Source organism: Microbacterium sp. NPDC090281 (genome assembly GCF_044769635.1).
GTDB lineage: Bacteria > Actinomycetota > Actinomycetes > Actinomycetales > Microbacteriaceae > Microbacterium.
Genome location: NZ_JBIVYH010000001.1, coordinates 2495215 through 2551217, shown reverse-complemented (window position 1 = coordinate 2551217; position 56003 = coordinate 2495215). Strand labels below are relative to the sequence as shown.

General features: G+C 67.1%; 57 protein-coding genes and 4 tRNA genes (2 of these 61 only partly in view). 42 read left to right on the top strand and 19 right to left on the bottom strand.

Going from position 1 to position 56003, the window contains the following annotated elements:
• On the top strand, positions 1 to 336 hold the 3' end of the coding sequence (locus ACIQTX_RS12280; protein WP_402972400.1) for an alpha/beta hydrolase family protein. 819 nt of this gene lie to the left of the window's left edge; 336 of the gene's 1155 nt are visible here — the last part of the coding sequence; its start codon lies off the left edge, out of view; it ends in the stop codon at positions 334 to 336.
• Here ACIQTX_RS12280 and ACIQTX_RS12275 read toward each other — a convergent pair.
• Both ACIQTX_RS12275 and ACIQTX_RS12270 read right to left on the bottom strand, forming a co-directional pair.
• Complete coding sequence (locus ACIQTX_RS12275; protein ID WP_028501776.1) at positions 320 to 751, bottom strand: SufE family protein; 432 nt, start codon at positions 749 to 751, stop codon at positions 320 to 322. The two genes, ACIQTX_RS12280 and ACIQTX_RS12275, sit on opposite strands and share 17 nt — an antisense overlap.
• A 19-nt stretch (positions 752 to 770) precedes the next feature.
• Positions 771 to 1664: a sulfurtransferase gene (locus ACIQTX_RS12270; protein ID WP_402972397.1), complete on the bottom strand. Its 894-nt coding sequence runs from the start codon at positions 1662 to 1664 to the stop codon at positions 771 to 773.
• A 145-nt stretch (positions 1665 to 1809) separates the two neighbouring features.
• On the opposite strand from ACIQTX_RS12270, the gene zapE reads away from it, so the two are divergent.
• From zapE to ACIQTX_RS12255, 3 genes are all read left to right on the top strand, one after another.
• Positions 1810 to 2841, top strand: coding sequence for a cell division protein ZapE (zapE, locus tag ACIQTX_RS12265; protein ID WP_402972395.1), 1032 nt, complete (start codon positions 1810 to 1812; stop codon positions 2839 to 2841).
• Positions 2842 to 2975: 134 nt separating this feature from the next.
• Entirely contained in the window at positions 2976 to 4214 is a 1239-nt protein-coding gene (locus ACIQTX_RS12260) for an ammonium transporter (protein WP_028501779.1), read from the top strand.
• Between the two features lie 20 nt (positions 4215 to 4234).
• Positions 4235 to 4819: a type II toxin-antitoxin system PemK/MazF family toxin gene (locus tag ACIQTX_RS12255; protein ID WP_028501780.1), complete on the top strand. Its 585-nt coding sequence runs from the start codon at positions 4235 to 4237 to the stop codon at positions 4817 to 4819.
• Here the strand turns inward: ACIQTX_RS12255 and ACIQTX_RS12250 are convergent.
• Positions 4785 to 5942, bottom strand: a complete 1158-nt coding sequence (locus ACIQTX_RS12250) for a DUF1611 domain-containing protein (RefSeq protein ID WP_402972392.1) — start codon at positions 5940 to 5942, stop codon at positions 4785 to 4787. The genes ACIQTX_RS12255 and ACIQTX_RS12250 overlap by 35 nt on opposite strands.
• 283 nt (positions 5943 to 6225) lie before the next feature.
• Between ACIQTX_RS12250 and ACIQTX_RS12245 the strand changes: the two genes are divergently transcribed.
• Complete coding sequence (locus tag ACIQTX_RS12245; protein ID WP_402972390.1) at positions 6226 to 6612, top strand: SPW repeat protein; 387 nt, start codon at positions 6226 to 6228, stop codon at positions 6610 to 6612.
• Between the two features lie 64 nt (positions 6613 to 6676).
• Here the strand turns inward: ACIQTX_RS12245 and ACIQTX_RS12240 are convergent, their stop codons facing one another.
• Positions 6677 to 7123: a GIY-YIG nuclease family protein gene (locus tag ACIQTX_RS12240; protein WP_402972388.1), complete on the bottom strand. Its 447-nt coding sequence runs from the start codon at positions 7121 to 7123 to the stop codon at positions 6677 to 6679.
• Between the two features lie 95 nt (positions 7124 to 7218).
• On the opposite strand from ACIQTX_RS12240, the gene ACIQTX_RS12235 reads away from it, so the two are divergent.
• Positions 7219 to 8298 (top strand): PQQ-dependent sugar dehydrogenase, encoded by a 1080-nt coding sequence (locus ACIQTX_RS12235; protein WP_402972386.1) that lies wholly within the window; start codon positions 7219 to 7221, stop codon positions 8296 to 8298.
• A gap of 92 nt (positions 8299 to 8390) precedes the next feature.
• Here ACIQTX_RS12235 and ACIQTX_RS12230 read toward each other — a convergent pair.
• Positions 8391 to 8466 (bottom strand) — tRNA-Val (locus tag ACIQTX_RS12230).
• 151 nt (positions 8467 to 8617) lie between these two features.
• Between ACIQTX_RS12230 and ACIQTX_RS12225 the strand changes: the two genes are divergently transcribed.
• The 3 genes from ACIQTX_RS12225 to ACIQTX_RS12215 all read left to right on the top strand — a co-directional run bounded on the left by ACIQTX_RS12225 (position 8618) and on the right by ACIQTX_RS12215 (position 8916).
• Positions 8618 to 8690, top strand: a tRNA-Gly gene (locus ACIQTX_RS12225).
• Positions 8691 to 8744: 54 nt separating this feature from the next.
• Positions 8745 to 8815: transfer RNA gene (locus tag ACIQTX_RS12220), tRNA-Cys, on the top strand.
• A 29-nt stretch (positions 8816 to 8844) separates the two neighbouring features.
• Positions 8845 to 8916: transfer RNA gene (locus tag ACIQTX_RS12215), tRNA-Val, on the top strand.
• A gap of 95 nt (positions 8917 to 9011) precedes the next feature.
• On the opposite strand, the gene ACIQTX_RS12210 is transcribed toward ACIQTX_RS12215, so the two are convergent.
• From ACIQTX_RS12210 to ACIQTX_RS12190, 5 genes are all read right to left on the bottom strand, one after another.
• Positions 9012 to 10238 (bottom strand): Dyp-type peroxidase, encoded by a 1227-nt coding sequence (locus ACIQTX_RS12210; protein ID WP_402972384.1) that lies wholly within the window; start codon positions 10236 to 10238, stop codon positions 9012 to 9014.
• The gene (locus tag ACIQTX_RS12205) at positions 10238 to 10771 is read right to left on the bottom strand and encodes a copper chaperone PCu(A)C (RefSeq protein ID WP_402972382.1); all 534 of its coding nucleotides are present in this window, start codon (positions 10769 to 10771) and stop codon (positions 10238 to 10240) included. Before ACIQTX_RS12205 ends, ACIQTX_RS12210 begins: the two co-directional genes overlap by 1 nt.
• A gap of 11 nt (positions 10772 to 10782) precedes the next feature.
• The gene (locus ACIQTX_RS12200; RefSeq protein WP_402972380.1) at positions 10783 to 11397 is read right to left on the bottom strand and encodes a copper resistance protein CopC; all 615 of its coding nucleotides are present in this window, start codon (positions 11395 to 11397) and stop codon (positions 10783 to 10785) included.
• A 120-nt stretch (positions 11398 to 11517) separates the two neighbouring features.
• Complete coding sequence (locus ACIQTX_RS12195) at positions 11518 to 12123, bottom strand: hypothetical protein (protein ID WP_402972378.1); 606 nt, start codon at positions 12121 to 12123, stop codon at positions 11518 to 11520.
• Positions 12124 to 12199: 76 nt separating this feature from the next.
• Positions 12200 to 13552: a cryptochrome/photolyase family protein gene (locus ACIQTX_RS12190; RefSeq protein ID WP_402972376.1), complete on the bottom strand. Its 1353-nt coding sequence runs from the start codon at positions 13550 to 13552 to the stop codon at positions 12200 to 12202.
• Positions 13553 to 13703: 151 nt separating this feature from the next.
• Between ACIQTX_RS12190 and ACIQTX_RS12185 the strand changes: the two genes are divergently transcribed.
• Positions 13704 to 14471 carry a GIN domain-containing protein gene (locus ACIQTX_RS12185; protein WP_402972374.1) on the top strand — a complete coding sequence of 256 codons (768 nt, stop codon included), beginning with the start codon at positions 13704 to 13706 and terminating at the stop codon, positions 14469 to 14471.
• Positions 14472 to 14504: 33 nt separating this feature from the next.
• On the opposite strand, the gene ACIQTX_RS12180 is transcribed toward ACIQTX_RS12185, so the two are convergent.
• On the bottom strand, positions 14505 to 14918 hold the full coding sequence (locus tag ACIQTX_RS12180) for a hypothetical protein (protein WP_402972372.1): 414 nt from the start codon (positions 14916 to 14918) through the stop codon (positions 14505 to 14507).
• 62 nt (positions 14919 to 14980) lie between these two features.
• Positions 14981 to 15931 (bottom strand): alpha/beta fold hydrolase, encoded by a 951-nt coding sequence (locus ACIQTX_RS12175; protein WP_402972370.1) that lies wholly within the window; start codon positions 15929 to 15931, stop codon positions 14981 to 14983.
• Between the two features lie 165 nt (positions 15932 to 16096).
• Between ACIQTX_RS12175 and ACIQTX_RS12170 the strand changes: the two genes are divergently transcribed.
• The 5 genes from ACIQTX_RS12170 (at position 16097) to ACIQTX_RS12150 (ending at position 21110) form a co-directional block, all read left to right on the top strand.
• Complete coding sequence (locus ACIQTX_RS12170; protein WP_402972368.1) at positions 16097 to 17260, top strand: sensor histidine kinase; 1164 nt, start codon at positions 16097 to 16099, stop codon at positions 17258 to 17260.
• Entirely contained in the window at positions 17257 to 17922 is a 666-nt protein-coding gene (locus ACIQTX_RS12165) for a response regulator (protein WP_402972366.1), read from the top strand. Before ACIQTX_RS12170 ends, ACIQTX_RS12165 begins: the two co-directional genes overlap by 4 nt.
• 162 nt (positions 17923 to 18084) lie before the next feature.
• The gene (gene thrS / locus ACIQTX_RS12160) at positions 18085 to 20013 is read left to right on the top strand and encodes a threonine--tRNA ligase (RefSeq protein WP_402973050.1); all 1929 of its coding nucleotides are present in this window, start codon (positions 18085 to 18087) and stop codon (positions 20011 to 20013) included.
• Positions 20010 to 20564: an HIT family protein gene (locus ACIQTX_RS12155; protein ID WP_402972364.1), complete on the top strand. Its 555-nt coding sequence runs from the start codon at positions 20010 to 20012 to the stop codon at positions 20562 to 20564. Before thrS ends, ACIQTX_RS12155 begins: the two co-directional genes overlap by 4 nt.
• 15 nt (positions 20565 to 20579) lie before the next feature.
• The gene (locus ACIQTX_RS12150) at positions 20580 to 21110 is read left to right on the top strand and encodes a hypothetical protein (protein WP_402972362.1); all 531 of its coding nucleotides are present in this window, start codon (positions 20580 to 20582) and stop codon (positions 21108 to 21110) included.
• Between the two features lie 27 nt (positions 21111 to 21137).
• Here ACIQTX_RS12150 and pdxY read toward each other — a convergent pair whose 3' ends face one another.
• Positions 21138 to 21989, bottom strand: coding sequence for a pyridoxal kinase PdxY (gene pdxY / locus ACIQTX_RS12145; protein WP_402972360.1), 852 nt, complete (start codon positions 21987 to 21989; stop codon positions 21138 to 21140).
• A 46-nt stretch (positions 21990 to 22035) separates the two neighbouring features.
• Complete coding sequence (locus tag ACIQTX_RS12140; RefSeq protein WP_402972358.1) at positions 22036 to 23343, bottom strand: aminotransferase class I/II-fold pyridoxal phosphate-dependent enzyme; 1308 nt, start codon at positions 23341 to 23343, stop codon at positions 22036 to 22038.
• A gap of 90 nt (positions 23344 to 23433) precedes the next feature.
• Between ACIQTX_RS12140 and pdxS the strand changes: the two genes are divergently transcribed.
• Together pdxS and pdxT are read left to right on the top strand one after the other, a co-directional pair.
• Positions 23434 to 24327, top strand: coding sequence for a pyridoxal 5'-phosphate synthase lyase subunit PdxS (gene pdxS, locus ACIQTX_RS12135; RefSeq protein WP_105525313.1), 894 nt, complete (start codon positions 23434 to 23436; stop codon positions 24325 to 24327).
• Positions 24317 to 24937, top strand: a complete 621-nt coding sequence (gene pdxT, locus ACIQTX_RS12130) for a pyridoxal 5'-phosphate synthase glutaminase subunit PdxT (protein ID WP_402972356.1) — start codon at positions 24317 to 24319, stop codon at positions 24935 to 24937. Before pdxS ends, pdxT begins: the two co-directional genes overlap by 11 nt.
• Here pdxT and ACIQTX_RS12125 read toward each other — a convergent pair whose 3' ends face one another.
• Both ACIQTX_RS12125 and ACIQTX_RS12120 read right to left on the bottom strand, forming a co-directional pair.
• Positions 24938 to 25861: an aminoglycoside phosphotransferase family protein gene (locus tag ACIQTX_RS12125; protein WP_402972354.1), complete on the bottom strand. Its 924-nt coding sequence runs from the start codon at positions 25859 to 25861 to the stop codon at positions 24938 to 24940. It lies immediately after the preceding gene.
• Positions 25858 to 26568 (bottom strand): alpha/beta hydrolase-fold protein, encoded by a 711-nt coding sequence (locus ACIQTX_RS12120; protein ID WP_028501800.1) that lies wholly within the window; start codon positions 26566 to 26568, stop codon positions 25858 to 25860. Before ACIQTX_RS12120 ends, ACIQTX_RS12125 begins: the two co-directional genes overlap by 4 nt.
• 86 nt (positions 26569 to 26654) lie before the next feature.
• On the opposite strand from ACIQTX_RS12120, the gene ACIQTX_RS12115 reads away from it, so the two are divergent.
• From ACIQTX_RS12115 to ACIQTX_RS12080, 8 genes are all read left to right on the top strand, one after another.
• Positions 26655 to 27416: a YebC/PmpR family DNA-binding transcriptional regulator gene (locus ACIQTX_RS12115; RefSeq protein WP_028501801.1), complete on the top strand. Its 762-nt coding sequence runs from the start codon at positions 26655 to 26657 to the stop codon at positions 27414 to 27416.
• A gap of 45 nt (positions 27417 to 27461) precedes the next feature.
• Complete coding sequence (ruvC, locus tag ACIQTX_RS12110; protein ID WP_105525317.1) at positions 27462 to 28028, top strand: crossover junction endodeoxyribonuclease RuvC; 567 nt, start codon at positions 27462 to 27464, stop codon at positions 28026 to 28028.
• Positions 28029 to 28055: 27 nt separating this feature from the next.
• On the top strand, positions 28056 to 28676 hold the full coding sequence (gene ruvA / locus ACIQTX_RS12105; protein ID WP_028501803.1) for a Holliday junction branch migration protein RuvA: 621 nt from the start codon (positions 28056 to 28058) through the stop codon (positions 28674 to 28676).
• Complete coding sequence (ruvB, locus tag ACIQTX_RS12100; protein WP_028501804.1) at positions 28669 to 29694, top strand: Holliday junction branch migration DNA helicase RuvB; 1026 nt, start codon at positions 28669 to 28671, stop codon at positions 29692 to 29694. Before ruvA ends, ruvB begins: the two co-directional genes overlap by 8 nt.
• A gap of 72 nt (positions 29695 to 29766) precedes the next feature.
• On the top strand, positions 29767 to 30168 hold the full coding sequence (gene yajC / locus ACIQTX_RS12095) for a preprotein translocase subunit YajC (RefSeq protein ID WP_374954107.1): 402 nt from the start codon (positions 29767 to 29769) through the stop codon (positions 30166 to 30168).
• A gap of 55 nt (positions 30169 to 30223) precedes the next feature.
• Positions 30224 to 31975, top strand: coding sequence for a protein translocase subunit SecD (gene secD / locus ACIQTX_RS12090; RefSeq protein WP_402972350.1), 1752 nt, complete (start codon positions 30224 to 30226; stop codon positions 31973 to 31975).
• Complete coding sequence (gene secF / locus ACIQTX_RS12085) at positions 31975 to 32964, top strand: protein translocase subunit SecF (protein ID WP_402972348.1); 990 nt, start codon at positions 31975 to 31977, stop codon at positions 32962 to 32964. The genes secD and secF overlap by 1 nt, the downstream gene beginning before the upstream one ends.
• A 67-nt stretch (positions 32965 to 33031) precedes the next feature.
• Positions 33032 to 35284: a bifunctional (p)ppGpp synthetase/guanosine-3',5'-bis(diphosphate) 3'-pyrophosphohydrolase gene (locus ACIQTX_RS12080; RefSeq protein WP_105525321.1), complete on the top strand. Its 2253-nt coding sequence runs from the start codon at positions 33032 to 33034 to the stop codon at positions 35282 to 35284.
• Here the strand turns inward: ACIQTX_RS12080 and ACIQTX_RS12075 are convergent.
• Together ACIQTX_RS12075 and ACIQTX_RS12070 are read right to left on the bottom strand one after the other, a co-directional pair.
• Positions 35271 to 35822 (bottom strand): type IV toxin-antitoxin system AbiEi family antitoxin, encoded by a 552-nt coding sequence (locus ACIQTX_RS12075; protein ID WP_036273941.1) that lies wholly within the window; start codon positions 35820 to 35822, stop codon positions 35271 to 35273. The genes ACIQTX_RS12080 and ACIQTX_RS12075 overlap by 14 nt on opposite strands.
• Before the next feature lie 64 nt (positions 35823 to 35886).
• The gene (locus tag ACIQTX_RS12070) at positions 35887 to 37251 is read right to left on the bottom strand and encodes a DUF349 domain-containing protein (RefSeq protein WP_402972346.1); all 1365 of its coding nucleotides are present in this window, start codon (positions 37249 to 37251) and stop codon (positions 35887 to 35889) included.
• A gap of 263 nt (positions 37252 to 37514) precedes the next feature.
• On the opposite strand from ACIQTX_RS12070, the gene ACIQTX_RS12065 reads away from it, so the two are divergent.
• The gene (locus tag ACIQTX_RS12065; RefSeq protein ID WP_402972344.1) at positions 37515 to 38753 is read left to right on the top strand and encodes an NAD(P)/FAD-dependent oxidoreductase; all 1239 of its coding nucleotides are present in this window, start codon (positions 37515 to 37517) and stop codon (positions 38751 to 38753) included.
• Positions 38754 to 38768: 15 nt separating this feature from the next.
• Here ACIQTX_RS12065 and ACIQTX_RS12060 read toward each other — a convergent pair whose 3' ends face one another.
• On the bottom strand, positions 38769 to 39053 hold the full coding sequence (locus ACIQTX_RS12060) for a hypothetical protein (RefSeq protein ID WP_402972342.1): 285 nt from the start codon (positions 39051 to 39053) through the stop codon (positions 38769 to 38771).
• 183 nt (positions 39054 to 39236) lie between these two features.
• Between ACIQTX_RS12060 and ACIQTX_RS12055 the strand changes: the two genes are divergently transcribed.
• The 16 genes from ACIQTX_RS12055 to ACIQTX_RS11980 all read left to right on the top strand — a co-directional run.
• On the top strand, positions 39237 to 40097 hold the full coding sequence (locus ACIQTX_RS12055; RefSeq protein ID WP_402972340.1) for a CAP domain-containing protein: 861 nt from the start codon (positions 39237 to 39239) through the stop codon (positions 40095 to 40097).
• 34 nt (positions 40098 to 40131) lie between these two features.
• Positions 40132 to 41502, top strand: a complete 1371-nt coding sequence (locus ACIQTX_RS12050; RefSeq protein WP_402972338.1) for a replication-associated recombination protein A — start codon at positions 40132 to 40134, stop codon at positions 41500 to 41502.
• A 183-nt stretch (positions 41503 to 41685) separates the two neighbouring features.
• Entirely contained in the window at positions 41686 to 42315 is a 630-nt protein-coding gene (gene rpsD, locus ACIQTX_RS12045) for a 30S ribosomal protein S4 (protein ID WP_105525330.1), read from the top strand.
• A gap of 123 nt (positions 42316 to 42438) precedes the next feature.
• Positions 42439 to 42627, top strand: a complete 189-nt coding sequence (locus ACIQTX_RS12040; RefSeq protein ID WP_017202147.1) for a hypothetical protein — start codon at positions 42439 to 42441, stop codon at positions 42625 to 42627.
• A 55-nt stretch (positions 42628 to 42682) separates the two neighbouring features.
• Positions 42683 to 45343 (top strand): alanine--tRNA ligase, encoded by a 2661-nt coding sequence (gene alaS, locus ACIQTX_RS12035; RefSeq protein ID WP_402972335.1) that lies wholly within the window; start codon positions 42683 to 42685, stop codon positions 45341 to 45343.
• Positions 45340 to 45813: a Holliday junction resolvase RuvX gene (gene ruvX, locus ACIQTX_RS12030; protein WP_028501819.1), complete on the top strand. Its 474-nt coding sequence runs from the start codon at positions 45340 to 45342 to the stop codon at positions 45811 to 45813. The genes alaS and ruvX overlap by 4 nt, the downstream gene beginning before the upstream one ends.
• 2 nt (positions 45814 to 45815) lie before the next feature.
• Positions 45816 to 47321, top strand: a complete 1506-nt coding sequence (gene mltG / locus ACIQTX_RS12025; protein ID WP_402972334.1) for an endolytic transglycosylase MltG — start codon at positions 45816 to 45818, stop codon at positions 47319 to 47321.
• Between the two features lie 4 nt (positions 47322 to 47325).
• A complete protein-coding gene (locus ACIQTX_RS12020) occupies positions 47326 to 48138 on the top strand; it encodes a shikimate dehydrogenase family protein (RefSeq protein WP_402972333.1) in 813 nt (270 codons plus the stop codon).
• Between the two features lie 60 nt (positions 48139 to 48198).
• Positions 48199 to 49428 (top strand): chorismate synthase, encoded by a 1230-nt coding sequence (aroC, locus tag ACIQTX_RS12015; protein ID WP_028501822.1) that lies wholly within the window; start codon positions 48199 to 48201, stop codon positions 49426 to 49428.
• On the top strand, positions 49412 to 49930 hold the full coding sequence (locus ACIQTX_RS12010) for a shikimate kinase (RefSeq protein ID WP_402972332.1): 519 nt from the start codon (positions 49412 to 49414) through the stop codon (positions 49928 to 49930). The genes aroC and ACIQTX_RS12010 overlap by 17 nt, the downstream gene beginning before the upstream one ends.
• The gene (gene aroB / locus ACIQTX_RS12005) at positions 49927 to 51015 is read left to right on the top strand and encodes a 3-dehydroquinate synthase (protein ID WP_402972331.1); all 1089 of its coding nucleotides are present in this window, start codon (positions 49927 to 49929) and stop codon (positions 51013 to 51015) included. Before ACIQTX_RS12010 ends, aroB begins: the two co-directional genes overlap by 4 nt.
• Entirely contained in the window at positions 51012 to 51449 is a 438-nt protein-coding gene (gene aroQ, locus ACIQTX_RS12000) for a type II 3-dehydroquinate dehydratase (RefSeq protein ID WP_402972330.1), read from the top strand. The genes aroB and aroQ overlap by 4 nt, the downstream gene beginning before the upstream one ends.
• Before the next feature lie 55 nt (positions 51450 to 51504).
• Entirely contained in the window at positions 51505 to 52065 is a 561-nt protein-coding gene (efp, locus tag ACIQTX_RS11995; RefSeq protein WP_028501826.1) for an elongation factor P, read from the top strand.
• A gap of 3 nt (positions 52066 to 52068) precedes the next feature.
• Entirely contained in the window at positions 52069 to 52479 is a 411-nt protein-coding gene (nusB, locus tag ACIQTX_RS11990; protein WP_028501827.1) for a transcription antitermination factor NusB, read from the top strand.
• A gap of 47 nt (positions 52480 to 52526) precedes the next feature.
• Complete coding sequence (locus ACIQTX_RS11985) at positions 52527 to 55487, top strand: DEAD/DEAH box helicase (RefSeq protein WP_402972329.1); 2961 nt, start codon at positions 52527 to 52529, stop codon at positions 55485 to 55487.
• Positions 55488 to 55568: 81 nt separating this feature from the next.
• Positions 55569 to 56003: the start of a Rieske 2Fe-2S domain-containing protein gene (locus ACIQTX_RS11980; RefSeq protein WP_402972328.1), read on the top strand. 1143 nt of this gene lie beyond the right edge of the window; only the first 435 of its 1578 coding nucleotides appear in the window; the start codon lies at positions 55569 to 55571; its stop codon lies beyond the right edge, outside the window.

Here is a 56003-nt window from a genome sequence, read left to right as displayed (position 1 = left end):
GTGCGGGCTCCGCTGCCCGAGCTCGCGATGGGAGCTCTCCAGATGCCGCTCACCGCGCGCCTCAGTGGTGCCGACGAGCCGATCCCGTTCGACCGCCTCGACATGGTCGCGCGTGCCGATGAGCTGACCGCGCCGATCCTGATCCTGCACAGTGACGACGACGGCTTCGTGCCGGCCGACTCCTCGCACGCGCTGCAGGAGGCGCGTCCTGACCTCGTCACGATGCCGAGGTTCACGGTGGCGCGCCACACAAAGCTGTGGAACTACGACCAGACCGGGTGGACGACCGCGATCACGGACTGGCTGGATGCACAGGGCTTCAGCGCTTCTGCCTGACCTGATTCTTCGCGCGCATCAGCATCCCGGTCATGCCGCCGATGCGCAGGGGGGACACCGCCTTGGTGAGTCCGATGCTCTGCGGGTAGTCGTTCGGGATGGCGAGGACCTCGTCAGCGGTGAGTCCGGTGAGGCCCTGCACCAGGATGCTCGCGAACCCGCGGGTCGTCGGAGCCTCCGGCGGTGCGGTCGCGTGCATGGTCACGATGTCGTCGTGCACCTCGACGTGGATGTACACGGGGGACTGGCACTCCGCGACGCGCTCGTACATCTCCGGGTGGGTCGCGACCTCATCGGACACATCCGGAAGCTCGTCGGAGAACTCGAGCAGCAGGAGGAGGCGATCGGTTTCGGGGGTCTCGAGGAACCCGTCGCGGATCTCGGCGAGGGAGTCAGGAACGTCGCTAGTGCTCATCCCTGTCATTGTCACATGTTCAGAGCGCGCCGGGCTCCGAACCGGTGACGATCGGCACGCGTACCGCGCTGCCCCACTCGGTCCAGGACCCGTCGTAGTTGCGCACGTTCTCGAAGCCGAGGAGGTGCTTGAGTACGAACCAGGTGTGGCTCGAGCGTTCCCCGATGCGGCAGTACGCCACGACGTCGTCTCCGTCGTTCAGACCGGCGCCTTCTCGGTAGATCGCATCGAGTTCGGCACGACTGCGGAAGCCTCCGTCTTCGGCGACGGCCTTCGCCCACGGCACACTCTGCGCGGTGGGGATGTGACCGGCGCGCAGAGTCCCTTCCTCGGGGTATGCGGGCGCCGTGGTGCGCTCACCGCTGTATTCCTCAGGGGAGCGCACGTCGATGAGCGGGCTGCCGATGTGCGCCAGGACGTCTTCCTTATATGCGCGGATCACCGAGTCGTCTCGCTCGACGATCGGATACTCGGTCGCCGGGCGGTTCGCCGGCTCCCGGGTCAGCTCACGGCCCTCGGCGATCCAGCGGTCGCGACCGCCGTCGAGCAGTCGGACGTCTTCGTGGCCGAAGAGGGAGAACACCCACAGGGCGTAGGCGGCCCACCAGTTGTTCTTGTCGCCGTAGATGACGACCGTGTCGTCGCGTGAGATGCCCTTGCGGCTGAGCAGCTCGGCGAAGCCCTCGCCATCGACGTAGTCGCGCACGACGGGATCGTTGAGCTCGGTGTGCCAGTCGACCTTCACCGCACCCGGGATGTGGCCCGTCTCGTAGAGCAGTACGTCCTCGTCGGATTCGACCACCACGAGGCCTGGGGCGCCCAGCCGTTCGGCGAGCCACTCGGTGGTCACGAGACGGCCGGGTTCGGCGTACTCGGCGAACTTGGGGGAGGAGGAATCGAACTCGATGGCCATGGGATCTCCGAAGCGTTGAGCGGATGAGGGCGCGGGTGCGGACGGCGTAGTGTTGATCCGTCCCTTCGACGATAGATCCCCGCCGAGCACCCTGCGCCCGATTCGTAAGACTTCGACACAGGCGAGCACCCGATTCAGGACCGTGATGACCGACACGACCAGCCGAACCGTGCACCTCACCGAGCGTCAGCCGACCGTCACCGGACCAGAGATGCTGGCGAGCATGGTGCCGCCGCCCCAGTTCGACACGGCGACGTTCGACAGCTACCGCGCTGATCCCGCCTATCCCTCACAAGAGGAGGCGAAGGAGACGCTGATGCGTTTCGCCGGGCGCGGTGCCCCCGTGAAGCGCGGCGGCCTGTTCAGCCGTGCCAAGAAGGAACCTGAGCTCAAGCCGGGCGTCTACCTGGACGGTGGGTTCGGCGTCGGCAAGACCCACCTGCTCGCCTCGATCTACCATGCGATGCCCGCACGTCGGAAGTACTTCGGCTCGTTCATCGAGTACACCGCGCTCGTCGGCGCACTCGGGTACAAGAACACCGTCGACCTACTCAAGGGTGCCGACCTGCTGTGCATCGATGAGTTCGAGCTCGATGATCCGGGCGACACGATGGTGATGACCAGGCTCCTGGGCGAGCTCGTCCCGACCGGCACCCGGCTCGCCGCGACATCGAACACCCCGCCGAACGCCCTCGGCGAGGGGCGCTTCGCCGCGCAGGACTTCCTCCGTGAGATCCATGCCATGTCCGACAGCTTCCAGACCCTGCGCATCGACGGCGTCGACTTCCGCCAGCGCGCCCTCGACGGACACGCCGTCGTGCTCGACGACGCTGCCTATAAGGCCGCCATCTCGACCGTCAGAGCAGAGGGCGCAGTTTCTGACGACCTGTTCGACGAGCTGATCCGTCATCTCGCCCAGGTGCACCCCTCCCGCTACATTCGGCTCATCGACGGCGTCGGTGGCGTCGGCCTGCGCGACGTGCGCCAGCTCACGGATCAGTCCGAGGCGCTGCGTTTCGTCGCGTTCATCGACCGGGTGTACGACGCGCAGATTCCGATCATCGCCACCGGACTCGGCCTCGACTCGGTCTTCTCCGACGAGATGCTCGCCGGCGGTTACCGCAAGAAGTACCTGCGCGCCATCTCTCGGCTCAATGCGCTGACACATTCTGCGTAAGCCCGCAGACTCGCGTAACGCGATGTTCACAGGCGGAGCCGCGCTGTAACCGCGGGGAAACAAACCTCACGCATTGACGAAACCGCAGGTCGTCACACTGAAGCTCTCAATTACTTCGGATGTGAGGTTTTCCTATGGATGCTCCCGGCAACATCTCGTGGGCGATCACCGCGACAGCGTTGGTTCTGCTCATGACGCCCGGCGTCGCCTTCTTCTATGGCGGTCTCGTCAAGGCGAAGAGCGTCGTCAGCATGATGATGATGAGCTTCGGCTCCATCGGACTCGTCGCCGTGCTGTGGATTCTCTTCGGCTTCTCGATGAGCGCCGTCGACAGCCCGACCGCCTTCGCAGGCAACCCGTTCGCCGACTTCGGCCTCTCGAGCCTCGCCGAGGGTGAAGGGTCGAACGTGGCGCTCCTGGGTGTCGCCTACGGCGCCACCTTCGCGATCATCACCGTCGCGCTGATCTCCGGGGCGATCGCCGACCGCGCCAAGTTCGGCAGCTGGCTGATCTTCGCGGGCATCTTCGCCACCGTCGGCTACTTCCCGGTCGCCGCCTGGGTCTGGGGTGGTGGCTGGATCATGAATCTCGGCACCACGCTCTTCGGTGAGGACAGCGGTATCGGCGTCATCGACTACGCCGGTGGTACCGCGGTACACATCAACGCGGGTGCTGCCGCACTCGCCCTCGCTCTGGTCCTCGGCAAGCGCATCGGATTCCAGAAGGGCATCCTCAAGCCGCACAACGTGCCGCTGACCCTGCTCGGCGCCGCATTGCTGTGGTTCGGGTGGTTCGGCTTCAACGCCGGTGCGGAGTGGCTGTCCGAGGACATGGGCGGTGTCGGCCTCATCGGTCTGAACACGCTGGGTGCGACGGCTGCGGCCATCCTCGGCTGGATCCTGATCGAGAAGATCAAGGACGGCAAGCCCACCTCGGTCGGTGCCGCTTCCGGTGCCGTTGCCGGTCTCGTCGCCATCACCCCGGCGTGCGCCAACCTCACGCCCGGTTGGTCGCTGCTGCTCGGCGCCCTCGCCGGTGTCGTCTGTGCCCTCGCCGTCGAGGTGAAGTTCCGCCTCGGGTTCGACGACTCGCTCGACGTGGTCGGTATCCACCTCGTCGGTGGCCTCATCGGCACGCTGTACCTCGGCCTCTTCGCCACCGGCACCGGACTGTTCGTCGGTGGCGACGCTCGCCAGCTCGCGGTGCAGGTGATCGCCGCATTCGGTGTTCTGATCTACTCCTTCGTCGTAGCCTTCATCATCGGTTTCGCGATCGAGAAGACGATCGGCTTCCGCATCACGAACGAGGACGAGATCGCCGGTGTCGACTCGGTCGTGCACGGCGAGGAGGGCTACGCGCTCGCAGACGCCTGATCTGCGGTTAGGGTGACCGTGTGAGCAAGACCAACGGCATCCTGACGACACTCGTGGAGATCCTGCTCAAGGCGGTGGGATCCGGCCGGGCGTCTCGGACATCAGATCCGAGGCGCCCGGACGCGCGTCTGCGGCCATCAGCACAGCCCTCGGCCCCGGCATCTCCTGGAACGGATCCCGGACGTGTGCGCGGAACCGAGACCGTCCGCATCGATCCAGACCGGATCAAAGGGCTTCAGGTCGCGTACGCGCCACAGCGTGACGGCGCCCCGGATGCCGGCGAGATCGTCTGGACCTGGGTGCCGTACGAGGAGAACGACGGGCGTGGCAAAGACCGTCCGGTGCTCGTGATCGGCCGGGAGTCCGCGGAGCGGGTCTATGCGGTGCGGATGACGAGCAAACCGCACGACGGCGAGCGTGACTACCTCTCCATCGGCGCCGGTGCCTGGGATTCCCAGGGACGGGAATCCTGGATCGATGTCGAGCAGCTGTACAGCGTGCACGAGCGAGGACTGCGGCGGGAGGCCGCCGTCCTCGATCGGGGGCGCTACGACCGCGTCGGAGCCGCTCTCACGCGGCGCTACGGGTGGTCCGTCGCGGGCTGAGGGCGGGGAACGCCTGCAGCACCATCTCCACGAGTTCGGACAGCGGTCGGGTGAGCGGATCGGTCGCAGGAAGCCCCGTGTCGAGTTCGATCTCATCGATCGCCGCGGCCAGCTGCGCCTTCGAGAGGTTCTCGTGGTTGACCGTGACACCGATCACCCGGGTGTCGGCGAACGCCTCGATCAGGGCGATCTCGCTGGTCACCGTGGGCATCGCCACCATGGGGAAGTCGCCGAGGACCTTCCGGCCCGGAGCATGCTGCACGATGACACCGGCGGGCTGGCTGCCGCGAAGGATGTGGGCGGAGGTGATGTAGGCGGGGTGGCTGAGCGCCCCCTGACCCTCGACGATGATCACGTCGGGGTTCTCGCCCTCGAACGCGGCGACGACCTGGTTCTCGACCTCGCCGGAGCAGAACTGCGGCACGAGGGCATCGAGTGCGACGCCGTAGCGGCCACCCTGGATGATCGTCGTCTGTCCGGTGCCGACCATGACCGCGTGGATGCCCTGCTCGTTGAGCGCACGTACGAGGATCGTAGCGGTGGTGCGCTTGCCGATTGCTCCATCGGTTCCGAGGATCGTGATGCGCGGGCAGGTCACATCGAAGATGCGGCCCGAGAACAGGTGGAGGTCCTTCTTGTCGCGAGGACGACGGATGTCGGTGATGGTGACCTCGGAGAGGAGGGCAGCGGCGACGAATTCGGCGTCGTCCGTGAGGAACTCATGCAGACCGTTGATGATGTGCATGCCCCGAGCGATCCCGTCGAGCAGCACGGTGCGCTGACCGGATGAGAGCAGCCCGTCGGCCGGTGCCACTCCGCAGATCAGGTAGTCCGGTACGTGCCCCGCATGGGCGATAGCGGTGGCGAGACCATTCAGGATCGGGATGCCGTTCGCCTCCCCGTCGAGCACCATCCCCGCGTCGGCGCCGGCATGGGTGCTGTCGATGACGCTGAGGATGTCGTACTTCTCGGAGTGGCGGACGAGTCCGTTCGCGGTCTTGCCGTCCTGCTCGCCGAACTGGCCTTCGCAGTAGACGATCGCCGACGTACCGACCGGCAGGGCGATAGGGGCAGCCCACGCGTGCGCAGGGTCGCTGAAAGAGGGAACTGACGGGGTGGGCATGACGCTCCTCGGGCTCACACAGAGGAGGCGACGGAGAACGAAATGACCGGTGAGGCCCGTTGGTCGACAAGAAGTCTTCCCTGATGCCGGCAAGATACCGGCATGCTCACCGTAGCAGCGCTGCCTGGGACCGGGCCGCGAGTATGTGGCGGCCAATCCACAGCGCATACCCCCCCCGCGAACCTGGCGATATCGACCCGAGACCGGAGAGGTGCAATCCGATCTGACACGGGCTTCGAACCAGTGGTGAGTCGCGAACAGCGGCGCCACACAAGGAGGAATCATGCGTTTCATCCCCACCAAGGTCCACGGAGCCCTCGACTACATCGTCGGTATCGCGTTGATCGCCGCGCCCTGGCTGTTCGGTTTCGCGAACGTGGGCGGAGCAGCTGTCATCATCCCGATCGTGCTCGGCGTCGGGCTCATCGTCTACAGCCTGTTCACCAAGTACGAATGGGGCCCCTTCGGCTTCATCCCGATGCCTGTCCACCTGGTGTTCGACATCGTCGCCAGCTTGTTCCTCGCTCTTTCACCGTGGATCTTCGGCTTCTCGGGCGAAGCGCTCAACGTCTGGCTCCCGCACGTCGTCGTCGGTGTCGCCGTGATCCTCGTCGTGCTGTTCTCGCAGCCGCAGCCGGCGACCACTCGGGGTCGTGCCGCCACGGCGTGACCTCTTCGCAGACGCGATGCCGGGCGACTGGACTTCCCGAAGCAGTCACCCGGCATCGTCACGTTCATGCGTCGGATGAAGCGCCATCGAGGCCGCGCAAAGCGCGGCTGAGCCAGCGCGCGTAGAGCAGCCAGGGGTCGCCCTCCTCGCGGAGGGCGCTCACGTGCGTGTGCAACTCGTTCGTGTACGTGAACCACTCGCCGCCTTCGCGGATTCCGGCGAACTCCCGGTGACGCTGTTGCTCGACCGCTCGACCGCCGCGTTCGAAGGCGAGGAGCTCGTCGTGCCGGATCGCGACCAGTCGCTGCCTGGGCCGTCTGCTGGTGCCGATCTTCACGCGCTTGTCGAAGCGGATGTAGTAGACCACATCGACGCGGGGGAGCGGAAGGTCGGGGTCGGGTGCGTCACCGTAGCGCCAATCGCACGCTGCGCAGATCCACACCCCATCGGTGTGGATGCCCTGAACACCCCCGCAGAGGGAGCAGGGGCCCGGGAGGGTGCGTTTCGACACGACTGCAGGCTACGCGCGACCTCGGACACCTTCGTCTCTTCTCCGGACCGGCTCGCGCGCCTAGTGTCGAAGGCAGGACGAAGGGAGCGGCGCTGATGACGACCTCGGGGGGCTTCGGTACTTGGTCCGTCCTGTCGGCGGCCTCGATCGTGTTGGTGGCATGCGCTCCGACGTCACAGGCGTCGCCCTCCCCGATGTTGCCCTCGGGCGCCGGCGCTGTTCCGCCGGGAGAGGAGAGCATCCTCGTCGAGGATCTGGCTGTTCCCTGGTCCATTGCCTTCTATGAGGGGACGGCGCTGATCAGCGAGCGCGACGCCGCCCGCATCGTGGAGGTGACGGACGACGGTGAGGTCCGAGAGATCGCAGTGATCGACGGCGTGGAACCGCGCGGTGAGGGCGGGCTGCTGGGCATCGCGGTCCAAGACGGTCGGTTGTACGCGTACTCGACGGCGGAAGACGAGAACAGGGTGCAGCGTTTCGACCTGTCCGGGTCTCCCGGCGCACTCGAGCTCGGAGAGCCCGAGACGATCCTCTCGGGGATGGCCGCTGCGACGAATCACAACGGAGGCCGTATCGCGTTCGGTCCCGACGGCATGTTGTATGTAACCGTCGGCGATGCGGGAGACCGCGAGAGCGCTCAGGACCTGACGTCGCTGTCGGGCAAGATCCTCCGCCTCACGCCGGATGGCGATGTGCCAGAGGACAACCCCTTCGACGGCTCGCCGGTCTTCAGCGTCGGCCACCGCAACCCGCAGGGTCTTGCGTGGGACGAAGACGGCACCCTGTATGCGAGCGAGTTCGGGCAGGACACCTGGGACGAGCTGAACGTGATCGAACCCGGTGGGAACTACGGCTGGCCGGAGGTGGAAGGCATCGCCGACCGGGACGGCTTCCTCGACCCGGTGCAGCAGTGGGCTCCTGATGTCGCAAGTCCCAGCGGCATCGCGATCGCTTCGGAGTCTCTCTTCGTCGCGAATCTCCGTGGCGAGAGGCTGCGAGAGGTGCCTCTGGATGACCTCGCAACGTCCGCCGAGTACTTCGTCGGTGCGTTCGGCAGGCTTCGCGACGTGGCAGTCGCCCCGGATGGCGCCCTGTGGGTGCTCACCAACAACACCGACGGTCGCGGCGATCCCGTGGACGGCGACGACCGAGTCCTGCGCGTTCCGCTCGAGTGATCCTCGACCGCCCGGAGGGCGCAAGCTCCCTCTCGGGCGTTCTTCGCCCCGGCCCGAAAACAGAAGAACCCCCGAATGGATCGGAGGTTCTGTGGTGGGCGATACCGGACTCGAACCGATGACCTCTTCCGTGTGAAGGAAGCGCGCTACCAACTGCGCCAATCGCCCATACCTGCGGGGTACGTCAACCGATACTACCCGACGCTCAGAGGCCGTGTGGACCACCCAGGGAGACACGCGCGAGATTCGCTGCCGGTTTGGCAGGTCGCAGATCTTCGGCTAATGTTTCATGAGTGCCCGGGACAACCGGGAACGAAATGCGGATGTAGCGCAGTTGGTAGCGCACAACCTTGCCAAGGTTGGGGTCGCGAGTTCGAGTCTCGTCATCCGCTCGAGTGAAGTAGGTCTTCTTCGGAAGATCTGCAGCACGTGGGGTCAATCCACACGGTGGCGTGGCCGAGCGGCTAGGCACCGGCCTGCAAAGCCGTTTACACGGGTTCGAATCCCGTCGCCACCTCACTGGAAAACTTAATAAGCCCCAAACGGGCGCGATTGGCGCAGCGGTAGCGCGCTTCCCTGACACGGAAGAGGTCACTGGTTCGATCCCAGTATCGCGCACAGACAAACCCCCGGTTCTCCGGGGGTTATTTCGTGTCCGGAGGCGCGCCGGCGATGGCTGCGTGCCCGGGCGATCCCGGGCACGCAGCCTCCGCTCAGACCAGGAGCGTGTCTCCGATGAAGCCGCCTTCCGTGCACCCGGGTGGGACAGCGAACACTGCGGAACCGATCGGGACCGTCCACTCGTTGAGAAGGTCGAGCTCGTCGAGCCGTCGCTGCATCGGGATGAACTGCCGCTCGATATCGGCTTGGAAGGAGACGAAGATCAACCCCGACTCCGAGACTTCGGCGCCGACCGGTCTCTCGTCGTAGTTGTACGCACGCCGGAAGATGCGTTCCTCGCCGTCGCCACGGGCACGCCGGATGTGCGCGAACTGGGGGATGACTGGGAAGCCGATTGACGTCTTGGCCTCGAAGTCGGGCTCGTCGAACTCGTCCGTGCCGGTCAGCGGGGCACCGTTGGCCAGGGTCCTGCCCACGGATGCGTCGCGCCCGCCCCGGTCGAGCCGGTCCCACTTGTCGAGGTCCATGCGGATGCGGCGGACCACGATCCCGGTCCCGCCGGCGAGCCATCCTTCGTCGCTCCAGACGACCCGATCGAAGTCGGCCGTGCCCGGTTCCGGGTTGGTCGTGCCGTCGACCTGCCCGAACAGATTGCGCATCGTGGTTCCAGGGCGTTCGGTCCCATAAGCACGCCGGAAGCCCTGCTGGGACCAGCGGACGCTCGCGAAACCCCTGGCATCCTTCAGCAGCATCCGGGCCGCATGAGCGACGGTCAGCGGATCGTCGGCTGCGATCTGCATCAGAAGGTCCCCGTCGGAGAATTCAGGGCGCAGCTGATCCACTCCGAAAGCGGGAAGGGGAGCGAGCCAAGCCGGCCCGGTCGCGGTGGCCCGAGTGATGAAGCCGGGGCCGAATCCGAAGGTGATCGTCAGTCGTGCCGGTGACAGTGCGAGTTCCGGCTCGGAGTCGGCGAGGGCCGGGAGGCCCTGGGTGAGTCGCGCCGCATCGTCGGTCAGCAGGCGCATCAGGCGGACGAGGCCGTCGCGATCGACCTCATCGCGAAGATCCAGGCTGAGGAAGACGCCGTTGGCCTGCGCCGCGGTGTCGACACCCGCCTGGTGCACGCCGAAGAAGGGGACGCTGCGTTCACCGTTCATCGGAGGGGAGACCGGCTTCGCGCCGCTCTCCTGGGAGTTCAGGGCGAGATCCACTCCCACGGCCGCGACCGCGCCGACGCCGGCGACAGCTCCTCCGAGGAGGAACTGTCGCCGAGTCGACCCGGCACGTCGGGAGCGGGCGCCCTCAGCGGGCGCCGACATCACTGCCCCGAGCCGTCTTTCTCATCGCCGCTTTCGTAGTTCTCGTTCGCGCCCGAGTAGTCCTTGACAGGAGCTGAGAACTCGTAGGTGGAGTCGTCCGAGAAGGCGAGCGTGAAGCTGACGTCGCTACCGGCCGTGAGCGGGCCGGTCAGCTCCATCATCATGATGTGGTTCGCGCCAGGCTCGAGTGCGAGCTCTCCGTCAGCAGGGATGACGAACCCGCCGTCCTTCTCGCGCATCACCATCTCGCCTGACTCGTTCTCGACCGTCTCGTGCAGCTCGAGCATGGTCGACGCATCCGAGGTGACGGAGACGACGGTCACGTCGTCTCCGCTGCTGTTGACGAGCGTTCCGAATCCGGCGGACATACCTTCTTCGGCTGACTTCACCCAGGCGTCCTCGATCGTGACGACATCGCCTGCCGGGCGCGTCTTCGATTCGGCTGGCGTGCTCTCCGGTGTGCATCCGGTCAGCGCGAGCACGGAGACCGCGATCACGGCCGCGAGGCGGGGGAGAGTTCTGGTGGTGTTCACAATGGTGCCTTTCACAGGTCATCTGCCGCGGAGCCGCCGGCTTCCGGCGGTGCGGCTGCCGTCCGAGGACGGCGAAGGAAACGAACGAGCACGAGGACGAGGACGGCTACGGCCGCCCCGCCTGCGCCGATGAGCAGCACCCTGAGGGCGCCACCCGACTCTGCGGTCTGATCGGGCTGTTCTGTGGATGCTGAGGGGGTTTCCGGCGTGCCACCGGTCGTCGCCATCTCCATCGGTGCGGCGTCGCCCACCGTGAAGGGGACGACACCGGCGATCGGATGGCCGTCCTCTGACACGACCTGCCAGCGCACCTGGTAGCCGGCGGTCGGCATCCCTGGTGCGAGCGCGGCGGTGACTGTGCGTCCTTCCACCGTGACGTCTCCGGCGACCCAGTCCTTTCCCGACTCGTCGACGACCAGGACGACGGCGCCGGTCAACGATTCATCGAGTACCAGGAGCTCACCCGAGAACGTCATCGTGATGCTCTCCGGTGGAGTCGCCAGCTGTTCGTCTGTGGCGGGTGTGCTGGAGATCAGCTGGTCATGGGCCGACGCGGGTGCTGCGATCGCGAGTGTCGCGATCGCCGCCAACGTCAGCCCGGCCGCGATCCTGCGGACAGGGGACATGGGAATGGCCTCTCATCAGACGTCGCGCGAGCGACGTGCATGCATGCGTTCAGAACCCGCGCACATCGGATGTGCGCGGCAGGACGCACCACGGAGCCGTGAATCGGCCCAGGGTGCGGATCAGATCGCAGCGGAGAGAGGCGGTGCTCGACCACGAAGGGTCGCGAGGAGAACGAGGTCGACGACGCGTGCGATATCGAAGCGATCGCGGAGACGGGCAGCGACGCGAAGTACGGGGAGGATCAGCGCATGATCGACGCGACGACGCAACCACTGCACCAGCTGGACTGCGAGGTCGCGCACCAGGAGGATCAGGCGTTCGCCCCGGTGCAGGGCGGCAACCGTCAGCAGGGCGGCGAGCGCGTGTCCGAGCCACATGGACGCGTCAGCGGTGACGGCTTCAGGGATGCCCGTCGTCGGAGGCAGCACGAGCGGCGCTCCGTGCACGTGCGGTGTCGAGACAGCGGACGGTGTGATGGTGCCGAGCACGAAGAGCGTGTGGAACAGGAACTGGCTCACCGCGACGGAGATGCCGAGTCTGACCAGAGACAGTGAGCGTCCTGCGAGCAGCACGCAGATCATGAACGAGAAGACCCACGGCACGAGGATGCCGAGCGGGCCGGGCATCTGCCCTCCACCCGAGACGTGGCCTGCGAGTGCGACGAAGATCGCCAGCGACGAGGCAGCGAAGCCGCGGACGACGGCTGGCTTCCTGGACTCGGTCACGCGTCCAGTCTGGCATGAACGTTGCGCCGGGCCCGTCGAGTCGGTGTGCGCATCAGCTCGACCAGACGGTGTTCGGTCAAGCGTGCCGAGCGCCGGCCGCGCCCTTGACGACGTCGTATGCGGCGAGCGCGGCCTTCCTCGTCTCGCCGAGATCGATGATCGGCTGCGTCGGCGCTTCGGACGCCCACTGCGAGATGTAGATGCTCTGCGGATCGAACTTCTTCGCCTGGAGCTCCGGGTTGAACACGCGGAAGTACGGTGCGGCGTCGGCACCGGAGCCCGCGACCCACTGCCAGTTGAAGGGGTTGTTCGCTTCGTCGGCGTCGACCAGCGTGTCCCAGAACCACTCTTCGCCGAGTCGCCAGTCGATGAGCAGGTTCTTCACGAGGAAGGACGCCACGACCATCCGCACGCGGTTGTGCATGTAGCCCGTACGCCAGAGCTCTCGCATCCCCGCATCCACGAGCGGCACTCCGGTCTCGCCGTGCTGCCACGCCTCCAGGTGCGTGGGGTCGAGAGGTGGCCAGGGGAAGGCATCGAACTCCGGACGGAGGTTCTTCGTCGCCAGCTCAGGCGCTCGGTAGAGGGTGTGCCAGGCGAACTCGCGCCACCCGAGCTCGGAGAGGAATCCTCCCGCACCGTCGACCCCGACCGACTCGTGCCAGACCGTGAAAGGGCTGATCTCGCCCCAGCGGAGCCGCGGCGACAACAGCGAGGTGGCTCCGGCGGCGGGTTCATCCCGTGCACGGTCGTAGGAGGGGAGGTCGTTCTCGAGGAACTCCTTCAACCTGCGACGCGCCGCGGGCTCACCGGGTTCCCACATCTCCCTCAGTCCGTCTGCCCAGTCGGGCGTCGTCGGCAGGAGGCGCCAGTCGTCCAGTGTCTCAGATGCGGGTGGTTCTGACAGGCCGGGAATCGCGCTCGGCTCGGGCAGCGGCGTCCGCGGGGCGGGAAGGGCGAGGCAGGCGCGCCAGAACGGTGTGAAAACCGAGTAGTGGGTGCCGGTTCCGGTCGTCACGGTCCACGGCTCGTGCAGCAGAGATGCTGCGAAGGAGGTGACCGTCACTCCTTCGGCGCGGAGGGCCGTCTTGATCCCGGTGTCCACCGAACGCTCGGGGCCGCCGTAGCGGCGGTTCCAAAACACGGCACCTGCTCCCGTCTCCGCCACGACTCCTCGCACGACGGCGTCAGCGGGACCACGACGCAGGATCAGTTGCGTGCCTCGCTCCCTGAGTCGCTCGCCGAGTGACGAGAGGGAATGATGCAGCCACCAGCGTGCTGCGGCTCCGAGCGGCCGGACCCCGGGGGATTCCTCGTCGAGCACGAACACTGCGACGACGGGCTCTCCGCGATCGATGGCGGCGAGGAGCGCCGGGTTGTCCGCGATGCGGAGATCGTCACGGAACCAGACGAGTGAAGGCGAGGACATCGACCCATTCTCGCCGACCGCCCGCGGTTGCCGAGGTCTGCGTATCGAATGGCGTCTTTCTGCGAGGCGCGCAGGAGATCACACTGCGGTAGGGGCCGGTCGATACCCGCGTAGCTGTCGATCGCTCGCGTCGAAACCTACGCTCGTTCACATGTGGACACGTGGTGTTGCTCTCGTCGCCGGACTGATCCTTGTCGGCGGGAGCCTGGGCGGATGCGCCGCTCTCGAGCCGGGGCCGAGGACGACCGAACAGATGCCCATCGAAGACGTCGGCGTCGTCGAGCTCGCGACGGGAGGGTCGCTGAACATCACGCTGGGCACGACCCCGTCACTGAGCATCGCCGCGGGCGAGAAAGTCATCGATCATCTGACCGCCGACCTCGAATCAGGAGTCCTCCGGCTGGGGGTCCGCGACGAGTCGATCGAGTATGTGGGGGAGATCCGCTACGAGCTGGTGATCTCCGCCCTCTCCTCGATCACGGTTCTGGGGTCCGGCGACGCAGCGGTCGATTTCACCGGGACGCCCGCCCCGTCGATCGTCGTGCGGGGTTCCGGTGGCGTCGAGGCGGTCGGGGTCGACGCGCAGACGGTGTCGTTGACCGTCGCCGGCTCCGGCTCGATCGACGTCTCGGATATGAAGGCGCAGCAGTTGACAGCGCGGATCGACGGATCGGGTGGTGTGCGAATCGACGGCACCGTCGCCGATCAGGACGTCGAGCTCCGCGGCCCTGGCGAGTACTCCGCCTCAGACCTGTCGACCGTCGACGCCCGAGTGGCCGTGCGCGGCGACGGCGAGGCATCCATCGCCGTATCCGGAGCACTCGACGCTGATGTCGACGGCAGCGGCGAGATCATCTACGCCGGTGACCCGCGCGTGACCGAGGACGTCACTGGCTCTGGTGAGGTGAACCGCCGCTGACCGGCGCCCCGCCAGGCCGAGAGTGTCGAGAGCTCAGCGGCGACGGGCGCCGCTGCGCTGCGTGGGACCCTCGTCGGTGGACCACAGCGCCCAGGCGACGAGCAGTGGCTGTAGGAAGAGTCGTCCGAGCCGCCTGGCATCGGTGTCGAGCCCGGGAGTGGAGCGGCGGGTGCGCCACTGATGGATGTTCCCGGGAAGCACCGCCACGAAGAACGCCGCCGTCGCCCAGCCGATCCGTCGACGCTCCTTCGGCAGTGCCACCAGTCCCGCGGCGAGCGCGATCTCGGCAGCACCGGAGGCGATCACGATCGCGTTCTTGTCGAGCTTGGTGAGCCGGGTCGCCCAGTCGGGGACCACGACGCGAAAGCCGCGGGTGCTCACGAAGTGGGTGACGCCGACGGCACCGAGGGTGATGGCGAGGATCCAGCGTGCGACGGCTCTGCTCATCCGCTCACGCTACATGCCGCGCCCCGGAACGCGGTCGCGCCCCGGGGCATCGCGGGCGATGGTCAGTCGCCCGTGACCTGGCGAGCCTGCTCCCACGCGCGGAAGTCATCCGCGATCTCGGGGGAGTGCGTGTGGTGGAGGTAGTGCTCTCCGTCGACAGACACGACCGTTCCATCTGCGACAGCTGCCGCCTGGGTCTCATGAAGGGCGAGCCAGTCGGGGTTCTTCGCGTTGTCGGCCTCCACGAAGAGGAGGAGCGGCAGATCCTCCGGGAAGACTGAGCCGAGTGCGTCGGCGAAGTTGATGCGGATGTGTGACATCTCATCCAGGTAGGTCGGCGTGAGGGAGTTCCGGTTGCTGAGCAGGGCCATCTGCTCGCGCGCGTCTACCGAGTACGCCGACAGACTGTCGTCGTCACCACCGAAGGCCGTCAGCAGTCGGACGAGGCCGAGGTTCTTGGCGACGGCCATCAGATCGGTCGGGAACACCGTGTCCATGTTCGGCTGGCCGGGCACACTGGTGTCGATCCCGACGAAGGCGGTGACCTCATCCGGATAACGGTGCGCGAACTCGATGCCGTAGATACCCGCGATGGAGTGCCCCATCAGAACGTAGGAGTGCACATCGAGAGCCTGGAGCGCCTCATGCACCTCGGTCACGATGTTCTCTGTGGTCCGTGGCCGATCGGTGCTCTCGCTCAGGCCGTAGCCGAACGGTTCGACCACGATCACGCGATGATCCTGCGCGAGATCGTCGACCAGCGGCCCGAAGTCGAGAACCGGTGATGCCGTGCCGAATCCGGGAAGCAGCACGATGGTCTCCGCCCCTTCGCCCGCGATCTGGACGTTCATCTCACGCCCGTCGACCGTCACAGTCTCTCCGTAGGGGACGATCCGATCCGCTTCTGCGTTGGTTGCCACGGCGTTGACGATCGTCGTGGCAGCCAGCCCCACCGCCACCACGGCGCCGATGGCCGTCACGGTGATCAGTGCCCTCTTCGCGAACTTCTTCATGGAAACCTCTCCGGAGGCACGCGGTGCGCCTCTGGACTCCAGCGTTTCGCGTCGTGCTCCGTTTCGCGTCCCTCTGGCGCAGACACCCGTGTACTGCGTTCGCGGTACGCGAATGTGGTCCCGGTGGGGGACTCGCCGTCGAGGCAACCGCGGAATACTGGAAGCATGCCGGTAGCCCGAACTCGTGGAATCGCGGGGCCCCTGCGCGACGTCATCGTCTTCGCCGTCATCGTGACCTTCGCCGTCCTGCCGTTCCCCGACGAGGATTTCCGTGCGCACGGATGGCTGCTGGTGCCGGCGCTCGTGCCCGCTGCGGCGGTGCTGCTCCGGCGCCGTCTGCCCTTCGTCGCGCTCGGGGTGAGCCTCGCGTGCGCGGTCGTCCTGGCGATTGCGGGTGTCGTGTCGCCCAGCTCGCTGATCGCGGCAGCCGTCAGCTGCTACTCGCTCGTCGATCTGCGCGGACGCCGCATCGGGCTGATCGGAGTCGTCGCGGCAGCGGTGATCGTGTTCCTCTCCAACGGCTTGGCGATGGGGGGAGATCTGGTCGACGCGACGGCCCTGCAGTTCGTCCTGTTCATCCTGCTGGCCGGGGCGATGGGAGATGCTGCGCGGTCTCGACGGGAGTTCATGGAGGCGATGACGGATCGCGCGGAGCGGGCGGAGCGAACCCGCGACGACGAGGCCCGCCGCCGGGTGACGGACGAGCGGGTGCGGATCGCACGGGACCTGCACGATGTCGTCGCACACCAGATCTCGGTGATCAGTCTCAACGCGGGGGTGGCCTCCTCCGCGTTGGAGACCCGCCCGGAGCGAGCGCGCGAGGCCCTTGCGACCATCCGCAGCGCCTCGCGAACCGTGCTCGCCGACATCGGTGGGTTGATGTCGCTCCTCAGATCTGATGACGCGGGTGACGCGCGCGACCTGCATCCGCAGCACGGGCTCGCCGATCTGGACACGCTCGTCGAACGGTTTGCGGATGCGGGGCTCCGCGTGGGCATGGATCATGCCGTCGATCCCGTCGCCCTGTCTCCTGCGAGCGACTATGTCGCGTACCTGGTAGTGCAGGAGGGCCTGACGAACGCGCACAAGCACGGAGCAGAACGTGCGGTCACCGTCATGGTCCGGGTGGTCGACGATGCGCTCGCGCTGACCATCACGAATCCGGTGCATTCGCTGGACGCCGTAGCCTCCTCGCCGAGCGGTCACGGGCTGCGCGGACTCCGTGAGCGGGTGGCCGCGGTGCGCGGCGAGGTCTCTACCGACCGGACAGAAGGAGAGTTCGTGTTGGCGGTCCGCATTCCCACGAATGAACGGAGCGCGCGCGCATGATCTCCGTGCTCGTGGTCGACGACCAGCCGCTGGTCCGTCAGGCGGTGCGCGACATCCTCACCGACGGCGGGCTGCGTGTGATCGGTGAGGCGGCCTCGGGGCGTGCGGCGGTCGCATCTGCCGCAGAGCTCGTCCCCGACGTCGTGCTGATGGACATCCGGATGCCTGACCTCGACGGAATCGCCGCGACCGAGCTCATCTGCGCAGCGCGTCCGGCCGGAAAACCGCGGGTGCTCATCCTCACGACGTTCGAGGAGGACGAGTACGTGGTCGCCGCGCTCAGGGCTGGAGCGAGCGGTTTCATCGGCAAGGGGGCCGAACCGGAGGACATCGTCCGAGCCGTGCGCACGATCGACGCGGGGGAGTCGCTGCTGTCTTCGACCGCGACGCGCACGCTCATCGAGCGGTCGGTACGAGGGGCCGCCGTGCCGGTGTCCGGCGCGCATCGCGAGGTGCTCTCACGGCTGACGGCGCGTGAGCACGAGGTACTGCTGCTGGTCGCCGGCGGAAAGACGAATCAGGAGATCGCGTCTTCTCTCACGATCTCACCGCACACGGCCAAGACACACGTGAACCGGATCATGTCGAAGGCGGATGCGCGGGATCGGGCGCAGCTCGTGATCCTCGCCTACGAATCGGGCATCGTGGTCGCCGGCGGCTGAGCGGACGCCCTCGCGCGTGCCGCCGATCGTGCGTGCGCGGCGGTCAGGACGGCGTGATCATGCGAGTAACCTGGGTATCGACCCAGATGGAGAGTTTCTGTGCCTGAAAACGCCCGGCCGCATGACGGCTTCGCCCTGTTCACTGACCGAAACGTCGTCGCGATGCGCGTCAACGGCGAGCTCAAGGATCTCGCCACGACCGTGACCGACACCGACGAGGTCGAAGCGGTCACGATCGACAGCGCGGACGGGCTGAACATCCTCCGCCACTCCGCGGCCCACGTGCTCGCGCAGGCCGTGCAGCGGATCAACCCGCAGGCGAACCTCGGCATCGGCCCGCCGATCACCGACGGCTTCTACTACGACTTCGGTGTCGAGACTCCGTTCACGCCCGAGGACATCAAGGCCATCTCGAAGGAGATGCAGCGTATCGTCCGCGAGGGCCAGAGGTTCGTCCGCCGTGTGGTGACCGACGACGAGGCTCGCGCCGAGCTCGCGAACGAGCCGTTCAAGCTCGAGCTCATCGGACTCAAGGGCCCGGGCAAGGAGGTCGCTGAAGGTGCCTCGGTCGAGGTCGGCGAGGGCGAGCTGACGATCTACGACAACACGACGCGTGACGGCGAGGTCGTCTGGAAGGACCTCTGCCGCGGACCGCACCTGCCGAACACCCGCATGATCGGTAACGGCTGGGACCTCACCCGCATCGCGGCCGCGTACTGGCGTGGCAGCGAGAAGAATCCGCAGCTGCAGCGCATCTACGGCACGGCCTGGCCGACGAAGGATGAGCTGCGCGCGTACCAGCACCGTCTCGAAGAGGCAGCCAAGCGCGACCACCGGCGCCTCGGCAAGGAACTCGATCTGTTCTCGTTCCCCGAGGAGATCGGCTCCGGCCTCTCTGTCTGGCACCCTCGTGGCGGCGTGATCCGTGGCGAGATGGAGCAGCATGCTCGCAAGCGCCACATCGAGGGCGGCTACACCTACGTGTACACGCCGCACATCTCCAAGGAAGACCTCTTCCTCACCTCGAACCACCTCGTCACGTACAAGGACGGCATGTTCCCGCCGATCGTGATGGACGAGGAGCGCGACGACGAGGGCAACATCACCAAGCAGGGCCAGGACTACTACCTGAAGCCGATGAACTGCCCGATGCACATCCTGATCTACAAGGAGCGCGCGCGCAGCTACCGTGATCTGCCGCTGCGCTTCGCCGAGAACGGCACGGTCTATCGCAACGAGCTCTCCGGCGCGCTGCACGGCCTCACGCGTGTGCGGGGCTTCACTCAAGACGATTCGCACCTCTTCGTCACGCCCGACCAGCTCGAGGCCGAGGTCAGCAAGGTCCTCGAGTTCATCCTCTCGATGCTTCGCGACTTCGGTCTGACCGACTTCGAGCTCGAGCTGTCGATGAAGGACGACGAGAAGTCGAAGTGGATCGGCTCCGACGAGTTCTGGGAGTCGTCCACCGATGCGCTGCGCCGCGTCGCCGTCGCCTCCGGCCTCAAGCTGACCGAGGTCCCCGGTGAGGCCGCGTTCTACGGTCCGAAGATCGACCTCAAGACGCGCGATGCGATCGGCCGCACCTGGCAGCTCTCGACCGTGCAGGTCGACCCGAACCTGCCGGAGCGCTTCGACCTCGAATTCATGGACAAGGACGGGCAGAAGAAGCGCCCGATCATGATCCACCGCGCGCTATTCGGCTCGATCGAGCGGTTCTTCGCGATCCTGCTCGAGCACTACGCGGGTGACTTCCCGGTGTGGCTGTCTCCGGTGCAGGTCGTGGGTATCCCGGTCGCCGACGACTTCGCCGACTACCTGGGCGACGTCGTCGACACACTGCGCTCCCAGGGCGTGCGTGCCGAGCTCGACACGTCTGACGACCGCATGCAGAAGAAGATCCGCACTCACACGACCGGCAAGGTGCCGCTGCTGCTGATCGCGGGGGAGAAAGACCGCGACGCGGGCACCGTCTCGTTCCGCTACCGCGACGGCGCACAGGAGAACGGTGTGCCGATCGCAGACGCCGTGGCCCGTATCCGTGCCGCCATCGACTCCCACGCCCTTGTGCAGACAGCGGGGGACCTGGCGTGACCGAGGGGCCGCAGCCGCTGGAGGATGCCGGACTCCTCGCCGGGGTTCCGGACGAGTTCCAGCGGCTGTGGACCCCGCACCGGATGGCGTACATCCAGGCCGGGCCTGAACCGCTGCGTGAGGAGTGCCCGTTCTGCGAGGCGCCGAAGTTCCCCGATGCCGAGCGGCTCGTGGTGGCTCGTGGCGAGACGGCCTATGTGCTGCTGAACCTCTTCCCGTACAACTCCGGACATCTCCTCGTGTGCCCATACCGACACATCGGCACGTATGACCAGGCGACTCCCGAGGAGGTCGCCGAGATCGGCGCGCTGACGCAGACCGCGATGCGGGTTCTGCGTGAGGTGTCACGCTGCGACGGCTTCAACCTGGGCATGAATCAGGGTGCCGTGGCAGGGGCCGGTGTCGACGCTCACCTGCATCAGCACGTGGTGCCGCGGTGGACGTCGGACGCGAACTTCTTCCCGATCATCGCGAAGACCAAGGCGCTCCCGCAGCTCCTCGGCGAGGTGCGCGACGCGGTGGCTGACGCCTGGCCGCAGCCGCTCGCCTGACCTCGGCGCTGAACGATGACCTTCTCCCTGCGACGCGGTGCGTCCGTCGTCTTTCTCGGCCTCGTCGCCTCACTCACCGTCTCGCTCGTCGCCTGCACACCGCAGCCGACCCCCGAGCCCACCCCGACCCCGACCAGCGCGGAGGACGAGGGGCGTGCGTTCTACCTCGCCCAGGGCTATGCAGAAGGCGAGGGACGACTCACGCCGAAGACGTCACAGCAGCAGCAACTGGTGGACGAGGTGATCGAGAGCGGCGTCTGGGCGGGCATCCCTGACGACGATGTCGCGTGGATGAGCCTCGAACTCACGATCGACGCCTGCCTGGTGGCGATCGAGAACGAACATCGTGTCGATGCTGATCTGGTGAGCGCGCACATCGATTCCTCGAACATCCTTCGCACGTGGTCGGATGCGTTCGAGGAGAGCGATCCCGGTCTGCCGTTCATGCTCGGTGGACTCGCGATCTCCGGGATGCAATACCTCTGCCCTGACGACTATCCCGACTGGATCGCCGCGTATCGAGAGCTCCCGATCCCGACCGGGTGAGCCAGGTCGGCCCACCCGGTAGTCGGCTCAGCGCACCTGACGGGCCGTGAACTGCATCTGCGGGTTCGCGTAGAACTCCTGGGCTTCGACGAGCTGCAGTTCCCGCTCACCGGAATCCAGCGTCGCCTTGAGCAGGTCGTACACGCTGGAGGCCGTGCGCTCGAGAGCGATCTTCGCACTGCCGGTGTCGACATAGTGCGCGGTGAACAGTGCGGCGGTCACATCGCCCGAGCCGTTCGCCTTCATCGGCAGGTGCGGCGTCTGCACGACCCAGGCACCCTGGTCGTCGGCGGCGAGCATCTCGATGGTGCCCTCTTCGCGGTCGGGACGCTCGACGCTCGTGACGAGCACCGTGCGCGGACCCATCGCGTGCGCGAGATCGACCGAGGCCAGAGTCGACTCCAGCGTGTCAGGCTCGGTGTCGGTGAGGAAGCCGAGCTCGAACTGGTTCGGCGTGATGATGTCGGCCACCGGCACGACGCGCTCTCGCAGCAGCACCGGGATGGCGGGGGCGACGAAGCATCCGGACTTCGCGTTGCCCATGACCGGGTCGCACGCGTACACGGCGTTCGAGTTCGCGGCCTTCACGCGTGCGACGGCGTCGATGATCACGTCACCGATGCCCTCTCCGCCCTGGTAGCCGCTGAGGATCGCATCGATCTGGCTGAAGACGCCGCGCTCCTCGATGCCGGTGATGACCTCGCGCACGTCGTCGGGGGCGATCAGCGGCCCACGCCAGGCGCCGTAGCCGGTGTGGTTGGAGAAGTTCACGGTGTAGACCGGGAGCACCTCGACGCCGATGCGCTGCAGCGGGAACACCGCGGCGGAGTTGCCGACGTGCCCGTAGGCGACGGCTGACTGGATGGAGAGGATCTTCATTCTCCGGCTCTTTCGTTCAGGGCGGGCCGGTGCCCGCGACGGATGGTCATCGCCCGGCGGCGACGAGGTCTGCGACGAGGGATTCGGCCTCATCGTCGGAGAGATCGTGCACGGTCAGGCGCAGGTGGTGCGACGGCTCTGCCTTCTCGTCGAGTGCGAAGTCGTCGCCGGTGCGGGCGAGCCATCCGCGCCGCATCAGGCGATCGGCGACGGTGCGTGCCGATTGGGGGAACTCGACCCACAGGCTCATGCCGTCGGACACGGTCGCATCGATGCCGTTCGCCCGCAGCCGCGCGGCGAACGAGGCGTTCCGCTCCGCATAGTGCGACGAAGCAGCTGCGACCTCGGCCATCACGGTCTCGTCGGTCAGCTGCGTGAGTGCGAGACGCTGCAGCAGGTGGCTCACCCACGTGGTGCCGGGGCTCAGTCGCATCGCGAGGCGTTCTGCGGTCTCGGCATCAGTCGCTGCGATCGCGACGCACATATCGGGCCCGAGGAACTTCGACACCGACCGCACGAGCGCGAAGCGGCGGTGAGCGGGCCCGATGAGCGACTCGTAGCGGCGCTGCGACAGCATCGAGAAGTGGTCGTCCTCGATGATCAGCACGTAGGGGTGGTCGGCGAGCACGGCGCGGAGCGCTGCTGCTCGTGACTCGGTGAGGCTCGCGCCGGTGGGGTTCTGCGCGCGAGGAGTGCAGATGATCGCCCTGACGCCGGCATCCAGCGCAGCACGGAGGCCGTCTACCGTCATGCCCTCGTCGTCGACCGGCACCGGAACCGCGCGGTATCCGCCGAGGCGCACGGTGTGGATGCTCGCCAGGAAGCACGGGTCTTCGAGGGCCACCGCGTCATCGCGCATCAGAGCCTGAGCGAGCAGCCGTTCGACCGCATCGACAGCCCCGCTGGTGATGGTGATGCGGAAGTCGACGTCTCCGAGATCGGCGGAGATCCACTGCCGCGCCCATTCGTCGAGGCCTCGATCGATCACCGGCTCGCCGTAGAGCACGGGGCGCGAGGCGATGGTCATCAGCGCCGGAGCCGGGTCGGGGATGAGTCGGGGATCGGGGTTGCCCGTGCCGATGTCGCGCAGCACGGTGTCGGGCGCGTAGCCCTCCTGTGCCACCGACTCGAGACCGGCGACGACCGTTCCGGCGCGGCCGCGTGAGATCACGAGGCCGGCCTGTGCGAGTTGGCGGTAGGCGGCGACAGCTGTGTTCCGGTTCACCCCGAGAGTCGCTGCGAGCTCTCGCACCGGCGGCAGAACGCTCCCGGCCTGGAGGATTCCGCGGTCGCGCAACGAGCGCACGCTGTCGGCGATGTCCGATGCGGTGGTGCCTGTGATCTGGTCGCTCATGGTCCTCCTCAGTGATTCTAGGTCGAATCGGACAGTGCTATGTTTGACATAGATCAAACCCGACTTTGGTGCATCCGACAGGAGTTCCCCATGACCGAGCAGACCACCACCGGATCGTCGCGCGTCAAGCGCGGCCTCGCCGAGATGCTCAAGGGCGGCGTCATCATGGACGTCGTCACGGCAGAGCAGGCGAAGATCGCCGAAGACGCCGGCGCCGTCGCCGTCATGGCGCTCGAGCGGGTCCCGGCAGACATCCGCGCTCAGGGCGGCGTCTCGCGCATGAGCGACCCCGACATGATCGACAGCATCATCGACACGGTCTCGATCCCGGTGATGGCGAAGGCACGAATCGGACACTTCGTCGAGGCGCAGATCCTTCAGGAGCTCGGGGTCGACTACATCGACGAGTCTGAGGTGCTCTCGCCAGCCGACTACGTGAACCACATCGACAAGTTCGACTTCAAGGTGCCGTTCGTGTGCGGCGCCACCAACCTCGGCGAGGCGCTCCGTCGTATCAACGAGGGTGCGGCGATGATCCGCTCCAAGGGCGAGGCCGGCACCGGTGACGTCTCCGAGGCGATGAAGCACATCCGCAAGATCCGCGGCGAGATCGCCGCCCTCACCGCGCTGCCCAAGGACGAGCTGTTCGTCGCGGCCAAAGAGCTGCAGGCGCCGTACGAGCTGGTCGCCGAGATCGCGCAGACCGGCAAGCTTCCTGTCGTGCTGTTCGTCGCCGGTGGCGTCGCGACGCCCGCGGATGCCGCGATGATGATGCAGCTCGGCGCAGACGGCGTCTTCGTGGGTTCCGGCATCTTCAAGTCGGGCAACCCGGTCGAGCGCGCGAAGGCGATCGTCAAGGCGACCACGTTCTACGACGATGCGAAGGTCGTCGCCGAGGCCTCGCGCGGTCTCGGCGAGGCGATGGTCGGCATCAACGTCTCCGATCTCCCCGCACCGCACCGCCTCGCCGAGCGTGGCTGGTAACACCCGGGTCGGCGTCCTCGCGCTGCAGGGCGACGTGCGTGAGCATGTCGCCCTGCTCGCCGGACTCGGAGCCGACGTGGTTCTTGTGCGTCGCCCCGACGAGCTCGCGTCGGTCGACGGCCTCGTGATCCCGGGGGGAGAATCGAGCGTCATCGACAAGCTGTCCCGCATCTTCGGCATGCAGACGCCCATCCGTGCGGCGATCGCCGCAGGCCTTCCTGTGCTGGGTACCTGCGCGGGGTTGATCATGTTGGCCGATGACATCGTGGACGCGATCGACGGACAGGAATCGTTCGGTGGACTCGACGTCGTCGTGCGCCGCAACGCCTTCGGCCGGCAGGTCGAGTCGTTCGAGGCTGAGCTCGACGTTCCCGCCTTCGGGGGTGAGCGCGTCTCGGCCGCCTTCATCCGCGGCCCGGTGGTCGAATCGGTGGGGCCTCACGCCGAGGTGTTGGCGACCTTGCCCGACGGTCGCGTGGTCGCGGTGGAGCAGGGGAATCTGCTCGGGCTGAGCTTCCACCCCGAGATCACGGGGGAGAAGCGCTTCCACGAGCGCTTCCTCGCGCGGGTGGAAGCGCATCATCGAATGGCGGCACCGCAGGGCGCGTAGTCAGAGCAGTGTGGCGAGCCAGCGCAGCGCCGGAACCGCCTGTGCGCGCTGGAAGGCGCGGAGGCCGGGGAGCTGCGGGATCTCGGGCTGAGCCTGCTGATACCAGAGGAATGACGCGAAGGCGGAGATGACCGGCAGCAGTTCGCCCTGAGATGGCGCACCGTGCTCTTCGAAGACGGCCCACGCTTCTTCGCATGACGGTCCACCGGATGCCTCGATGCTCGGCAGCAGACAGGGCAGGTCTATCCAGGCGGCGCCCTTTCGCGCATGCGGCCAGTCCAACAGGTGCGCTCGCCCCTCGCTGATGAGGATGTTGTCGGCTCGCACGTCGTCGTGCACGATCACGTCGCCGTGCAGCGCGTCGCGGAAGTTCTCTTCGATGCGCAGGAGCTGCGGCTTATGCGCTGACAGGCCGTGGGGGAGTGCTTCGAGAAGGTGTGGATCCGCCGCGATCTCGGTCCAACGAGTGAAGCCCGGGATCATGCGGTCTTCTGCTCGAGGCATCTCCGACGGCGCAGGGGTGGTCGACAGCGTTCGGAGGGCCTGCGCCACGGCGTGCAGATCCGCGGCCGTCCACGGCTGGCCCGGGTGGTGCCCGTCGATCGCCTCGATCACGAGTGCGGTGCCTGCCGCGTCGTCGATGGCGGCCAGGAGTCGTGGGGCGATGATGGACGGCAGGTGCCCGAGCGTGCGCATCTCCTCCCTGAGGAAGTGCAACGAGTCCGTGTGCCAGTCGGCGGCGCAAGCCTTTACGAATGCGCGGCCGGCCGTCGTCGTCACGACGCCCGCGTAGGACGCGCTGAATCCGCCGTGAGCAGGTTCGTCCTTCACGAACTCACCTCCGATCGCTCCGACGATCTGTGCGCGGAGGGAAGAGGGAAGGGTCGTCCAGGCGGGACGGAGACGGTCCGCTCCTGCGTTCATCGCGCTGCGCCCTCGGCGTCCTCACCGTTTCGCCGGTGGGAGAGCAGCCAATCGTAGAACGCGGGGTTATCGTACGTCTCGGTCCAGGAGTCGTGACCGACGCCCGCATATCGGGTGAACCGCACGTCGGCGTCGAGAGACCGGAGCTCGGTCACGATCTGCTCCGTTGCGGAGATCGGCACGACATCGTCGGCGTCGCCGTGGAAAGCCCAGACCGGCAGGTTGCGGATCGGCGCAGCGCTCTGCATCCACAGTCCGCCGCAGATCGGAGCGATCGCGGAGAACCGATCGGGGTAGCGCACCGCGAGGCTCCAGGTCCCGAATCCGCCCATGCTGAGTCCGGTCACCGATACGCGGGCCGGATCGATGCGATGCGCCGTGATGACCTCGTCGAGCAGCACGGACAACGTCGAGAGCTCGGCGACCCATTGACTCGACTCGGAGCACTGAGGTGTGACGAGGATGAAGGGAAACTCCCGGCCGGCATCCGCCAGCCTCGGCGGCCCGTGCACGGCGGCGAGATCGAGGTCGGAACCTCGTTCGCCGGCACCGTGCAGGAACAGTACTACGGGCCAGAGCCTGCCCGGATCGGCGTCGTAGTCGTCCGGCAGGTGGATCAGATATCGCAGGGTATCGGCCGGTGTCTGCTCGTCGTCTCGCACGTCCGACGAGCGAAGGGCAGGAGTGATGTGTCGCGATCGGCGCATGCATCCATCCTGCTGCACTTGCGCCGTTCGTTAGACTGGACGACGCGCTGAGTGCGAGCTCACGCGGATACGACGAGCGGAGACTTATGTCCGGGCATTCCAAGTGGGCGACCACGAAGCACAAGAAGGCCATCATCGACTCGCGGCGCGCGAAGTCCTGGGCCAAGCTGATCAAGAACATCGAGGTTGCGGCGAAGCTCGGCGGACCAGACCTCGTCGGCAACCCGACACTCTTCGATGCCGTTCAGAAGGCCAAGAAGACCTCGGTCCCCAAGGACAACATCGACCGCGCAGTGAAGCGCGGTGCCGGCATCGGCGGCGAGGTCGTCGAGTACACCTCGATCATGTACGAAGGCTACGGACCCAACGGCGTCGCGCTCATGATCGAGTGTCTGACCGACAACAAGAACCGCGCGGCCGCTGAGGTTCGTACGGCGCTCAGCCGCAACGGTGGGACGCTCGCCGACCCGGGCAGCGTCGCCTACAACTTCAGCCGCAAGGGTGTCATCGTCGTCGGCTCCGATGGCACGACTGAGGACGACGTCATGATGGCGGCGCTCGAGGCGGGCGCAGAGGAGATCGAGCCGCACGCCGAGGGCTTCGAGGTCATCACCGAGGCGACAGACCTGGTTGCGGTGCGCAGTGCGCTGCAGGAAGCTGGGATCGACTACGAATCGGCCGACGTTGAGTTCGTGCCGAACCTCAAGGTCGAGATCGACGCAGACACCGCCCGCAAGATCTTCCGTCTGATCGACGCTCTGGAAGACAGCGAAGATGTGCAGAACGTGTTCACGAACTTCGATCTGACCGCCGAGGTGCAGGCGGAGCTTGAGAACGACGAGGCCTAGGCGCGCCGGAAGGCCGGTGTCGGTTCCGCCGCCTAGCCTGGGGGAGTGACCTCCACCTTGCGCGTGCTCGGCATCGACCCCGGGCTCACCCGCTGCGGCGTCGGCGTCGTCGACGTCGACGGCTCGCGCCGCGGCACGCTCGTACACGTCGGGGTGATCAGGTCGTCGCCGGATGCCGAGATCGGCGATCGTCTCGCGATCGTCGCCGCCGGCATCCGCGCCGTGATCGCTGAGCATCGTCCGGATGCGGTGGCTGTGGAGCGCGTGTTCGCTCAGCAGAACACGCACTCGGTCATGGGAACGGCGCAGGCCAGCGGCGTCGCGCTGCTGATCGCCTCCGAGTCCGGCCTGCCCGCTGCGACCCACACTCCGAGCGAGGTCAAGGCGGCTGTCACGGGATACGGCGCAGCCGACAAGCGTCAGGTACAGACCATGATCGCGCGCATCCTGCGCCTCGACGAGCTTCCACAGCCCGCGGACGCCGCTGACGCCCTGGCCATCGCCCTCTGCCATGCGTGGCGCAGAGGAGGGCCCTCCGCTTCCGGCCAGGGGGCACTGACTCCGGCGCAGCGCGCCTGGGCCGCCGCGGAGAAGCGTGTCGCTCGAACATAGATACGAGCGACGCCGTAGGCTGAGAATATGATCTCCTCTCTGCACGGTGTCGTCCTGCATGCGACATCCGATCAGGTCGTCATCGACGTGGGCGGAGTCGGGTTCGCCGTCGCCGTCCCCGCTGACGTCGCGCACACGGCGACGGTGGGGGAGAAGCTCCTCCTGCACACGAGCCTCATCGTCCGCGAAGACTCGTTGTCGCTGTTCGGATTCGCCGACCGCGGCGAACTGGAGATCTTCGGTCTGTTGATCAGCGTCACGGGCGTCGGTCCGAAGTCGGCGCTGGGGGTGCTCTCGCACCTCACCGGTGATCAGATCGCCGAAGCGGTCACGGCAGAAGACGACGCTCCCTTCCGGCGCGTGTCCGGCATCGGCCCCAAGACCGCGAAGCTCATCGTGCTCCAGCTCACCGGCAAGGTGCAGGCTTTCGCCGCACCGTCGAAGCCGATCGCCGCAGGCGGCACCGACGTCGTGTCGCAGGTCGCAGCGGCGCTGGTCGGCCTCGGCTGGTCGGAGAAGGTCGCCGTCGAGGCGGCGTCGCAGACCGCGGCCGAAGCGACGGAGGGCGAGCGCGCATCGGTCGCCTCGCTCCTGCGCCGCACCCTCGCCCTCCTCGGGCCGGCGCAGGGAGGCCAGGCCCGTGTCTGACCCCCTCGACGCTGCCGAGCCCTCCGACGAGACCGAACTCGCGATCGAAGGCGCCCTGCGGCCCACGAGCCTGGGTGAATTCGTCGGACAGCAGAAGGTCCGCGGGCAGTTGCAGCTGCTCCTCGAAGCCGCGCGCATCCAGAGCCGGCCCGCCGACCACATCCTGTTGGCGGGGCCTCCTGGTCTCGGCAAGACCACGCTCGCGATGATCGTGGCGCATGAGAGTGAGCGTCCGCTCCGACTCTCCAGCGGCCCGGCGATTCAGCACGCCGGAGATCTCGCCGCCCTCCTGTCCAGCCTGGTGCCGGGCGAAGTCCTGTTCATCGATGAGATCCACCGCATGGCACGTTCGGCGGAGGAGATGCTCTACCTCGCGATGGAGGACTACCGCATCGACATCATGGTGGGCAAGGGCGCCGGCGCCACGAGCATCCCGCTCGAGCTGTCGCCGTTCACTCTGGTCGGCGCGACGACGCGTTCAGGTCTATTGCCGAACCCGCTGCGCGATCGCTTCGGGTTCACCGGTCACCTGGAGTTCTACGATGAGCCCGAACTGGAGCAGGTGATCGCACGTTCGGCCGCCGTCCTCGGCGTCGACCTCCCAAGGGACTCTCTCTCCGAGATCGCGCGTCGCTCTCGCGGTACACCCCGTATCGCGAATCGTCTGCTTCGTCGGGTGCGCGACTATGCGCTCGTGCACACCAACGGCGTGGCGACCATCCACGAAGTCCGGGCGGCGCTGGAGCTCTACGACGTCGATCCGATCGGCCTCGACCGGCTGGATCGCGCGGTTCTCGAAGCGCTCGTCCGCCGTTTCCGCGGCGGACCGGTCGGCCTCAGCACGCTCGCCGTCGCCGTCGGCGAGGAGGCTGAGACCGTGGAGAGTGTCGTCGAGCCGTATCTCGTTCGCATCGGGTTCCTCGGGCGCACTCCGCGTGGTCGCGTGGCGATGCCGGAGGCGTACGCGCATCTGGGCGTGGCGCATCCGGACGGGATGCTTAAGTTGAATGACCTATAATCACTGAAGACTTCCCGGTTACCTTCGCGCGCCCAAAGGCTGGAGCGTGCACCTGAGAAAGGCGCTTCCCCCATGCCCATGGAATTTCTCCTCTTCGGTCTTCTTGCCGTCCTCCTGGTCTTCATGATCTTCAACACGCGCAAGCGGACGAAGGCGATGAAGGCAGAGCAGGAGGAGAAGGCGACCAAGACGGTCCCCGGCGCCAAGGTGCTCCTGCAGGGTGGCATCTACGGGACGATCGTCTCGTACGACCCCGAGGACCTCGACACCCCGGCCCTCGTCGAGATCGCTCCCGGCACCATCATCGACGTCCACAGCCAGGCCATCCTGCGCGTCGTCGAGCCCAAGGACGCCATCGTCGAGTCGCCCGTCGACGAGATCGAGGAGCCGGCTGCTGATGCGTCGATCGCTCCCGAGGTCGAGACCCCCGAGGAGACGCGCGCCCGTCTCGAGCGCGACGCCGACGACAAGTAAGTCCGCGGCCGGCGCGGCCTCTCGGATCTCCGTCCTCCCAGAAAGCTGAACACACGTGGCTTCATCCTCTCCTGTCCGTCATGCCTGGCGGGTCCTTCTCGGCCTGCTCCTCGTGACGGGCGTGCTCTTCGGCATCAACGCCATGGGTGTTTACGTCTTCAAGGACAGCAACGGGGAAGCGGCCAGCTCGTGGTCGCCTGAGCTCGCGCTCGACCTCCAGGGCGGTACGCAGATAGTCCTGAGCGCCGAGACGGAGGATGGGGCTGCTCCCTCCTCCGAGCAGCTCGACCAGGCCGCCGCGATCATCCGCCAGCGTGTCGACGCGTCCGGTGTCGCCGAGGCCGACATCACGACCGAGGGCGGACAGAACATCGTCGTCCAGATTCCGGGTGAGGCCGACGCACAGACGCGGGAGCGGATCCAGTCCAGCGCTCAGCTCGAGTTCCGTCCCGTGCTCTACACGACGGCGGCGACCAACGAGTTCGTCGGCGAAGACGGAAACTCCACGCCGTACCCCAGCCCGGACCCGGGCCTGAACTCGACGCCGACGGCTGAGCCGACCGACGCGAGCGACCTCTCCTGGGTCACGGACAAGCTGGCTGCAGAGTTCCAGGCATACGACTGCGCGAACCCCGACAACGACGCCGCGAAGGCGCCGAAGGACCAGCCGCTCATCGCGTGCTCGGCCGACGGCTCCGCGAAGTACATCCTCGGACCGGCTGAGCTCGACGGCACAGCCATCACGGATGCCTCGGCCGGCCGCGACCCGAAGTCGGGAGCATGGCTCGTCCAGCTCACGATGAACGCGGACGGCGCCGACGCGTTCGGCAAGGTCAGCACGCGTCTGAACCAGAACCGCCTCGACAACCTGTCGCCTCGCGATCAGTTCGCCTTCGTCCTCGACGGCAACGTGATCAGCGCGCCGCGGATGAACGGTCAGATCCTCGACGGCAAGCCGAGCATCTCGGGCAGCTTCACGCAGGAGAGCGCGACGACTCTCGCCGATCAGCTCAAGTTCGGTGCACTGCCCCTCAGCTTCACGGTTCAGAGCTCCGACACGATCTCCGCGACCCTGGGTACGCAGCAGCTGCAGATCGGCCTGATCGCAGGCCTCATCGGTCTCGCACTGGTGGCGATCTACTCGCTCATCGTCTACCGCGCGCTCGGGTCGGTGATCATCGCATCGATCGCGGTGATGGCGATCCTGACCTACATCATCATCTGCATCCTGGCCTGGCGCATCGGCTTCCGCCTCTCGCTCGCCGGTGTCGCCGGTCTGATCGTCTCCATCGGCTTCACGGCCGACTCCTTCATCGTCTACTTCGAACGAATACGAGACGAACTCCGCGACGGGAAGTCCATCACCGCCGCGGTCGAGGACGGCTGGGGGCGCGCGAAGCGCACGATCTACATCTCGAAGTCGATCAACATCCTGGCAGCGCTGGTCCTCTACATCCTGGCCGACGCCACGGTGAAGGGCTTCGCGTTCACGCTCGGACTCACCACCCTCATCGACGTGTTCATCTTCGTGATCTTCACCCACCCCGTGATGCAGCTGCTCGCGCGGACACGATTCTTCGGTGGCGGCCACAAGCTGTCCGGGCTCGATCCCGAAGCACTGGGAGCCGTGTACCGCAGCCGTTCGCAGTACCGCGAAGTGACCACTGCGACCGCCGGCCGTGGCGCGAAGAACGCCCGCTCCCGCGGTGAGGCGGATCGCAGACAGACCATTGCGGAACGCAAGCGCGCCGAGGCCCTCACCACGGGCGAGAAACCCACCAACGCCGGAAGTGAGGGAGACGCCTGATGCCTTCCATGAATGAGTTCGGCAACAACCTCTACTCGGGCAAGACGTCCTTCCCGTTCGTCGGCAAGCGTCGTCTGTGGTTCATCATCGCGATCGTGCTCGTCGTCGGTTCGGCACTCGTGCCGCTCATCCGCCCGATCCAGTTCTCGATCGAGTTCACCGGTGGTTCGCAGTTCACGGTGCAGGCGCCGGACAGCGTCGAGCAGGACACCGCGACCACGGCCGTGCAGTCTGTCGTGCCCGGGGCAGCCACCAAGGTGGTCGTCGTCAGCGGCAAGGACGTCCGTGTCCAGACCGACCAGATGAGCGCCGAAGAGACGCAGCAGGTCGCCGACGCGCTGGCCAAGGCCTACGACGTCGAGCCGTCGGCTGTCACCTCGTCGTTCATCGGCCCGGCCTGGGGCGAGAACGTCACGAAGCAGTCCTTGTGGGGTCTCGCGATCTTCCTGGCGCTCACCTTCCTGATCCTGGCGATCTACTTCCGCACCTGGAAGATGTCGGCGGCTGCGATCATCGGTCTCCTCGACGTGCTCGTGATCACGGTCGGCGTCTACGCGCTGGCCGGCTTCGAGATCTCTCCCGCGGCCGTGATCGGCTTCCTGACGATCCTCGCGTACTCGCTGTACGACACCACGGTGGTGTTCGACAAGGTTCGAGAGAATACGACCGAGGACGGGGAGAAATCTGCCCGGTTGTTCGGGGAATCGGTGAACCTCGCGGTGAACCAGACGCTCGTCCGGTCGATCAACACATCGGTCGTCGCGGCGCTGCCGGTGGGTGCCGTGCTCTTCATCGGTGCCTTCTGGCTCGGTGCCGAGTCGCTCACCGACATCTCGCTGTCGATCTTCGTCGGCATCCTCGTCGCGACGTACTCGACGCTCTTCGTGGCTGCTCCGCTCTACTCGCTGTTCCGCGAGAACGAGCCGCAGCTCAAGGCGCGTGACGCCCGCATCCGCGAGGCCCGCAGCAAGGCGTCCGTCGAGGCCTGACCGGTCTCCGCGGCGGGAGCTCCTCCCGTCCAGCACGCGTAGGATGAACTGATCGGGAGGTGAGTTGATGGCGGAACCGCAGACGTCATCGCAGGGTTCCAGTCTGCGACGGCTGGTTCCTCGCATCTTCTCCCGCGCGTCCCGGATCAACGACCTCGACAACCTGATCCGCACCGTGCGTGCGAATCACCCCAAGGGCGATTTCTCGGTCATCGAGAGGGCCTATGCGGTCGCCAAGGAGAAGCACGAGGGTCAGAAGCGACAGAGCGGCGAGCCGTACATCACACACCCGCTCGCGGTCGCCCAGATCCTGGCCGAGCTCGGCCTCGGACCACGCGCGATCGCAGCGGCACTGCTGCACGACACGGTCGAGGACACCGGCTATGCCCTGACCGACCTCACCGCCGAGTTCGGTGACGAGGTCGCGATGCTGGTCGACGGCGTCACCAAGCTCGACAAGGTCAAATACGGCGAGAGCGCCCAGGCCGAGACCGTCCGCAAGATGATCGTCGCGATGTCGAAAGACATCCGGGTGCTGTTGATCAAACTCGCCGACCGTCTCCACAACGCGCGTACCTGGGGCTTCGTGCCGCCCGAGAAGGCGGCCAAGAAGGCCAAGGAGACCCTGGAGATCTACGCGCCGCTGGCGAACCGCCTCGGTATCCAGGCGATCAAGTCGGAGCTCGAAGACCTCTCGTTCGCGGTGCTGCACCCGAAGATCTACAACGAGATCCACAGCCTCATCGCGCAGCGCACCCCGCAGCGTGAGAAGTACCTGAACCAGGTCGTCGAGGAGATCGACGAAGATCTGCGTGATCTCCGAATCCGCGGCAAGGTCGTGGGTCGCCCGAAACAGCTGTACTCGGTGTACCAGAAGATGGTGGTCCGGGGCCGCGAGTTCGACGACATCTACGACCTGATCGGCATTCGGGTCATCGTGGCCTCGGTGCGTGACTGCTATGCGGTCCTCGGCGCGATCCATGCGCGTTGGACTCCATTGCCCGGCCGGTTCAAGGACTACATCGCCACCCCGAAGTTCAACCTCTATCAGTCGCTGCACACGACCGTGATCGGTCCGGCCGGTCGCACGGTCGAGATCCAGATCCGCACGCACGAGATGCACCAGCAGGCCGAGTACGGCGTCGCCGCGCACTGGATGTACAAAGAGCGGATGAACGGCGGCAGCAAGACCGAGGTGCGCGCCTCCGACACCGACATGGCCTGGCTCGCGCACATCTCCGACTGGCAGGCAGAGACTGCCGACCCGGGTGAGTTCCTCGAGTCGCTCCGCTTCGAGATCGGCGCGAAAGAGGTCTACGTCTTCACGCCGAAGGGGCGCGTGATCGGACTCCCCTCCGGCGCCACTCCGGTGGACTTCGCCTACGCCGTGCACACCGAGATCGGCCATCGCACGATGGGCGCCAAGGTCAACGGTCGGCTCGTGCCCCTGGAGTCCGAGCTCAAGAGCGGCGACGTGGTCGAGGTCTTCACCTCGAAGAATCCCGATGCCGGACCGAGTCAGGACTGGCTCGGTTTCGTGGCCAGCACACGAGCCCGCAACAAGATCCGTGGATGGTTCACGAAGGAGCGGCGCGAAGAGGCGATCGAGCAGGGCAAGGAGGCCATCGCCCGCGCGATGCGTCGACAGAACCTGCCACTGCAGCGTCTGATGAGTCATGACTCGTTCACCGAGGTGGCGAGGGGGATGCACTTCGAAGACGTCTCCGCGCTCTATGCCGCCGTCGGCGAGGGGCACGTCTCCACGCAGTCGGTGTTGGAGAAGGTCACCGCTCTGGTCGCCGCGAACGATCCGACGACGGGTGCCATCGATCTTCCCGGTACCGTCTCGACGCGCGAACCCCGCTCCGGTGACTCCGGGGTGCTCGTGCGCGGCGCAAACGACATCCTGGTGAAGCTCGCGAAGTGCTGCACTCCCGTCCCCGGAGACCAGATCGTCGGATTCGTGACGCGCGGTAGCGGCGTCTCGGTTCACCGCTCGGACTGCGTGAACGTCAAGGCCTTGAGCGCCGAGCAGGACCGGTTCGTCGAAGTGTCCTGGGCGCCGACGACGAAGAGCGTGTTCCGCGTGCAGATCCAGGTCGAGGCACTCGACCGCTCAGGACTGCTCTCCGACGTCACGCGAGTGCTGAGCGAGCACCACGTGAACATCCTCTCGGCGACGGTCACGACGACCGATGAGCGACTGGCGCTCAGCAGGTTCGTGTTCGAGATGGGAGACGCCGTGCATCTGGACCGTGTCCTCAACGCCGTGCGACGCATCGATGCCGTCTACGACGTGTACCGCGTCACCTCCTCCTGAACTCGAGCCTCTCCAGCACGGCCAATCCGGCGCGACTTCCCGGGACGCGTCGCATGCCGCGCAGCACGGCGCCGGCAGCTTCAGGCGCATCGGGGAAGACGATGGCGAGGCGGTGCATCCACGTCAGCACTCGAGGGTCGCGATGCAACGTCGTGGCGAGGTCGAGCATCGTCCGCACCGGGATCGACACCGGGACTCCGCCGATCATCTCGAGGTCGTCAGCCGGCAGCACCGTGTCATGGAAGACCAGTCGCGAGCTGGTGACCGGGCGGATCCGTCGTTCGACGCAGCGCTTCACGTGATGTACAGCAGGCGGGGCATCGCCGGCACCGTGGATCCAGGCGGCGGTCGGGCCTGATGCGGCGGTACCCGGCTGTATGAGCGATGCGATAGTGCTGGCCCTGACATCGGGACCTTCCACCAGGTCGGCGGGGACATACGCGTCGCCCACCTCGACCACATGCCCGTCGATGCGCGCCGCACTCAGCTCCGGTTGACTCAACCGCTCGCCAGGGACATACAGAAACGCGGGGTGCATCACGCCAGTCTGGCGCAGTGCACCCCGCGTCTTCAGCGGTCGCGGATGACCTGTGGAGAACCGATCAGCTGCCGAGGGCGTTCAGCCAGGCGCGGCGAGCCTCGAGGGCGTCGGTCGCGGCCTTTGCGGCCTTCTTGTCGCCCGACTTCTCTGCAGCGGCGACCTCGGCCTCGAGCTTCTCGATGGCCTCGAGCAGCTGCGAGCTCATGTCGTTCGCGCGCGCCTTGGTCTCGGGGTTGTTCTTCTTCCAGTCCACGTCTTCGCGGCCCTTGAGACCCTGCTCGATCGCACGGAGCTTGTCGTCGAGCGCACGCTCCTTCTCCCGGGGGAAGACACGGCCGAGCTCGTCCCACTGACGCTGGATGCGCGTGAGAAGGGCGCGAGCGCGCTTGATGTTCGACTCGTCCGCGACGGCTTTCGCCTCTTCGAGGAGTGCCTCGCGGGCCTCGATCTTCGGCGCTGACTCGGCTTCCTCGGCGGCGGACTGCTCCGCACGCGCCGCGTAGAGCGCGTCACCGGCAGCCTTGAAGCGTGCCCAGAGAGCGTCGTCGGCCTTACGGCCGGCCCGTCCGGATGCCTTCCACTCGTCGAGGAGGTTCCGGTAGGCGGGGATTCCGTCTGTGCCGCGCGGCGCGAGGGCCTCGGCACGCTCGACCAGGCGGGTCTTCGCGTCGCGAGCGGCCTTGTGCACGTCGTCGAGCTCGGAGTAGAACGCGCGGCGCTGCTTGTCGACGACGGCACGTGCATCGCGGAATCGCTTCCAGAGCTGCTGCGAGACGCCCTTCGACAGGCGCGGACCGCTCTGCTGCTGGGCCTGCCAGGTGTCGAACAGCTCACCGAGTTCGGCAGTGACCTGCTTCCACTGCACCTTGCTCAGGTCGCGTGCAGCGATCGCCTCAGCTCGTTCGACAAGGGCGGTGCGCTCGGCGATCGCCTGATCGACGAGTTCCTTGGCCTGCTGAGCTTCCTGCTCCGTCGCCTCGGACAGCGACGACGTGAGAGCCGTGAGCCGGTCGCGCAGTCCTGCCAGATCACCGACGGCGGCGGCATCCGTGGCTTCGGCCAGCACGTGACCGGCCTGCTTGACGAGGTCGCTGGCTGCGGCTCCGCCGGCCTGGTGGCGCTGCTCGAGCGCGTGCACCTTGAAAGCGATGTCGTCGTACTTGCGCACGAAGTAGGCCAGCGCCTCTTCGGGGGTTCCGTCCGGGTACTGACCGACCACGCGCCAGGCGTCGCCTTCCTTGACCTCGACGGTGCCGTCTTCGCTGACGCGGCCCCATTCGGTGCCGTCGCTCGACGGAGCTGCGGTCGGTACGGAGGGGACGGCGGCCGTCGCGGGAACGCGCGGGGGTGCCGGAAGACGCGGCGGACCCGGTACGGGCGGACCCGGTACCGGTGGAGTCGGCTTCGTTGGTTCGGTGGCAGACAAGAGTGCTCTCCTTGCGCGGTCATCCCGCGGGAGGGGGAAGGGACGGGCTTCAGCCTAGTACGCGCACGGCTGCGGTGCCGGATGCGTCGGGTGACGACGGTCTCACGTCGTCGATCCGGCGGTTCGAGATGGGCTGACGGGCGCTCGTTACCTATCTGTGATGTGATCGTTCGCTGCGTGACACACGTCTCGTCACATCCGGGAAACACGCGCGGCCTAGCGTCGTGGGTACGGCACGAACGCCGCCGACAGGAGCACCATCGATGAACAGTCCCATCGTCACCGAGATCCTGGTCGTCGGTGCGGGGATGGCGGCGCGGCGGTTCGCCGAGCAGCTCCTGGAACGTGCGTCCGAACCGGTGCGGGTGACGATGATCGGCGACGAGGGGCGACAGCCCTACGACCGCTCCCGGCTCAGCGAACTGTTCCGCGGGGCGGCGGAGGAAGATCTGTCCTTCGGTGCCTCGCTCTTCGACGACGAGCGGCTCGAGCTGATCGTCGACGACCGGGTACTCCGGATCGACCGCCGGGCGCGGACCGTGCTGACCCGATCCAGACGGATCCATCGCTACGACACCTTGGTGCTGGCCACCGGCGCCTATGCGGCCCGGGTCGCGATCGAGGGCTCCTCGCTGCCGGGATGCTTCGCATATCGCACGCTCGACGACGTCGAAGAGCTCCGCGAGTTCGTCCAGGTGCGCGGGGCCGAGCTCGGTCGCGATCTGCGCGGGGTCGTGATCGGTGGCGGGGTGCTCGGTCTCGAGGCGGCGGGAGCGCTGCAGGCCATGGAGGTCGATGCGACCGTCATCCAGTACGCGGATCGACTCATGGCCGCGCAGCTCGACGGAACCGCTGGCAGCATCGTGAAGCGGCATCTGCAGGCGCGCGGCATCACCGTGCGCACCGGCACGCGAGCGACCAGGATCGATCCGGACGAATCCGGAGCGGTGACCGCGATCGAGTACCAAGACGGGTCGTTCCAACGCGTCGACGTGGTGATCTTCACAGTCGGGATGCAGGCGCGCGACGAACTCGCCCGCAACGCCGGGATCGACGTGCATCCGCTCGGTGGCATCGTGATCGACGACGGGTGCCGCACCTCCGACCCGAGTGTGCTGGCGATCGGTGAGGTCGCCAGCTACGACGGGCGCAGCGTCGGGCTCGTCACGGCCGCGCACGAGATGGCCGATGTGGCGGTCGCCAGGATGCTCGGCGGCGATGTCTCGTTCTCCGGATATGACGAATCGGCTGCGGTCACCCTGGCCGGCGTCGAAGTGGTCAGCTTCGGCGACGCACTCGCCAGCACGCCGGATGCGGTCGACGTGCTGTACGCGGATCCGATCGCCGGGGTCTACAAGAAGCTCGTCCTGGCGGAGGATGCCCACACACTGCTCGGCGGGATCCTGGTAGGCGATGCATCCGCATACGGCGCGCTGCGACCGCTGGTCGGGGCGCGGCTCCTCGGCGAGCCCTCGTCGTACGTGCTGCCGGTGCGTGGCTGATCCGCGCCGAGGCTGCTATCCGGCGGGCGTCTCGCTCGGGACGGGGGTCTCAGAGGGGGCCGGTGTCTCGCTCGGCGCGATCGTCGGGGTCGGCGTCGGCTCGGGGGCCGCCACCTGGGCGTGCACGACCTGGCTGACGATGGCAGCGGCGACGATGACGACGCCGATGATGACGCCGATCGTGTTGTCGCGCACGCGGCGACGGATCTGCCCGTCGTGCCAGCTGGTGCGGGCCGCATGGATGCGAGCACGTTCCGCCTGCGCTCGCTGCTGTGCGTTCTTGGACCCGCGTGCCACCATCTGCCCTGGTTCCCCTCACTGCGTCGCCATTCGACGTCGCGTCAGAGCCTACCGTCGTCACGACTTCGCGCTGAAGCGATGGCCTTCTGCAGGGCTTGGTCCACCAGGCAGGGTCGCCATACCGGTGCCGACCGGTTACTTTGGTGGCAATTGACCGCCTCCGTCCGAAACAGGAGCATTCCCATGCAGTGGACCAGGAACGTCGTCGCCGCCCTCGCCATCGGCGCCATCGTCGCGCTGGGCGTCGTCCCGACGGCGCAGGCGGCCGAGATCGCGCCACCGAACAACGACATCGCACGCATCCTGGCGGACACGAACGCCGCACGAGCCGCGAACGGGCTTGCTCCGCTCGTGTTGGACGGCGCCGTGACCACGGTCGCGCAGAACTGGTCGGCGACCCAATCGCGTGAAGGCCGGATGTATCACAACCCGCAGTACTCGAACCAGATCCCGGGCGGATGGAGCAGAGCCGCGGAGAACGTCGCGTCCGGGTACTCGCCCGCGGATGTCGTCGGCGGGTGGATGAACTCGCCGGGGCACCGGGCGAACATCCTCGGTGACTACACGACGATCGGCATCGGCTACGTCAACGGGTACGCCACGCAGGTGTTCGCGAAGTATCCGGTCTCGACGCCGGCGCCGACCGTGCTGCCCCAGGATGCTTCGGTGCGGAGCCACGTCGCCCAACGGGGATGGATCACAGGCGGCGGCACCACCGGTCAGGGCCTGGGCCTCGAAGCGCTGGCCGTGCGACAGCAGGCGGGAAAGGTCATCTGCCTCCAGGCGCACGTCCAGAACATCGGGTGGATGACACCGGTGTGCACGCAGGGTTCAGGGACCGAGGCCACGGTGGGTACGACCGGTCGCGGACTCCGCATGGAGGCGCTCCGGGTCTGGAGCCCGGACAACAGGGTGTCCGGACGAGGGCACGTCTCGAACATCGGCTGGCAGGCGCGCATGGTCTCATCCGCGCCGGGTGCACAGATCTCGATCGGCACCACCGGGCAGTCCCGACAGCTCGAGTTCGCCGACCTCTTCCGGTGACAGGGATGTCGCCCGCCCCGAGTAGCCTTGGCGGGTGACCCCTTCCGCGCCGCTCCTCTCCGGGCAGACGCCTCTCGCCGTGCGCATGCGCCCGGTGTCCCTCGCAGAGGTCGCCGGGCAGCGGCACCTGCTGCGCGCCGGATCGCCGATCGTCGCCCTCGCCGATCCGGAGGCGACTTCACCCGGAGCCGTATCGATCATCCTGTGGGGGCCTCCGGGCACCGGGAAGACGACGCTCGCGCAGGCGATCGCCCGTTCGTCCGGGCGCCGCTTCGTCGAGCTCTCCGCGATCACGGCCGGTGTGAAGGACGTGCGCGAGGTCATGCAGGAGGCCATCACGCAGCGCGATCTGTACGGGCAGACGACGATCCTCTTCCTCGACGAGATCCATCGCTTCACGAAGGCTCAGCAGGATGCATTGCTCCCCGGCGTCGAGAACGGCTGGGTCATCCTGATCGCCGCGACCACCGAGAATCCCTCGTTCTCCGTCATCTCGCCGCTGCTCTCGCGCTCGCTGCTGCTGACGCTCCAGCCCCTCACCGACGACGACATCGGACTGCTCGTCGACCGTGCGGTCGACGATGCCCGTGGCCTCAACGGGGCTGTCGCGCTCAGCGACGAGGCCCGCTCCGCCCTGGTGCGGTTGGCATCAGGCGATGCACGACGCGCACTCACGGGACTCGAAGCGGGGGCGGCGGTCGCGATGTCCCACGCCGCGGCTGCAGACCCCGAAGACGGTTCAGGAGACCAGCCCGGTGCGGAGGGCGTGCCGCAGGTGTCCGCCGACGACGTCGCGCAGGCCGTCGACAAGGCGCTGCTGCGCTACGACCGGCAGGGCGATGAGCACTACGACGTCATCAGCGCGTTCATCAAGTCGATCAGAGGGTCTGACCCTGACGCCGCGCTGCACTATCTCGCGCGCATGATCGAGGCGGGGGAGGACCCGCGCTTCATCGCCAGGCGGCTGGTGATCTCGGCTTCGGAAGACGTGGGTCTCGCCGACCCTCAGGCGCTGAGCATCGCAGTGGCCGCCGCGGACGCGGTGGCGTTCATCGGGATGCCGGAAGGCCGCATCCCACTCGCCGAGGCGACCGTCTACCTCGCGACCACAGCGAAGTCGAATGCGGCATATGTCGGCATCGATGCCGCGATCGCAGACATCCGCTCCGGCGGTTTCGGGCGTGTACCGCTGCATCTGCGAGACGCGCACTATCCCGGGGCGAAGCGCCTCGGTCACGGCCGCGGATACGTGTACTCGCACGACAGCGAGTTCGGAGTCGTGCCGCAGCAGTATCTGCCCGATGAGCTCGACGGGCGGCACTACTACGAGCCGAAGAACCTCGGGGCGGAGCGCGACATCGGCGCGCGGCTCGAGCGCATCCGCCGCATCCTCGGCGACCGCTGACCCTTCCGATCGGGTGGAGAACCGCGATCTGTTAGACTTGAGCGGCTCGAAACCGAGTTTTCGGGCATCTCCTCGTTCACACCACACCTTGCTGGCGCCCCGGCGTGCGCTCCAAGGCAGAACGCGGACGATACGTCCGTGAGTCGTGAAAGACGCGACCACGTCATCGGAAGGACAAACTTCGTGACCACGAAGTCCCAGGACCGCCGCAAGGTGCGTCTGAGCCGTGCCCTTGGCATCCCGCTCACCCCGAAGGCCGCCCGCTACCTCGAGAAGCGTCCCTACGCTCCGGGTGAGCACGGCCGTACCAAGCGCAAGGCAGACAGCGACTACGCCGTCCGTCTTCGTGAGAAGCAGCGTCTTCGCGAGCAGTACGGCATCCGCGAGAAGCAGATGCGCAACACCTTCAACGAGGCACGTCGTCACGACGGTCTGACCGGTGAGAACCTGGTCGAGCTCCTCGAGATGCGTCTCGACGCTCTCGTCGTGCGTTCGGGCTTCGCCCGCACCACGGCTCAGGCTCGCCAGCTCGTCGTGCACCGCCACATCCTCGTCGACGGCCAGCTCGTCGACCGCCCGTCGTTCCGCGTGAAGCCGGGTCAGCTCATCCACGTCAAGGCCAAGAGCGAGGGCACCGAGCCCTTCCAGGTGGCAGCAGCCGGCGGTCACGCCGAGGTTCTGCCCCCCGTTCCGGGCTACCTCGAGGTCGAGCTCGACAAGCTCCAGTCGCGTCTGGTTCGTCGCCCGAAGCGCGCCGAGGTCCCCGTGACCTGTGAAGTGCAGCTCGTCGTCGAGTACTACGCAGCTCGCTGAGCATCGCTCACACTGCTCGCTGAGAGCATCAGGGCAAGAGGCGTCGGGATTCCCGACGCCTCTTGTCGTTTCCGCATACGATGGAGGCACCGCGCCTACGCGGGTAGAGGCAAGGATGACGACATGAAGAATGTGCTGTGGTTCCTGATCGGTGTGATCGGCGGCTTCGTCGCGGCTCACTTCATGAACAAGGACCCGCGCGGTCACGACATCCTCGCCGAGGTCGATGCCCGGATCAACGGTTTCACCGCGATCCTCGGCGACGCCTACCGCGAGCAGGAGGCACGGCTCACGGAGCCGGGCGACAACTGAACCACCGCAGCAGCGCTTCGGCGCGGCATCTTCACGCAAGGACACCCGGAACCTTATGAAAACTGCGGAAATCGCGCAGCGTTACCTCGACTTCTTCGAGAAGAACGACCACCTCATCGTCCCCTCCGCCTCCCTGGTCAGCGACGACCCGTCTCTGTTGTTCACGGTCGCCGGAATGGTGCCGATGATCCCGTATCTCACGGGTGTCGTGCCCGCGCCCCACCCGCGCATCGCCGATGTGCAGAAGTGCATCCGCACCAATGACATCGAAGAGGTCGGTCGCACAGCCCGTCACGGAACGTTCTTCCAGATGCTCGGTAACTGGTCGTTCGGCGACTACTTCAAGGAAGGCGCGATCCGATACGCCTGGGAGCTGCTGACGAGCTCCGAGTCCGACGGCGGTCTCGGCTTCGATGAGAAGGACCTCTGGGTCACCGTCTACGAGACCGATGACGAGGCCGAGGCCATCTGGCGCGACATCATCGGGCTCAAGCCGGAGCGGATCCAGCGACTCGGACGAGCGGACAACTACTGGAACACCGGTCAGCCCGGTCCCGGCGGCCCCGACTCGGAGATCTTCTTCGACCGTGGCCCGTCCTACGGCAAGGATGGCGGTCCAGCCGTCGACGACTCGAGGTTCCTGGAGATCTGGAACCTCGTGTTCATGCAGGACCTCCTCGAGAACATCCGTAGCAAGACGGAGTTCGACATCATCGGCGAACTGCCGATGAAGAACATCGACACCGGCATGGGACTCGAGCGCGTCGCGTTCATCAAGCAGGGCGTCGAGAACATGTACGAGTCCGACCAGGTGCGCCCGGTGCTCGACCGTGCCATCGAGCTCTCCGGTCGGCGCTACGGTGCAGAGCACGAAGACGACGTCCGTTTCCGCGTGATCGCAGACCACGTGCGCTCTTCCCTCATGCTGCTCTCCGACGGCGTCCGGCCCTCCAACGAGGGACGCGGCTACATCCTGCGTCGTCTCATGCGTCGCACGGTCCGCGCCATGCGTCTGCTCGGTGTGGATGAGCCCGTGTTCCCCGAGCTCTTCGCCGCCTCGCGCGATGCCATGAAGTCGGCCTATCCGGTGTTGGAGAAGGACTGGTCGGTGCTCTCCGCCTCCGCTTTCGCCGAGGAGGAGACGTTCCGTCGCACGCTCGTCGCCGGCTCCACGATCCTCGATCTGGCGCTCGACGAGACCAGGAAGAGCGGGGGGAAGACGCTCAGCGGCCCTGAGGCCTTCCTGCTGCACGACACCTACGGATTCCCGATCGATCTCACGCTCGAGGTCGCCGAGGAGGCGGGCCTCGAAGTCGATCGCGCAGCGTTCGACACGCTCATGCAGGAGCAGCGCCAGCGCGCGAAGGATGACGCCCGCAACCGCAAGCGGCAGCTCGCCGACGTGTCGATCTACCGCGATCTGCGTGCTCTGGGCGAGACCGGCTTCGACGGCTACACCGCGCTCGAGGTCGAATCCCGTGTGCTCGGACTCCTCGTCGACGGTGCGCCGGTGCGGAGCGCCTCCGAGGGGCAGATCGCCGAGGTCGTCCTCGCCGAGACCACCCTGTACGCCGAGTCGGGTGGCCAGGTCGCCGACAAGGGAACCATCGTCGGCCCGGGCTACGTGCTCGAGGTGCTCGATGTGCAGAAGCCGGTGCCCGGACTGATCAGTCACACGGTCGAGGTGACTCGCGGGAGTGTGGCCGTCGATGACATCGCGACCACGGTCGTGGATGCCGCGAACCGTCGCGCCGCGCGCCAGGCGCACTCGGCCACCCACCTCGTGCACGCCGCGCTCCGCGACACCCTGGGCCCGACCGCCACTCAGGCCGGGTCGTTGAACCGCGCCGGCTACATGCGGTTCGACTTCTCCTGGTCGCAGGCTCTCTCCGCCGACACCCGCAGCGAGATCGAGGAGATCACGAACCGTGCCGTGCAGGATGCCCTCGAGGTGACCACGCGCATCGTGTCGCTCGATGAGGCGAAGGAAGCAGGCGCCATGGCGCTGTTCGGCGAGAAGTACGGCGATGTCGTGCGCATGGTCGACATCGGCGGCCCGTGGTCGCGTGAGCTGTGTGCCGGCACGCACGTGAGCACGAGCGCGGAGATCGGACTCGTCAGCCTGGTGGGAGAGTCCTCCGTCGGAGCCTCCAACCGTCGCATCGAGGCGCTCGTCGGCGCCGATGCGTTCCGCGAGCTCGCCGCAGAACGGGCCATCATCTCCCAGCTCACCAGCTCGCTGAAGACTCCGCGTGAACAGCTGCCGGAGCGGATCGCCGATCTCACCGCGAACCTGAAGGCTGCCGAGAAGCGCATCGCTCAGTTCGAGGCGAAGGAGCGCGCAGGGCTCGTCCCCGCGATCGTCGAGTCTGCGACACGCGTCGGTGCATTCCGCGTGGCGGCGCAGAACCTCGGCGACGTGGCTTCTGCGGACGACGTCCGCGATCTCGTCAACGGTGTCCGCGATCGACTCGGGTCGGACGCGGCGGTCGTGGCTCTCGGCGCAGTCGTCAACGGGCGCCCTGTCGTGGTCGTGGCGACCAACGATGCGGCCCGCTCTGCCGGGGCGAAGGCGGGTGCGCTCGCGAAGCGCGCCGCCGGAATCCTCGGTGGTGGTGGCGGCGGTCGCGACGACGTCGCCCAGGGTGGTGGCGCTGATGTCGCGGCCCTTCCGTCGGCGCTTGAGGCCATCAGCCAGGAGCTGCACGTCGCGTGAGTGGGTTCCGCCGCGGTGTGCGGCTCGGGATCGACGTCGGCCGGGCGAGGGTCGGTGTCGCGCGCTGCGACCCCGACGGCATGCTCGCGGTCCCGGTCGAGACGGTTTCGAGGGACGACGCATCGATCGATCGCATCGTGCAGCTCGCGGGGGAGTACGACCTGCTGGAGTTCGTGGTGGGTCTGCCGGTGAACATGCAGGGCGCCGACACCGCGTCGACCACGGATGCGCGCGAGTTCGCCGCGGCGCTTCACAAGCGAAGCGGCCTCCCCGTGCGGCTCGTGGATGAGCGGCTCAGCACCGTGACGGCGCACGCAGCTTTGCGCAGTTCCGGGAGATCTCAGAAGAAGTCTCGTAGCATTGTGGATCAGGTCGCCGCCGTGGTGCTTCTGCAGCAGGCGATCGACATGGAGAAGAGCACCGGAAACCCGGCCGGTGCCACCATCTCGCCTGACGAGGAGCACGCCTGACGATGTCTGAACGAGACAGCGCTACCCCCCGACACGACCACGACTCCCGCTTGGGGGACCTGTTCGAGAACCTCCCCGATCCCACGCGGCAGATTCCGACCGTCGACGACAGCGCGCCCCTGCCCGGATCGCGTCGCGCAGCACGTGAAGCGGCCTCTGAAGATGGCGCCGCCACACCGGCGCGAGGAACGGCGAGCGCTCCGTTCGAGCCATCGCCCGTTCCGGTTCGCGCCTCGGCCGACGATGCGGCTTCACCAGCCACGGCCGCTGTGCCTTCGTCGACCCCGGTCCGAGCGTCGGCCGATGCGGCTGAGACGCCAACGCGAGCGGTGCCGCTGGTGGCGCCGTCCGGCGCAGCCACGCCAGAGCCACCGCTCGGAGGCGGCCTCGACGATCTCTTCGCACCCCATGACGACCATGTTGATGCGCGACCGAAGAAGAAGAAGCGCCGCAAGGGATGCCTGATCGCACTGATCATCGTCCTCGCTGTCCTCGGCGGAATCGCGGCGACCGGTGTCTGGGTCGCGAACACGTACGGCGACAAGATCAGTGACGTCATGGGCTGGGGCGAATCCAAGGACTGGGAGCCGGGGCTCGCGAGCGGTGAGGCACTCGTCACGATCAAGCAGGGCGATACCGGCGCGCCGGTGTCGGCCGCCCTCTATGAGGCGGGTGTGACGAAGACGAAGGACGTCTTCTACGACTACATCGTCGATGAGAACCTCGCCGTCACCTTCTACCCCGGCGTCTACCGCCTGCAGGAGAAGATGACGGCTGAGGCTGCTCTGGATGCTCTCAAGAACGACGCCAACAAGATGGCGAACGCGGTCTCCGTGTCGGAGGGGGGCACGATCGTGTCGTCGCTGCCGGCGATGGCCGAGACGCTGGGGCTTCCGCTGGCCGACTTCGAGGCTGCAGTCAAGGACCCATCGGCGTACGGTGTCGACGCGCCGAGCCTCGAGGGCTGGTTGTTCCCTGCCGTGTACGAGTTCGATCCCGGAGTCACCGCGCCCCAGGTCATCCAGCGCATGGTCGATCGCACCCGTGAGTCACTCGATGGCGCCGGTGTCCCTGCCGCTGATGCGGAGCGCATCCTGACGATCGCGTCGATCATTCAGCGTGAGGGGCGACTGGACGACTTCGCGAAGGTGTCGAGGGTCATCCAGAACCGTCTCGACATCGACATGCTCCTGCAGATGGACTCGACGGCGCAGTACGGCTACGGCTCCCTCCATGAGGGCGTCGTGTCGAGCTCCAAGGAAGCGCTGGAGGACGACAACGAGTGGAACACCTACGTGCGCAAGGGGCTCCCGGCGACGCCGATCGCGAGCCCGAGCGACGCGGCCATCAAAGCGGCCATGAATCCGGAGGACGGCCCGTGGCTCTACTTCGTGACGATCAACCTGGCGACGGGGGAGACGCAGTTCTCCCAGACCATGGCAGAGCACGAGCAGGGCATCGAGAAGTGGCGCGAGTGGTGCCGGGCGAACCCTGAGGGCGGTTGCTGAGACGGTGGCTCGAACCCGATTGGCGGTCTGGGGGGACCCGATCGCGCACTCCAAGTCGCCTGACCTGCATGCCAGTGCGTATCGGGTCCTGGGGCTGGACTGGGAGTACGGGCGCCGTCAGGTCGCAGCGGAGGCCTTCGAGTCGACCTTCAGCCAGCTCGACAGCACCTGGCGCGGTCTCTCGCTGACGATGCCGCTCAAGGAGGCGGCGTTCCGCGTCGCTGCGACAAGAGACCGACACGCCGAGCTCACCGGCGCGGTCAACACGCTGCTCCTGGGCGACGCCCCCGCCGGATACAACACGGATGTCGGCGGGATCGTGGACGCGCTGGCCGAGGCGGGCGTCGACCACGCCGGGCACGTGCGCATTCTCGGAGCCGGGGCCACGGCTGCGTCGGCACTCGTGGCCGCTTCCGAGCTCGGAGCAGGTCGAGTCGAGGTCCGCGCTCGACGGCCGCAGCGCGCAGCAGCACTCGTCGACCTCGGGGAGCGGATCGGAACGGTCGTGGAGGTTTCGCCTCTCGATGCGCCGCCCCTCGATGTCGATCTGACGATCGCTACCTTGCCCAGCGGGACAACGCTCCCCGTCGAGACCGCCGCCGCGTTCGGGGCGAGTGGCGGGACGCTCTTCGATGCCGCCTACGCTCCGTGGCCGTCGGCTCTCGCTGTGTCCTGGGGCGAAGGAGCGGTCGTCTCCGGACTCGGAATGCTGCTGCACCAGGCGGTCCGTCAGATCCGGATCTTCCACCACGGTGACCCGGTGATCGAACTCCCCGACGAGGATGCCGTCATCCGCGCCATGCGCGCTGCGCTCTGACAAGACGCCGCGGACGAAACGCGGCGCAGCAACGGTCCGAACACATGGGAGACTGGAGCAATGCTCCGCGTGCTCACGGCCGGCGAATCCCACGGCCCAGAACTCATCGCCGTCATGGAGGGTCTGCCCTCCGGTGTCCCGGTCTCCTCCGTTGCCATCCAGGCCGATCTCGCCCGCCGCAAACTGGGCTACGGCCGCGGCTCGCGGATGAAGTTCGAGCAGGACGAGTTGACGATCTCCGGCGGCGTCCGCCACGGCAAGAGCCTCGGCAGCCCGATCGCCCTCCGCATCGGCAACACCGAGTGGCCGAAGTGGATCGAGGTCATGAACCCCGAGCCGGTCGAGCTCACCGACAAGTCGCGCGGACGCAGCGCTCCGCTGACGCGCCCGCGTCCCGGCCACGCAGACCTCGTCGGCATGCAGAAGTACGACTTCGATGAGGCGCGACCCATCCTCGAGCGCGCGAGCGCCAGGGAGACGGCCGCCCGCGTCGCACTCGGTGCGATCGCGCGCTCGTTCCTGGGCGAACTCGGCATCCGCCTCGTCAGCCACACGCTGTCGATCGGCCCGGTGCAGGTGCCGGCCGGTTCTGCGCTGCCCACACCGGATGACGTCGAGGTGCTCGATGCCGATCCGCTGCGTTGCTTCGACCCCGCGACATCAGCGCTCATGGTCGCCGAGGTCGACGATGCGAAGAAGGATGGCGACACGCTCGGTGGCATCGTCGAGGTGCTCGCCTACGGCCTTCCGCCAGGACTCGGCTCGCACGTGCACTGGGACCGCCGCCTGGACGCGCGTCTTGCTCAGGCGCTGATGAGCATCCAGGCGATCAAGGGCGTCGAGGTCGGCGACGGATTCGAGACCACACGACGCCGAGGCTCGGCAGCGCACGATGAGCTCTTCGCCACCAGCGACGGCATCACTCGTGGTTCTGATCGTGCCGGTGGTACCGAGGGCGGCATGTCCACGGGCACCGTGCTCCGCGTTCGTGCCGGCATGAAGCCGATCGCCACTGTGCCGCACTCCCTGCGGACCATCGACATCGCAACGGGCGAGGACGCAACGGCGCATCACCAGCGCTCGGACGTGTGCGCCGTGCCGGCCGCCGGAGTGGTCGCCGAAGCCATGGTCGCCGTCGAGCTCGCGAACGCCGTGCTGGAGAAGTTCGGCGGCGACAGCATCCGCGAGACGCGTCGCAACCTCGACGGCTACCTGGCGGGCATCCCCGCCGAGCTGCGCACGACACCGGCGTCCGAGGCGGCGCTCATCGCGCATGACGAGCGCGTCTGACCCGCTGACGTTGGTGCTGGTCGGCCCGATGGCCGCCGGCAAGACCAGCGTCGGCAGGCGCGTTGCGCGTCGGCTCGGTGTCGCCTTCATCGATACGGACCGGCGCATCGTCGCCGCACACGGACCGATCCCCGGCATCTTCGCCGAGCACGGGGAGGCTCATTTCCGCGAGCTCGAGCGCGCGGCGGTGGCCGACGCTCTCGCCGAGGGCGGGGTGATCTCGCTCGGGGGCGGAGCGGTCACCGAGGCCGCGACGCGCGACCTGCTGCGCCATCAGCCCGTGGTCTTCCTGACGGTCAGCCCGGAAGCAGTCGCGGACCGTCTGCGTGGCAGCAGCCGACCGTTGCTGGCGGGGGAGGATCCCGTGGAACGTTGGAAGAAGATCTTCGAGGAACGTCGGGGCTGGTACGCCGAGGTCTCCTCGGCGACCTTCGACACCTCACGGCGTCCGATGCAGAAGATCGCGGACGAGATCGTGACATGGAGGAGAGAGCAGCGATGAGCACGACGACCATCAGCGTCACAGGGAACGACGCCTATGACATCTCGATCGGACGGGGGATCCTCGACCAGGTTTCCGCCGCCCTCGCGCCGGGTGTGCGCAAGATCCTGGTCGTGCACCCCCCGACCCTCGCCGCCCGCGCGGCCGAGCTGCGCGATCGCCTTCTCGCGGACACCACCGAAGGTCCGCGTGAGGTGCTGCTCGCCGAGATCCCCGACGCCGAGCAGGGCAAGCGCATCGAGGTCGCGGCCTTCTGCTGGCAGGTGATGGGACAGGCCGACTTCACGCGCAGCGATGCCGTCGTCGGCTACGGCGGCGGCTCCGTCACCGATCTCGCCGGGTTCGTCGCTGCCACCTGGCTGCGCGGTGTGCAGCTCATCCAGGTGCCGACCACCGTGCTCGGACTCGTCGACGCGGCGGTCGGCGGCAAGACCGGGGTCAACACGGCTGAGGGCAAGAACCTCGTCGGCGCCTTCTGGGCTCCGAGCACCGTCGTCGGAGATCTCGACGAGCTCGCCAGTCTGAGCCCGAACGAGGCGACAGCCGGTTTCGCCGAGGTCGTCAAGGCCGGGTTCATCTGGGCGCCGGAGATCCTCGACATCGTCGAAGCCGATCCCGCACGCGCGGTCGACCCGACGACGGACGAGTTCCGGCGTGCCATCGAGCTCGCCATCGACATGAAGGCGAAGGTCGTCTCCGACGACTTCCGTGAGGCGGGGCTCCGCGAGATCCTCAACTACGGCCACACGCTCGGCCACGCGATCGAGCATGCCGAACGGTACCGCTGGCGCCACGGCGCGGCCATCTCTGTCGGGATGCTGTATGCCGCCGAGCTCTCACGTCTCGCGGGACGCCTGCCGGATGCCGCCGCCGAGCGTCACCGCACCATCCTCGAATCATTGGGTCTTCCCACCTCGTACCGCGTCGGCGCCTGGAAGCAGCTGCTCGCCACGATGCAGCGCGACAAGAAGAGCCGTGGTGGGATGCTGCGCTTCATCCTGCTCGACGACATCGCCAAGCCCACCGTGCTGCAGGCCCCCGACGAGTCGCTCATGTTCGCCGCGTACCAGGAGGTCGGCTCGTGAGTGGGCTCATCCTCCTCGTGAACGGCCCGAACCTGAACCTCCTCGGCACGCGTGAGCCGGAGGTGTACGGCACGGCGACCCTCGCCGACGTGGAGCGGATCACCGCCGAGGCCGCGGCCGAGTTCGGGTTCGAGGTGCGTGCGGTGCAGAGCAACCATGAGGGAGTGCTGATCGACGCGATCCACGCCGCGCGCGAGGACTGCGCAGCCATCGTGATCAACCCCGGAGGTCTCACCCACACGTCCGTCGTCCTGCGCGACGCGCTCACCGGGGTGTCGCTCCCGTTCGCCGAGGTTCACATCTCCGACGTCTACAAGCGCGAGGAGTTCCGGCACCACTCGTACCTCGATGACGTCGCAGCCGTGCGTGTGGTCGGGCACGGCGTCGACGGCTACGCAGACGCGGTGCGGCAGCTCGCAGCACTCATCCCTTAGAATCGACTGTCGGCCCCGTCCGACCCCGCAGACTCACGAACGGAACTCGCAGCGCATGGCATCTACCGCAGACATCAAGAACGGCGTCGTCCTCAGCATCGACGGGCAGCTCTGGAGCGTCATCGAGTTCCAGCACGTCAAGCCCGGCAAGGGTGGCGCGTTCGTCCGCACCAAGCTGAAGAACGTCGTGTCGGGCAAGGTCGTCGACCGCACGTACAACGCGGGCGCGAAGATCGAGATCGAGAACGTCGATCGTCGTGACTACACGTACCTGTACACCGACGGCGACGGCTACGTCTTCATGGACCAGACCGACTTCGACCAGATCACGGTCGGTGCTGCCACGGTCGGTGACGCGAAGAACTTCCTCCTCGAGAACCAGGCGGTGACCATCGCGCTGAACAACGGCAACCCGCTGTACATCGACCTCCCCGCCTCCGTGGTCCTCGAGGTCACCTACACCGAGCCGGGCCTGCAGGGTGACCGTTCGTCGGCCGGCACCAAGCCCGCAACGCTCGAGACCGGCTACGAGATGCAGGTGCCGCTGTTCGTCGAGGCCGGCACCAAGGTCAAGGTCGACACCCGCACGGGTGACTACCTCGGCCGCGAGAAGTAAGGCGTGAGCGCCCGGACGAAGGCGCGCAAGCGCGCTCTCGACATCCTGTTCTCCGCCGATGTGCGCGGCGACGACCTCGCGGTGACACTGGCTGCCGAGGCGAAGCGTGCAGCGAGCGAGCCCGCACGGGAAGCCTCATGGCTCTACGCCCGCGAGATCGTCGACGGAATCATCGATTCACGCGACGAGATCGATGAGCAGATCACCACCCACAGCAGGGACTGGAAGCTGGAGCGGATGCCGGCCGTGGACCGTGCACTGCTTCGTATCGCCGTGTGGGAGATCCTCTTCAACGACGAGGTTCCTACCGCTGTCGCGATCGATGAGGCCGTGGAGCTCGCGAAGGAGTTCTCGACCGACGACTCCGGTGCCTTCGTGCACGGCGTACTCGCTCGGGTGGCCCGCGCCGCCTGATCCGTCCGCCGCGAGGCACTGTCGGCGGTGTCGGAGAGGATGGCAGTATGCCCCTTCCGCTTGACCCTTCCCGTTCGGAGGGCGCACCGTCAGCAGGCTGGCGCTCGCTTCTGGGTGCTTCGCGTGATGATGCCCAGACGCAGCTCGCTCTCGGTATCGAACTGCGGATGCGGGACGGGCGCGGGGCCAACCCCTGGGCCTCACGGCCGCAGCGCACGGCGACCCCGCGCGACGTCGCGAAGCGCACGGGCGAGATCCTGCTGGGCATCCGTCCGCTCGAGAAGAGCACGGCGACCGGCGCCTGGGTGCTGGGCCAGGCGTCCTGGGACGCGGTGCGACGTTCGCCGACGCAGTACGGGCGCGACCGATCCAGATGGTTCGCAGATCTGCTCAGCATCGCCCGCGACACACTCCTCTCCGGTACTGCCGGTGACTGGCTGGTCGCCGATCTGATCGAGTCCGGGCTGCTTTGGGGTCACCTGCGCGCCGCGGCCGACGTCGGGATCCCGCTCGTCGCGACGCAGAAGGGCACATCGATCGTGCTTGCGGACCGTGCCACGATCGGTGCGACGGTGGAACGCGACCTCGACGGCGGGCTCGTGCTGCTTCCCGACATCACGATCGAGGGACGTGCAGCCGCGCCGTTCGCCGTACACACGATCGGTCACAGCGGCGTGTACGAGGTCTTCCAGCAGGGAACCCGACTCCGCGTGACGCTCGCCGAGGTGCCGGTCGCCGAACCCGTGCACGCGCTGCTCGCCGCGCGCGAGGGGCTCGCGGTGCCGGTAGCAGACGAGACGGTGTTCTTCCGTGATGCCTATCCGCTGCTGGCGCGCCGGATCGATGTGCGCGCTGTCGGCAGGCTCGAGCTCCCGGAACTGCCTGCGCCCCGCCTGGTGCTGCAGCTGTCCTTCCACCGCGGTGACACGGTCAAGTACACGTTCGAATGGGACTATCGCGGGTTCGGGCGCGTGCCGTTTCCGCTCAGCTCCCACGCGGTGCGGGATCCCGAGGCGGAGGACACCATTCGTGCTGTCGTCCAGGCTGTCTGGACGGAACAGCTGGGTGAAGAGCTCGGGTCGACGGGAGCATTTCACGATGTCGCGGCGGCAGAGTTCGTCACGCGCATCGTGCCCGTCCTCGAGGCCGATGGCGTCATCGTCGAGGTCTCCGGCCGACGCAAGAGCTATCACGAGCTGACCGGAGAACCGGAGATCACGGTGACCACGGTCGAGAGCACCGACCCTGACTGGTTCGACCTCGGTGTCCTGGTGACGATCGACGGACGCACCATCCCGTTCGGCCCGCTGTTCACGGCGCTCAGCAAGGGCAAGAAGAAGCTTCTCCTCTCGGACGGCGGGTACTTCTCGCTGAGTCATCACGCACTCGATCGGCTCCGCGAACTCATCGAGGAGTCGGGCGAACTCGAGGAATGGGAGACCGGTCCGCGGATCAGCCGCTACCAGACCGACCTCTGGGAGGAGTTCGAAGATCTCGCGGACGAGGCGCTCCCGGCTGTCACCTGGCGCGCGATCGCCGACGGACTCCGCCGGGCCGCCTGGGTGCCGTCCGTCCCCGTCCCGCGCGGAATCACCGCCGAGCTCCGCCCGTACCAGAAGGAAGGGCTGGACTGGCTCGCGTTCCTCTGGAGTCATCGGCTGGGTGGCATCCTCGCCGACGATATGGGCCTCGGCAAGACGCTCCAGCTCCTCGCCCTCATGGTCCACGCACGGGAGTCTGGCGAGCGACGCCCGTTCCTCGTGGTCGTGCCCACCTCGGTGCTGGCCACCTGGCGAGGCGAGGCCGATCGCTTCGCGCCGTCGCTCACGGTGCTGCTGCGTGGCACCACCCAGGGACCGGCTCTGGCCGATGCGCTCCACGGCGTCGATGTCGTGATCACGACCTACGCGGTCGCACGGCTCGACGAAGCCGAGTACGCCGGAGTCGAGTGGGCAGGACTCATCCTCGACGAGGCGCAGTTCGTGAAGAACCCATCGACCAAATTGCATCGAGCGGTCGCATCGTTCCGCGCGGATGTGACGTTCGCCGTCACCGGCACACCGATGGAGAACAGCCTCAGCGAGCTGTGGGCGCTGCTGAAGCTCACCGCTCCCGGTCTCTTCGCCTCCGCGCGGAAGTTTCGGGAGAACTACATCCAGCCGATCGAGCAGGGGAAGGTCCCCGAGAACGAAGAGGGCGGCGCTTACCGGCAGCGACGCCTCGAACAGTTGCGTCGACGTATCCGTCCTCTGCTGCTGCGACGCACCAAAGAGCTCGTGGCGCCCGACCTGCCGGCGAAGCAGGAGCAGATCCTCGAAGTCGAGCTCAGTGCGTCCCACCGGGCGCTGTACGAGGTGGTCCTGCAGCGCGAGCGGCAGAAGGTGCTCGGCCTGCTCGAAGACCTCGATCGCAACCGCTTCATCGTCTTCCGCTCACTCACTCTGATGCGCATGCTCAGCCTCGCTCCGGGGCTGATCGACCCCGAAGACGCGAAGATCGGCTCGCGCAAGCTCGACGTGCTGCTCGAGCGCGTGATCGAGCTGCAGGCCGAGGGCCACCGGGCGCTCGTGTTCAGTCAGTTCACGTCGTTCCTCGACCTGGCGGCGGCCCGCCTCGATGCTGCCGGCATTCCGTACGCGCATCTGGACGGATCGACTCGACATCGGCAGAAAGTCGTCGAGAGCTTCACCTCGGGGGAGCAGCCCGTCTTCCTGATCAGCCTGAAGGCCGGCGGTTTCGGCCTCACCCTGACCGAGGCCGACTACGTCTTCCTCCTCGACCCGTGGTGGAACCCGGCAGCGGAGGCGCAAGCGGTGGATCGCACCCACCGCATCGGCCAAGAGAGTCAGGTGTTCGTGTACCGGATGATCTCGACCGGCACGATCGAGGAGAAGGTGCTCGAACTGCAACGCCGCAAGGCGCGATTGTTCACCGCCGTGCTCGACGACGAGGCGCTGTTCGCGCAGTCGCTCTCCGCCGACGACATCCGAGGCCTGTTCGAGGGCTGACCGGAATACTCACGGCCGGGTCGACCGGGCGCACAGGGAGCCCTCGGTACAATCGAACGGTTCACTTTCGGGAGGAATGCAATGCGGATCACGGGACTCGGCCACGCCGGGATGTTCATCGAGACGGTCGGCGGGAACATCATCTGCGACCCGGTCCTCGGACCCTCTTTCTATGGATCCTGGTTCCCGTTCCCCGACAACCGGGGCCTGGACTGGGAGCGCTTCGGGCGCGACGCCGACTTCCTCTGGATCTCGCACCGCCACCGCGACCACTTCGACCCGAAGCTCCTCGAGCGCTACATCCGCAAGGACATCGAGGTGCTGCTGCCGGAGTACCCGACCGACGACCTCGAGAAAGACCTGAGGGCACTCGGGTACACGAACATCACCTATGCGCCGGCTGGCCAGGTGATCCAGCGTGGTGAGCTCAAGATGATGATCACACCTCTTCGCGCACCGAGCGACGGCCCGATCGGCGACTCCTCGCTGAGCGTCGACGACGGCACCGGCTCGATG

Bases quoted from the DNA above. Each gene is read 5' to 3' on its own strand.
- ACIQTX_RS12275 (WP_028501776.1), bottom strand. From the start codon at position 751: ATGAGCACTAGCGACGTTCCTGACTCCCTCGCCGAGATCCGCGACGGG.
- ACIQTX_RS12270 (WP_402972397.1), bottom strand. From the start codon at position 1,664: ATGGCCATCGAGTTCGATTCCTCCTCCCCCAAGTTCGCCGAGTACGCC.
- zapE (WP_402972395.1), top strand. From the start codon at position 1,810: ATGACCGACACGACCAGCCGAACCGTGCACCTCACCGAGCGTCAGCCG.
- ACIQTX_RS12260 (WP_028501779.1), top strand. From the start codon at position 2,976: ATGGATGCTCCCGGCAACATCTCGTGGGCGATCACCGCGACAGCGTTG.
- ACIQTX_RS12250 (WP_402972392.1), bottom strand. From the start codon at position 5,942: ATGCCCACCCCGTCAGTTCCCTCTTTCAGCGACCCTGCGCACGCGTGG.
- ACIQTX_RS12245 (WP_402972390.1), top strand. From the start codon at position 6,226: ATGCGTTTCATCCCCACCAAGGTCCACGGAGCCCTCGACTACATCGTC.
- ACIQTX_RS12235 (WP_402972386.1), top strand. From the start codon at position 7,219: ATGACGACCTCGGGGGGCTTCGGTACTTGGTCCGTCCTGTCGGCGGCC.
- ACIQTX_RS12210 (WP_402972384.1), bottom strand. From the start codon at position 10,238: ATGTCGGCGCCCGCTGAGGGCGCCCGCTCCCGACGTGCCGGGTCGACT.
- ACIQTX_RS12200 (WP_402972380.1), bottom strand. From the start codon at position 11,397: ATGTCCCCTGTCCGCAGGATCGCGGCCGGGCTGACGTTGGCGGCGATC.
- ACIQTX_RS12190 (WP_402972376.1), bottom strand. From the start codon at position 13,552: ATGTCCTCGCCTTCACTCGTCTGGTTCCGTGACGATCTCCGCATCGCG.
- ACIQTX_RS12185 (WP_402972374.1), top strand. From the start codon at position 13,704: ATGTGGACACGTGGTGTTGCTCTCGTCGCCGGACTGATCCTTGTCGGC.
- ACIQTX_RS12180 (WP_402972372.1), bottom strand. From the start codon at position 14,918: ATGAGCAGAGCCGTCGCACGCTGGATCCTCGCCATCACCCTCGGTGCC.
- ACIQTX_RS12175 (WP_402972370.1), bottom strand. From the start codon at position 15,931: ATGAAGAAGTTCGCGAAGAGGGCACTGATCACCGTGACGGCCATCGGC.
- ACIQTX_RS12170 (WP_402972368.1), top strand. From the start codon at position 16,097: ATGCCGGTAGCCCGAACTCGTGGAATCGCGGGGCCCCTGCGCGACGTC.
- ACIQTX_RS12165 (WP_402972366.1), top strand. From the start codon at position 17,257: ATGATCTCCGTGCTCGTGGTCGACGACCAGCCGCTGGTCCGTCAGGCG.
- thrS (WP_402973050.1), top strand. From the start codon at position 18,085: ATGCGCGTCAACGGCGAGCTCAAGGATCTCGCCACGACCGTGACCGAC.
- ACIQTX_RS12150 (WP_402972362.1), top strand. From the start codon at position 20,580: ATGACCTTCTCCCTGCGACGCGGTGCGTCCGTCGTCTTTCTCGGCCTC.
- pdxY (WP_402972360.1), bottom strand. From the start codon at position 21,989: ATGAAGATCCTCTCCATCCAGTCAGCCGTCGCCTACGGGCACGTCGGC.
- ACIQTX_RS12140 (WP_402972358.1), bottom strand. From the start codon at position 23,343: ATGAGCGACCAGATCACAGGCACCACCGCATCGGACATCGCCGACAGC.
- pdxS (WP_105525313.1), top strand. From the start codon at position 23,434: ATGACCGAGCAGACCACCACCGGATCGTCGCGCGTCAAGCGCGGCCTC.
- ACIQTX_RS12125 (WP_402972354.1), bottom strand. From the start codon at position 25,861: ATGAACGCAGGAGCGGACCGTCTCCGTCCCGCCTGGACGACCCTTCCC.
- ACIQTX_RS12120 (WP_028501800.1), bottom strand. From the start codon at position 26,568: ATGCGCCGATCGCGACACATCACTCCTGCCCTTCGCTCGTCGGACGTG.
- ACIQTX_RS12115 (WP_028501801.1), top strand. From the start codon at position 26,655: ATGTCCGGGCATTCCAAGTGGGCGACCACGAAGCACAAGAAGGCCATC.
- ruvA (WP_028501803.1), top strand. From the start codon at position 28,056: ATGATCTCCTCTCTGCACGGTGTCGTCCTGCATGCGACATCCGATCAG.
- yajC (WP_374954107.1), top strand. From the start codon at position 29,767: ATGCCCATGGAATTTCTCCTCTTCGGTCTTCTTGCCGTCCTCCTGGTC.
- secF (WP_402972348.1), top strand. From the start codon at position 31,975: ATGCCTTCCATGAATGAGTTCGGCAACAACCTCTACTCGGGCAAGACG.
- ACIQTX_RS12080 (WP_105525321.1), top strand. From the start codon at position 33,032: ATGGCGGAACCGCAGACGTCATCGCAGGGTTCCAGTCTGCGACGGCTG.
- ACIQTX_RS12075 (WP_036273941.1), bottom strand. From the start codon at position 35,822: ATGCACCCCGCGTTTCTGTATGTCCCTGGCGAGCGGTTGAGTCAACCG.
- ACIQTX_RS12065 (WP_402972344.1), top strand. From the start codon at position 37,515: ATGAACAGTCCCATCGTCACCGAGATCCTGGTCGTCGGTGCGGGGATG.
- ACIQTX_RS12060 (WP_402972342.1), bottom strand. From the start codon at position 39,053: ATGGTGGCACGCGGGTCCAAGAACGCACAGCAGCGAGCGCAGGCGGAA.
- ACIQTX_RS12055 (WP_402972340.1), top strand. From the start codon at position 39,237: ATGCAGTGGACCAGGAACGTCGTCGCCGCCCTCGCCATCGGCGCCATC.
- ACIQTX_RS12040 (WP_017202147.1), top strand. From the start codon at position 42,439: ATGAAGAATGTGCTGTGGTTCCTGATCGGTGTGATCGGCGGCTTCGTC.
- alaS (WP_402972335.1), top strand. From the start codon at position 42,683: ATGAAAACTGCGGAAATCGCGCAGCGTTACCTCGACTTCTTCGAGAAG.
- mltG (WP_402972334.1), top strand. From the start codon at position 45,816: ATGTCTGAACGAGACAGCGCTACCCCCCGACACGACCACGACTCCCGC.
- aroC (WP_028501822.1), top strand. From the start codon at position 48,199: ATGCTCCGCGTGCTCACGGCCGGCGAATCCCACGGCCCAGAACTCATC.
- ACIQTX_RS12010 (WP_402972332.1), top strand. From the start codon at position 49,412: ATGACGAGCGCGTCTGACCCGCTGACGTTGGTGCTGGTCGGCCCGATG.
- aroB (WP_402972331.1), top strand. From the start codon at position 49,927: ATGAGCACGACGACCATCAGCGTCACAGGGAACGACGCCTATGACATC.
- efp (WP_028501826.1), top strand. From the start codon at position 51,505: ATGGCATCTACCGCAGACATCAAGAACGGCGTCGTCCTCAGCATCGAC.
- ACIQTX_RS11985 (WP_402972329.1), top strand. From the start codon at position 52,527: ATGCCCCTTCCGCTTGACCCTTCCCGTTCGGAGGGCGCACCGTCAGCA.